We start from the raw sequence: 56,337 nt of genomic DNA, 5'->3' as shown, positions 1-56,337 counted from the left end.
CGCCGAGGGCTTCGAGATCTGGCGCAGCACGCCGCCCGCCCGGCGCTGCGCAATCCTGATGGAAGCGGCCCGGCTGATGCGGGCCGAGGCGGACCGTCTTGCTGTGGTGGAAAGCCTCGACAGCGGCAAGACTCTGGCGGAGGCGCAAGGCGACGTCACGGGCTCGGCGCGGCTGTTCGAGTATTACGCCGGCGCCGCCGACAAGCTCGACGGGCGCAGTGTCAACCTTGGTAACGGCAATGCCGCCTTCACCCTGCGCGAGCCGGTGGGAGTGACCGCCCATATCGTGCCGTGGAACTACCCGACCTCGACGCTTGCGCGCGGTATTGCGCCGGCGCTCGCGGCAGGCTGCTCGGCAGTGGTGAAACCGGCGGAGACAACGCCCTTCACCGCGCTGATGATTGCCGAGCTGCTGATCCGCGCCGGCGTGCCTGCAGGCGTGGTGAACGTGGTGACCGGCACCGGCCTTGAGGCGGGCGCACCGCTGGTCGCCGACAGCCGGGTGCGGCATGTGACCTTCACCGGCTCGGTTGCAACCGGTGTGGGCGTGATGCAGGCGGTGGCGCCGAATGTGACTGGGCTCACGCTGGAGCTTGGCGGTAAGTCGCCGCTGATCGCTTTCGCCGATGCCGATGCGGAGGCGGTGGCGGAGGGCGCGCTCTGGGCGATCTTCTCCAACTCCGGGCAGATCTGCTCGGCCGGTTCGCGGCTGGTGATTCACCGCGATCTGCACGCCGAAGTGCTGGAGCGGCTGGTCAGGAAGGCGCAAGCCCTGCGTTTCGGACATGGCCTGCGCAATCCGGACATGGGCGCGGTGAACTCCGAGCGGCACCTGGCGCAGATCGCGGGCCACGTGGAGCGCGCCCGCGCGCGCGGGGTTGAGATCGTGACCGGCGGCAAGGCGGCAGCGGACCCGGAAACCGGCAACGGCTGGTTCTATGAGCCGACCATCCTCGACGATCTCGCCGCCAGTGATGAGGCCGTGACGCAGGAAATCTTCGGCCCCGTTCTCGCCGTGCAGACTTTTGACACGGAAGAGGAAGCGCTGGCGCTTGCCAACGGCACCGATTTCGCCCTGGCGGCTGGGATCTACACCCGCGACATATCCACCGCCCTGCGCATGGCGCAGCGGGTGGATGCCGGGCAGGTTACTGTCAACGACTATTGGGCCGGCGGTATCGAGCTGCCCTTCGGCGGCAACCGCAAGTCAGGGTTCGGCCGCGAAAAGGGGCTGGAGGGGCTCGACGCCTACACCCGTTCAAAGTCTGTCACACTTGCAGTGTAAGGCGCTGCAAGACGGCTTTTCCCAAGGAGGCAGAACTTGATCCCGAAGGCCTCGGCCGCCCTGGCGGCGCCGGCCCGGCGCGGTCTTTGGCAGGCCCGCTGCGGGCGGGCTGGCCCTAGGGCTGGGCCTGCACAACCGCGTCGAAACCGCGGAGCCGAAGAAGGGCGGCACCCTGCGGGTGGGCTAAGGTCAAGCACTACTTGATCAAGCCGGGTCTCAGCAGTCTTGATGCGACCTGCAAGCCGCGGATATTCCTCTCTATTTCTACAGACAACGCGGGGCAAGAAACTGAATACCGCATGCTGCGCAGCCAAGAAGGCAAAGAATGAAATTCTCAATTTGTCTCATGGGGACACGCAAGTGTAGAGGTTACCCAGCACAGCCAATGCATTCCTTAATTTTTTTTCCCACTGGCGGGTTTTTCCAGCTGCACTGACCGGAAAACAGCGCCTTCCGGTCAGCCAGTGGGTCAGTCAGAGGTAGCCGGGAATACTGCGCCCTAACTGCTCCAGCAGCCAGCGGGTCACTCGCTTGGCTATGGTCCGGGCATTCTCCAGCTGCTGCGCAGCAAAACCATGCAACTTGCCCGACAGGTATTTCCCGGGGAACGCCTCTACCAGCGTCCCTGCCCGCAAGTCATCCTAGATGAAAGGTGCCGCGGCAAGAGAAACACCGGCCCCGGCCAGGGCCAGCCTTATCAAGGTGGCCAGGGAATTGACCTCGACAATGCGCCCGTCGAGTGTGTCGCCTATTCCCATTGCCGCACACCACTGGGGCCAGGCCACGCGCGGCCCGGCACATTCAATCAGCACACAATACACTTATTGGCCGCCATGCTGTTCCATATTTACCTGGGTGCAAACTTCCATCACCGTTTCCTGCAACAAGGGCACGAAGCTCGCGGCTTCTCTGGACCCGTATCCGATGACCGGATCATCCTTGTCAAAGCGTGTGTGATTGGCCTGGTAGTCGATAGTCAGCTCCAGATCCGGGATGTCCCTCATCAGGTCAGGTATCAGCCGGGTCAGGCAGAATTCAACAAAGGCCGGAGAATAGCACGCAATGGAAACGTTGTTGCGGGTTTACCGGGAGAACATCCTGGACGTTGTAAGGGAAAGCGCTTCCAGCGCCTCCTGAATATGCGGATGGTACGCATCCCCTTCATCCATCAGCACCACATGCCGCTCGCGCCGTTCGAACAGGTTCGCAATCAGGCCCTTTTCCAGCTTTTGGATCTGCAGCGATACCGCCCCTTGGCACAGGCTCAGCTCCAGGGCCGCCTTGGTGAAATTCAAGTGCCTTGCCGCGGCATCAAAGGCCGGAAGCTAACCCAGATTGCGTTTCGCGTCGTTCCGCAGCCGCGCCGTCCTATTAGGTTCAGGGTGCTTTGATTTTCAGCGCGCTGCGTGATTCACGGCTCGGAACACGGAGCGGTGACATGAGCGACCTCTATTGGCTGACCAGCGAGCAGACGGCCAAGCTTGCCCCTTTCCTCCCGAAGTCGCACGGTAAACCACGGGTCGATGACGACGGGTGCTGAGTGGAATTATGTTCATCAATCGCAATGGGCTGCGCTGGAGAGATGCTTCGGAAGCCTGCGGACCGCACAAGACGCTGTACAGCCGGTGGAAGCGGTGGGGCGAGAAAGGCATCTTCGCGCGGATGATGGCTGGGCTGGCTGCCGAACACGGAGAGGAGAAGACCGTGATGATCGATGCGACGTACCTGAAAGCCCACCGAACGGTGACCAGCATGGGCGTGAAAGAGGGGGGGCGTGGACGCCTGTTCGGCCGGACCAAGGCCGGCTGAGCACCAAACTCCATGCCATCTGCAACAGCCAGGGACGCCCCTCAATCTGTTTGTCACCGCCGCGCAGGTCAGCGACTACTTTGGTGCCCGGGCATTGCTGAGCAGTTTGCCCAATGTCGACTGGTTGTTCGGGGATCGCGGGTACGACGCCGACTGGTTCAGGAACGCATTGAAAGACAAAGGGATACGCGCCTGCATCCCCGACAGAAAGCAACGCAAGACCCTGGTCAAAAACGACAAGCGCCGATAGAAACGGCGCAACCGCCTCGTGATCATGTTCGGCAGGCTCAAGGACTGGCGGCGTCTGGCGACACGCCATGATCGCTGCCCCAAGGTCTTCCTATCCGCCATCGCCCTCGCTGCAGTCGTCATTTATTGGTTTTGCACCCTGACCCTAGCCAACTCCCGTATGTTAGTGGCCTGCCAGAAAGTGACATTCGGATCATCGACGGAGTTTGCAATGCCTCTGCCCGAAGAAGGCCTTATAGGAAGACTACCGCGTCGAGCATAGCACGGGCAAACCATCGAAGCTGCAATAGCGAGCCGCAAAAGGATCAGAAAAGACCGGGCAGAAAACAGGCGCATAGGGCAGAAGCTGCCAACAGCGCCAGTGTCAACCCGCCGATCCGGATCACCTTTGCGCCGCCTGCGCTGGCAAGGCTGCGCAGCGAAGTCTTGGCGCCGAGAGCCGAAATCGCAATGACCAGCAGCCATTTGGACGCGCCCGCGGCAAAATCTGCCATTTCCTCGTTTAGCACCCCGGTGTTAGCCAGAATGGCAAGGGCAAAGAAGACAATCAGGAACCCGGGCACCGGGATCTTTTGCGTCCTGTCCCGTTTGCCCGCTGCCGAGATGGTCAGGATCAGAACGCAGAGCACAAGCGGCAGCAGGCTGACCCGGACCATTTTTACCAAAGTGGCCAATTCCGCAGTTTCTTCCGAAACCGTCAGCCCGGCTCCGACGACCTGCGCGACGTCATGGATGGAAGCCCCCAGGACAAAGGCTGTTTGCGCCTCGCTGAATCCAAGCTGCACCAGCGCTATCGGATAAACGATCATTGCCAGCGTCGACAGGGCGGTGACCGCGACCACCGTGAACAGCGTCTCCTGCTCCAATGCCTTGCTCTTAGGAAGGCAGGCCGAAATCGCCAGCGCCGCGGATGCGCCGCAGATTGCCACCGCGCCGCCTGTCAGCACGCCGGATTGCCAATCCCGGCGCGACAGCAGGAGGCCCAGCAGAATGGTACCGCCCATAAGCCCGGCAATGGCGCCAAAGCCCGCCACTCCGAGAGAGGCGATATCGCTCAGGCTGACCCGCACCCCCAGCAGGGCCACCCCGGCGCGCAGCAGCGGTTTGGAAGAGAAGGTGATGCCCGGTGCCACAGCCGCTTCCTCGGCCAGCGGGTTGAAGACCATGCCGATCACCAGTGCCAGCAGCATGACCGGCGCGCTGTAATGCTCCGACAGGAACAGCGCCGCCAGCCCGATCACCGCCGCCAGCGCGACGCCGGGGTAGAGGGAGCGGGTATTCGACAATAAGGGAGAGGGCCGCCCGAAGGCGGCGCGGTTCAGCTGTGCCAGCATTGCAGTCTCTGCTCAGTAGTCGTTTTCGAAGGGAGACATGGCAACGTAAACGGACTTCAGCTGACTGAAGTGCTCGATCGCCGCACGGGCGTTTTCCCGCCCGATGCCGGATTGGCCGACACCCCCGAAGGGCATTTCGATTGGGGTCAGGTTATAGGCATTGATCCAGCAGGTGCCCGCCTTGAGGCGCGACACAACACGGTGGCCGCGGGCGAGATCACGGGTGAAAACCCCGGCAGCAAGGCCGAACTCGGTGCTGTTGGCGCGGGCCACAGCCTCGTCTTCACTGTCGAAATCCAGCACCGACATCACCGGGCCGAAAATTTCTTCGCGGGCGATGGCCATGCCGTCTATCACGTCGGCAAAAACCACCGGGCTGATCCAGGCCGGGCCTTCGGGCAACGGCAGCGGCGGCGTCACGCGGGTGGCGCCTTCCTGTTCCGCCGCGGAGATATACCCCTTCACCCTTTCGGCTTGCCCGGCGCTCACCAGCGGACCGACCTGGGTTTCCGGGTCCATCGGGTCGCCGATTCTGATCCTGGCGGTGCGCTCTGCCAGACGGGCCAGGAAAGCCTCCTTGATCCCCTTCTGCACGAACACGCGGGTGGCGTTGGAGCAGATCTGGCCGGTGGAATAGAAATTGCCGAGAATGGCGCCCGACACAGCGCTGTCGATGTCGGCGTCATCAAAGACCAGCAGCGGGGACTTACCGCCAAGCTCCATGGTGATGTGCTTCATCTGCCCTGCGGCGGCCGCGGCCACCGCCCGGCCGGTGGGCACCGAGCCGGTGAGCGACACCTTGTCGATACCGGGGTGGGTGGTCAGCGCGGCGCCGGTGTCGCGCAGCCCTTGCACCACATTGAACAGGCCCGACGGGGCGCCGGCCTCAGTCAGGATTTCCGCCAGTTTCAGCGCGGTCAGCGGCGTGAGTTCGGAGGGCTTGAAGATCATCGCGTTGCCGCAGGCCAGCGCCGGGGCGGCCTTCCAGCAGGCAATCTGGATCGGATAGTTCCAGGCGCCGATGCCGAGGCAGACGCCCAGCGGTTCGCGCAGCGTATAGGCCCAGTCGCCGCCCAGCGGGATGTGGTCGGCAGTCAGCGTTGCAGCCTGGCAGCCGAAATACTCCAGGCAGTCGGCGCCGCTTGCGGCATCAGCCACCCGGGTTTCGGAAATCGGCTTGCCGGTATTCAGGGTTTCCAGAACCGACAGTTCTTCGTTCCGGGCCCGGATGATATCCGCGGCCCGGCGCAGCACGCGGCCGCGCTCGGCGGGCGGCGTCGCGGCCCAAATGGCCTGCGCATCGCGTGCGCAGGCCACAGCCCGTTCGATTATGGACGGGGAGGCGCCATTCAAACGGGCGATCACTTCACCCGTTGCCGGGTTAATGCAGTCGAACGGAGCGCCAGCGGCGTCTTCCAGGTAGGCCCCGCCGATATAGTGGGAGGCTTCGGGCTGGCACGGAAATTGCATCATGCTGGCGCTCCTGATGGTCAGATGTGGACGTAGAGGTCGCTGCCTTCGACGGAGACGTCGAAACGGCGGGTTTTCACCGAGGGATCCACCAGGAACTCGCCCGAGCGGATGTCGAACTCCCAGCCGTGCCAGGCGCAGCGGACGATCTCGCCCGCGCGGTCATAGACGAACTCGGTTGAATCGGTTTCCTTGGTGGTGCCGCAGACCGGCCCTTCGCACAGCGCCGCACCCTTGTGCGGGCAGATGTTCAGCAGCGCATGGAAGCCGTCCTCCAGCCGGAACACGCCGATCGGCATGTTGGAAACGGTGACGATCTTGGCCGCGTCCTGCGGAACCTCGTCTGCCTTGCAGGCAAAATGCTTGGTGGTCATGTCAGGGTCTCCTTATTCAGCGGCCTGCGCTGCCGGGCGCGGCAGGCGGGTGTAGACGTCCAGCGCGTTGAGGCCGAAGATCTTCTCGCGCCATGCCGGCGGCACGTGCAGCTTGTTCACGTCGTCATAGTCCCAATGCGGGTAGTCCGAGGCGAACATCAGGGTGTTCTCGCCGTCCATCGCTTCCAGCGTCGCCCACAGGTGCTGGATGTTCTCCGGCTGCTCCAGCGGCTGGGTCGAGAAGCGGAAGTGGTCCTTGAAGTATTCCGACGGCAGCCGCTTGAGCCACGGCGTTTCCTTGCGCAGTGCCTTGTAGTTTGCGTCCAGCCGCCACAGCACCGACGGCACCCAGGCAACGCCGCATTCGATCACAACCACTTTCAGGGACGGCCATTTCTCGAACACGCCATTGGCGATCAGGCTCGCCATATGGGTCATCGCGGTCTGCGGCAGGATGGCGTGGGTTTCCCAGAAGAAGGTCGAGGGGCCGGCCCCGATCGGGGTCGAGTTGATGCCGCCCTGGCCGCCCAGGTGCATGGCAAACGGCAGGCCCATCTCGGCGCAGGCCTCGTAGATCGGGTGGTAGAACGGGTCGCCGTAGGGGCGCGCGGCGCCGTGGCTGACCAGCACCTGCACAATGCGCGGATGGCTGCCCACGCGGCGGATTTCGGCAGCGGCCAGATGCGGGTCCTGCGGTGCCACCACGATCGAGCCCCAGAACCGGTCGTCCTTGGGCAGCCAATAGTCGATCATGTAGTCGTTGTAGGCCTTGCACAGCGCGTTGGCGTAGTGGGGGTTGGCCAGCGTAGAGGCTTCGATCGGCTCGTCGCCGGTCAGGATCGCCACGTCGATATTGTATTTATCGAGGTGCTTTTCCTTCATGATCAGGTAGTTGTCGTCTTCCTCAACCGGATTGACGTCATGACGGGCAAAGCCTTCGGGATGGAACCAGGGGCGGTGGCCATGCGGGAAGGCGCCGCGCGGGCCGGTGCGCTCGCCGCGGACGAACATGTCCTTGAAAAGGCCTTCCATATACGGTTCCAGGACCGTGGCGCTGCACCAGTAGTTGTGGCAGTCGCAATCGACAATAAACATGCGCTTCTCCTCTCGCTTGTCCAAGCCGGACGGGCTGTGGGCAATGTCTGCGCGGCCTTGATAAGAACCGGGGATCGGCAAATAAATGCAATTGATATGCCTCTTTTAATCGGAAATAATGATTGAATGAACCGGCAGCTGCTCCTCACTTACATGGATGTTCTGGAAACCCGGAACTTCAACCGCACCGCCGAGAGGCTGAATGTCACCCAGTCCACCGTCAGCGCCCGGATCCGGCAGCTGGAGGACGAACTGGGCACACGGCTTTTCGAACGCGGCCGCGGCGGGGCTGATCCGACTGCGGCGGGGCGGCGGTTCGAAACACATTGCCGGTCGTTGCTGGCGGCGTGGAGCCTTGCCAAGCGCGATGTTTCGGCGGGGCCGGGGCTCAGCCGCCCGCGGCTCAGGGTTTCGGTCCAGTTCAGCCTGGCACAATCCGTGCTGGTGGACTGGGCCAAGCAGATCCGGGCGCAGGTGCCGAAACTGGACCTCTATCTTGAGGCGAATTTTTCGCAGCAGATTCAGCGTGATATTCTGACCGGGGAAGCGGACATCGGAATCGTTTTCGCACCGCAGCAGTACCCGGACGTGCATGTGGCCGAGTTTGGTTCGGAGAACTATGTGATGCTGTCCACCGATTGCAGCAGGTTCCTCGAGGTGGATTGGACCCGCTATATCAAGGTAGCCTACACTTCCTATTTCGACCGCCAGCACGATGAGCTGTTTCCGAATCTGGTGCATGTCCAGACCGTGGTTGGCAGCGATGATCTGGCGGTGGACTTTTTAAAGGCAGATGGCGGCACCGCCTATCTGCCTAGCTTGTCAGTGCCCGGCCTGATGGAAACCGTCCCCGGCCTGCAGCTAGTGGAAGGCGCGCCGGTCATACCGCAGCCGCTTTACTCCATCGTCCACAGCCGCAAACGCCATGATCCGCTTGCAGCGCAGGCCATCTCACTCTTTCAGAAGTTGGTTCAGACGCAAACCATCGACAATTTCGATTAAAGAGGCATTTCTGATGCATTTTTCCGGGACGGGTGCCGGGTATCTTCCCACGAATTCAATCGTGGAGGTCACCGTACCATGCTCATCGCTACCGAAAGCCCGTTTTCCCTGAGCTCAGCAAACTCTCAGCCCTGCTTTTCGGGCGGGCCGGCAACGCTGATCTGCAAGGCAGTGATCGAAGAGACGCACGACAGCAAGACCTTTGTCTTCGAGGACACCCAGAGCCGCAGCTTTGATTTCAAGCCGGGGCAGTATGTGACCTTCAGTTTCCGGATCGGAGGCAAAACCCATGTGCGCGCCTATTCGATCTCCTCCACCCCGACCCGACCGCACAATATCCAGGTCACCGTCAAGCGGGTGCCGGGCGGGCTGGTGTCGAACTACCTGAACGATGAAATCCGGCCCGGGGCGGAAATCGAAATTGCCGACATTTCCGGCAGCTTCAACTGGATCGATATCCCCTGCGAAAAGCCGCTGCTGCTGTCGGGCGGCTCCGGTGTCACCCCGGTGATGTCGATGCTGCAGTACATCACCGATGTGACCCTTCCAAAGGATGTGGTCTTTGTGCATTTCGCCCGCTCCCCGAAAGACATCATTTTTCGCGACCAGCTGGAGTTCATGGGCAAGCGGTTCCGGAACGTGACCGTGCATCTGGTGGTGGATACAGCGGATGACCCCGCCTTTGACGGCGAAACCGGGCAGATATCGGCAGAGCTGATGCAGCGGCTGGTGCCGGACCACGCCGAGCGCAGCATCTTCATGTGCGGCCCGGAGGGGTTCATGAAAGCGGCCCGTGCGGTTGCCGGCGAAATCCCGTTTGCCGCAGTTCACGAAGAAAGCTTTGGCGAGAAGATCACGATCGAGGAAGCCACCGGCACCGGCGGCGAAGTGTTCTTTTCTCTGAGCGGCAAGAACGGCCACTGCGCCGAGGGCGAAACGCTGCTGGAAGCGGCGCTGAACGCCGGTGTCTGGATTGATTCCGCCTGCCAGCAGGGGGTCTGCGGCAACTGCAAGGTGGTGCTGACCCAGGGCCAGGTCGAAATGCAGGACATGGGCGGGCTGCAGCCGGGCGAAGCCGAGGCCGGCTATGTGCTGGCCTGCTGCAGCTTGCCCAAGGGCGCAGTGGCGCTCGACGCCTGACATACCGCCAGCAGGGCGGCCTGAAGAAGGCCGCCTTCACGGCCAGACGGCCGCCCCCCAGCTTCCCTAAAATCAAAAAATGATACCAGCAAGGAGGATGAAATATGTCTAACGGAAACCGGATCCTGGAAGAGCCATTGCGGGATCTTCCAATTAAAACGGCCGACAAGGGCTTCTATTCGGGGTTCAGCGTGGACGTGACCGTCACCGGCAAGCTTGCGGTTGGCGGGCTGGTTCTTTGGGCCGTGGCCTTTCCGGAGAACGCTGGATCGGTATTGTCGGGTTTCAACAGCTTCATCCTGTCCCACTTCGCTTCCTGGTACATCTATGTGATGGCCGCGTTTGTGCTGGTCTGCATCGGCCTGGCGCTGTGGCCCGCTGCCGGCCGGTTGAAGATCGGGCAGGACGGCGACGTGCCTGAGTTTTCGAATTTCTCCTGGTTCTCGATGATGTTCGGCGCCGGGATCGGGGTTGGCATGCTGACGTGGGCGGTGGCCGAGCCGGTTTATCACTTTCAGAATAATCCGGACGTGATCCAGGGGCTGGCCACCGCTGCAGACGGGGACAATGTGCTCAACGCCTATAAATGGTCCTATCTGCACTGGGGCTTCTCGGCCTGGGCCTCCTATGCGATTGCCGGGCTGGCGCTGGGGTTCTTTGCCTACCGCCGCGGGCTGCCGCTGACCATCCGATCTTCGCTGACGCCGCTGTTCGGCAGCCGCCTGTCAGGCTGGACCGGGCATTTGATCGACATTGTTGCGGTGATTGCCACCATCCTGGGCGTTGCCCAGACGCTCGGCTTCGGGGTCGAGCAATTCGTGGCCGGCATGGCGCGGATCGGCGTCGGCGGCTGGCTGCTGAATGGTGAGGGCACCGCCTCGGTGACTGGTATTATCGTTGCGCTGCTGATCATCATGGGCGCTTCCACCCTCTCCGCACTCTCCGGGGTCGGTAAAGGGATCAAATGGCTGTCGAACCTCAACATGGGGCTGTCGATCTTCCTGCTGGTCTTCTTCCTGCTGTTCGGAGCCACCGGCTTTGGCATCCGGGCCCTGTTTGTCGGGCTGTGGGAATACGTCATGGCCCTGCCGGAGATGTTGTTTACCGTCTACCGCGGCGATGGCAGCGGCGGCGCCGCAGACAAGCTGGAAGGCTGGCAGGGCGGCTGGTCGGTGTTCTATTGGGCCTGGTGGGTGGCCTTTGCCCCCTTTGTCGGCCTGTTCCTGGCCCGGATCTCGCGCGGCCGCACCATCCGCGAGTTTGTCCTGGGCGCGGTAATCGTGCCGGCCATCATGTGCTTCGTCTGGTTTGCCTTTGCCGGCGGCACGGCCATTGACCTGGAAATGACCGGCGGCGCCGATGGCGCGATCTTCGGTGCATCGGACGGCGACAAGATTTTCGCCATGACCAACTTCATGCTCGGCGATGTGCTGGGGTGGATGATGGCAGTGGTGATTGTGGTTCTGCTGATGACCTATCTGGTCACGTCGGCGGATTCGGCCGTGCTGATCGTGAACACCATCAACGCGGCCGGCGACGAAGGCCCCAAGGCGCACCCGCATATCGTCTTCTGGGGTGTGGCCCTTGGCCTGGTGGTCGCGGCGCTTCTTCTGGTTGGCGGGCTGAAGGCGATCCAGACCGCGATGGTGATCGGCGCCCTGCCGTTCTCCCTGGTGATGGCGCTGATGTGCATTGCCCTGATCAAGGCGATCCTGCGCGACAGCATCCGCGCATCGCGCGCGGACCAGGCTGACCTCTCGGAAAGCAGTACCTGAAGCGTTTTCCGCTGTGCTTGGCATGGCCTGGCGCAGCGGAATTCATGGAGGACTTTCGTCATGCCAAAAGAAATCAAAGCCCAACCGGCGTCAGCTCAACATCCCGTCGAAATTCGTACGTCCGTTTCGTGCCCATAATTCCTCTCCTTTGGTGCAATAAATGCTATCAAAGGAGCGGCACCAAACCGCGACAGGTCCAGGCATAGTCGGCCGAGAACATAAGCGGGGTCGGACGACCGCCCCAGTAGCTGCAGCAGAAGGGCTTTTGCAGCCAGACGTTGGACCAGTAGCCATAATCCGGCTCGCGCACGACCTTCAGGTTGATGCCCTCGTTCTCGGCCGCCTCGGAGAACAGCACCGTTGAATGCGCTAGCCCCGTGAACCTCAAGAATTCATTCCCTTTAGCCTGCCTTTTCCTCAGCCTGCTGTTCAGTCATGCCGCCGCGGTCCGCGGCCTGGTCAGCGGCACAATCAGCGACGAGTCGGTATTGGAAACCCGCATTTTCCTGCCCTTTTCGCAATACCTGGCAGCGCAGCTTCAGGATGAAGGGGCACGGCAGGAGAAGTGAGAATTGCCCGGAACATTGACATTTGGCGGAACTGCTGAGCAGCGGCGAGGTCGATATCATGGTCGACAGCCCGCTTGTCTCTCTCGCGGTCAGGGCAAAATGCGGCAGCCGTTTAGTGGTCCGCAGATGGAAGAAGGGTGTGGCCGAATGCCAATCCGTGGCTTTCGTCCGCCGGGACAGCGGCACCCGGTCGCTGGAAGACCTAATGCGCTGAAATCTGCCGAGGCTGGATCGGTTACGGTCAGAGTCACTGGTCAGGTTGCTGACAGAAGAGCCAGGCTGCGAAATACCGTGACAGATACCGGGGTTGGCATTCCCGAAGACGATCTAGAGAAGATATTCAGTGTGTTCTCCCAAGGCAACAGAACCGCTTCCCGTGATTTCGGCGGTACCGGTCTGGGACTGGCGATCGCTTCCCGCCTCGCGCATCTGATGGGCGGTGGAAACGAGGTTCAATCCGTGGTCGGCAAAGGATCCACTTTCACATTCGCCTTTGCTACCGCTGAAGATCTGGTGACGGGGTAACTGCCGCCTGCAAAGCTGACAGGGCGGCATGCAACGGCGGTGAGAACCCTAAAGCTGAACTGAACTGTCCGATGAAACCGGATGCCGCGGAGCGCCTGTCACTTGGATTGCGTTTGCTTTTGTTGCAGGGCTTGCTGACTGGTAAGTTTCAGATCAGGTAGACCGGTTTGGCAGCTTCGATTTTTTTCCAAAGCTCATCAGCAACAACCCCTATTGCCTGGTCCCTGCGTCTCATCTTAAAGATCATGGTCCGGCGAAGCGGGAACCCTTCCAGGTTCAGGGAGAGCAGCGTACCGGACTGTCTCTCTTGCTCTGTCATATGGTCGGGCAAGCCGCCCCAGCCGAGGCCTGCGAGGATCACTTTCTTCTTGGCTGCGAGGTCTGAAACCGTCCATTTCAGCCCGCCCGGCAGCAGGTCCCGGCTCTGTTCATGCGCAGCGCCGCCTGTGCCGGCAGTGACCACCTGCACTTGGCCTTGCATTTCGGATGCGGACAAGACGCGGGAACCGGCGGGCAGGCCCAAGCCGGGGCTGGCCACCGGCCGGATCGTGACCTCAGCAACCGGTTCTGCCTCAACCTCGTCCAAGGGCACCCCATCAAGGGACGCGAGCGCGATATCCGCCTTGCCCTCCATCAGCCGGGCAATCGGGCCGCCCATCATTTCCATCCGCAGCCGCAGGTGGGTGGCCGGGTGGCGCTGCCCGGTTTCCGCCAGAGCCGGCAGCAAAGGGTCTAGATCCATTGTGGCGCTGACGGCAATTGTCAGCTCCGGCTCTTCGCGGGCACGCAGCCGGGCCGCTGTGGATCTCAGCCCTTGCATCTGTCGCAACACCCGCGACGCTTCGCGGTAGAATATTTCACCAGCCGGGGTGAGCGCGGGGCGGTAGGCTTCGCGGCTGATCAGCTCCAGTTCCAGCTCCTCTTCCAACTGGCGGATTGTGTGGCTGATGGCGGACTGCGATTTGTGCAGGCGCTCCGCCGCGCCGCGGAACGTGCCCGTTGCGACAATGGCATCCAGAGCAATGAGCTGGTCGTGTTTCATGAGCTTCCAACATGATCTATTTTTTAGATCATAACGCTGAGAACACAATATTATCAATCAATCATATCCGAAGGTAGTCAAAGGACATCACCAACACAGGAGACTGTCATGAAACTCTACTACAAGCCCGGTGCCTGCCCGCTGGCAAGCCATATCGCCCTGCATGAATCCGGCCGCCCATTTGAAATCGAAGCCGTCGATACCGCGGCTGGCCGGACCGAAACCGGTGCGGACTACCGCGCGATCAACCCCAAGGGTTATGTTCCGGCCCTGAGCCTGGAAGACGGCAGCGTTCTGACTGAGGGGGCGGCGGTTTTGCAGTATATCGCAGACAGCAGCCCTGAAGCAGGTCTGGCCCCGGCGGCAGGAACTCTGGCGCGCGCCCGGATGCAGGAACAGCTCAACTGGATCGGGACCGAGCTGCACAAGGCATTTGGCCCGCTGTTCCGCGAGGGCGCGTCCGAGGCCGGGAAAGACGCGGCGCGAACAGCCGTTGCGGGCAAGTTCGATTTCATTGAAACCCAGCTGGCGGATGGCCGCGAGTGGCTGGTTGCAAACCAGTTCTCGGTGGCGGACGCCTATCTGTTTGTGGTCTCGAACTGGGCCAATTTTACCGGTATCGACCTGGCTCGCTGGCCCAATCTGGCCGCTTTTGTGAGCCGCAGTGCTGCCCGTCCGTCGGCACAGGCAGCGATGCGTGCCGAGGGGCTGATCCAATGACGCCCGCCGTCCACAAACAGGTCGGCGAACTGATGGAGTCCTATTTCGAAGGTCTCCACCAGGCCGACAGCACCATGCTGCGCGAGGTGTTCCACCCGCAGCTGGCCTATGTCTGCGCCACGGAAGGCGATGAGCTTTACTTGGATCTTGAGACCTACATGGCCCGCGTGGACGGGCGCGAGCCGCCAGCCGAACGCGGTGACCCGCGGGAGGAGGAAATCCTGGAGATTGCCTTTTCCAGCCCTAGGCTGGCCCGTGTCAGCGCCCGGATGACCATGATGGGCCGCGACTTCCATGACCTCCTGACCCTGGTCCGCCGCGGCGCCGAATGGCGCATCGTTGCGAAAGTGTTTTCCTATGTTCCGCGAAAGGACTGACCGATGCCCTATGTGAATATCAAGGTGACCCGTGAAGGCGGCCCGGATGGCTCCGGCCCAAACGCTGAGCAAAAGGCGCAGCTGATTACCGGGGTCACCGGTCTTCTGCAGGACATTCTGGGGAAGAACCCGGCAACGACCTTTGTCGTGATCGACGAGGTTGCGCTGGAGGATTGGGGCGTCGGCGGCCTGCCGGTGCAGGACTACCGGAAGCAGGCGCAATGAAGACGCGGCTGACAGAGGCGCTTGGGATCACCTGTCCGGTGATCCAGGCGCCGATGGCCTTTGCTGCGGGCGGCGCGCTGGCCAGCGCCGTCTCCGGCGCCGGAGGGCTGGGTATGATCGGAGGTGCTTACGGAGATGCCGGGTGGATTGAACAGCAGTTCGGCGCCGCCGCGGGCGCCCGCGTTGGATGCGGGCTGATTACCTGGAAGCTGGCGGAACAGCCGCATCTTCTTGACCGGGTGCTGGCGCATGATCCGGCGGCGGTGTTCCTGTCCTTTGGCAACCCGGCGCCATTTGCGGCGGCGATCCGGGATGCGGGCGTGCCGCTGATTTGCCAAGTACAGACCCTGCGTGATGCCCGGCAGGCTCTGGACTGCGGCGCAGACATCATTGTTGCGCAAGGAGCGGATGCCGGCGGCCATGGCGAAGCAAGGGGCACCTTTGCGCTGGTTCCCGAGATTGCGGACGAGATCGCGCGCCAGAACAGCCAGGCGCTGTTGTGTGCGGCCGGCGGTGTCACCGACGGGCGCGGTCTGGCTGCGGCCCTGATGCTTGGGGCGGTCGGGGCGGTGATCGGCACCCGGTTCTGGGCCTCGCACGAGGCGCTGGTGCATCCGCGCATTCTGGAACGTGCGCTACGGGCAACCGGGGACGACACAATCCGCACCAAGGTTGTGGACATGGTCCGCGGTTTTGATTGGCCCGGCCGCTACAACGGCCGTGTTCTGCGCAACCCGTTCATTCAGAAATGGCACGGCTCAGAAGACACTTTGAAGCTGGGAGAGGGCGTTGAAGCGGTAAAATGGGCAGACGCCCAGGATGCCGGGGATCCTGATGTTGCAGCGGCATTTGCCGGCGAAGGCATCGGCCTGATCAGCTCGGCGGCGCCTGCCGGCGACATTCTCGCGAACCTTATGGAGGATGCGCGGCGGTGTCTGGCTGGGCCGGCTTCTGCAATGGCTGGGCAAAGCGCGCGGTGTTGACCATCAGTACTTCGCGTCCGGGTGACAATCCAAGGCACTTTGGAAGACCGAGAGCGGGCTCAAGCGGGGGCGACCCTACCTGTGCCAATTCCAGCAGGCATCAGAAGGTTTGGCCCAGAATAAACCTGCCCATATTGCAGAATTGTCCTGCTTCCGCCGCATAGCCAGACGCAACTTGCTGTGCGTTGCGCGACTGGCTGAATTTTCCTTTGCAAGGTAGCAGGTGTCTTCTTTTTAATGCAGCGGTTGGCTTACGCATGCGGCAATTGTTTGACGAGCCAGAAACTGCCTTTAACTGTGCCTGGTATTAAAGTCAGCTTTCGCTCAAGGCCTGAACTCGGCCGAGACTGGTACCTTCTCAAAGCGGAGGTTTGAGAAGGTCCTGGCTGTTTCTGTGACATCAGTCCCACAGGTGCTGATGTCAGGCACTGAGCAGTTTGCCCAATGTCGACTGGTTGCTCGGGGATTGCGGGTATGACGCCGACTGGTTCAGGAACGCATTGAAAGACAAAGGTATACGCGCCTGCATCCCCGGCAGAAAGCAACGCAAGATCCCGGTCAAATACGACAAGCGGCGATGCAAACGGTGTCTTTGCACCCTAAACTTGGGCCACTATTTTTGCCGAGGAAAGGGGACAGAAGATGGCTCGGAAACGGTATTCGGACGAGGACATCCTGAAGCTTTTGCGTGAGATTGAACTGAAGCTGGCGGATGGCATTGACGTACGCACTGCTTGCCGTGGTGCCGGTGTCAGCGATGCGACCTACTACACTTGGCGGCGCCGGTCCGGTGGCATGGGCAGGTCTCAGCTGTCGGAGCTGCGCAGCCTTGAGAAAGAGAATGCCCGGCTGAAGAAGATTGTGGCGGAGCTTGAGCTGGCCAGTGAGCCATGCAAGCCGCCACCGGTTCGAGGCGTATGGCGAACGATCCTCAAGGAAAGCCTGAATTACCTAAAGCCGAAGGCCTGACGACGAGCCAGCTTCGTCAGGCTGTCATTCACATGCGCCAGAAGCTTGCCACATCGGAGCGCCGGACCTGTCAGGCCGTCGGCCTTGCGCGCAGTTCCATGCAGTATTAGCCGGTGAAAAGAAACGATGACGGTCTGCGGCTTGCCATGATCCGTCTGGCCAAGAACTATGGCCGGTATGGCTACCGCAAGATAGCTGAGCTGCTGCGGATCGAAGACTGCCCCCTCTCGGCAGATTGCTTTGCAATCACCTGCCAGGCAATGGGTGAACCACAAGAAGGTTGAGCGTCTCTGGTGCGAAGAAGGGCTGCAGCTTCCGCGGCGGCATAAGAGGAAGAGACGCCTCTACCACAAAGACAGTTCAATCATCCGGCTCCGGCCGAAGCACCCTAATCACGTCTGGAGCATGGACTTTGTTCACGACAAGCTCAGCAATGGCCGAAGCCACAAAATGCTGACGGTTCTGGACGAATACACCGGCCAGGCGCTCGCGGTGGCAGTCCGGACCCGGCTGCGTTCCGAAGCCGTCCTGGAGGTGCTCTACGGCCTGTTTTTTCGCCACTGGAAGCCTGAGTTCGTCCGCAGCGAGCTGCCCATTGAGGGCGCCATTGGTTCGAGCCCAATGGGCGGCGGCCCGGAGATCGCGTCTCAGGCGACCCAGAGCTGGCTCAAGAAAGTTGGCGTGAACCCGATCCGGATCTATCCGGGATCACCTTGGGAGAACGGGTACAACGAGCGGTTCAATGGCGCTCTCCGCCACGAGGTTCTCAATGCTGAATGGTTCACAACAACCAAACAGGCCCAGGCCGTCATCAATTGCTGGCTCAGACAATGCAATCAAATCCGCCCACATCAGGCACCTAACATGCGCCCGCCAGCGCCCGAAACTCTACTTCGAATTGGCACATAGAAGTGGGGCTGGACAGATGCCCTGCGGGCAACCGCATCAAGATCATTTTCGGCAGGCTCAAGGACTGTCGGGTTGTGGCGACACGCCATGATCGCTGCCCCCAAGATCTTCATATCAGCCATCGCCCTCGCTGCAGTCGTCATTTACTGGTTATGAAACCTGACCCTAATGCATGTTTGCTTGTAGAAAATTCTGTGGACCAGTAAATTGCGTGGGCCGATACATCGCTTACGGAGAAACGGCCTACAATTTCGAAACCGCGCGAGCTGCATATGCTTTCCGTTACCTGAGCGCTTTCGTACGATTACATTTTGCGAAGAGAGCAGGTAGGAAGCGGCGGTTGCCTGCTCTCGCAACCAAAAAGTATCAGACAAAACAAAACCTGCCGCTCCATGAGAGTGGCTTCTTGCACTTGTGACATCACGGATGGAAGCATCCGCGAATGCAGAGGAAGCGGAACCTGATCCCCTGAAAGGGCTTTGCCGTGTGCTAAACCCACGGAGTGTCAGGCCGATTTGAAAGCCGGGGAAATGCTGGGCGACCTGAAACGCGGTCAATTCGCCGTTCCGCAGTTTGCGGTCCGCACCGGTCAAGCCGAAAAAAAACCTGCAAGGCGTTTCTTCAAGGGCGTGTTTGACAGAGAAATTTGTGAACCCGGAACCGGCTCCGCGTTGCCGGCATTCAAGAGGTCCCGGTACCTCCGCTAAACGGAGCAGTCATTTCCGGCCTCCAAGCATTTCCTTAAGCGCTGACGTGCAGTCCTCCAGCTTGTTTTTCAGGTCACGGAAGGCGGGAAGCGCCTCTTCCAGGTGCCCCTCTCGCCCCAGGGTTTCCAGCCGCAGCGCGGCTTCGGCAACCGGAAGGGCGCCCACGACCAAGGCGGAACCTTTTAGGGTATGTGCTGCGCGCCGCAGTTCTCTTGCAATTCCATTCCGGCTTGCGGTTTCGATGTTCTTGGCCAGCTCGGGGGCTTGCGACAGGAATATCCCGGCCATTTCCCGCAACAGATCTTCATCACCCAGCTTATCCAGGGCATCCTGCCAGTCGACCGGGGCAGGGCTGGAAAGTCCCGGGCTGGGATTCGCAGCAGCCTCTGCGGGCTTCCCGGCAGCCGGGTCCTCGGCCCCCTTCGGTGGCGGCGCCATTTGCTCCGGCAGTGCGCCCAGGCCGGCTTTTTCCACAACACTCAGCAGGGCATCTGCACGGAACGGCTTTCCGACAAAACCGTCCATTCCTGCGTCGGCGCAACGCTCCTGGTCCGCCAGTGTCACGCTGGCGGTGCAGGCGATGATCGGCAGGCGGCCGCCCTTCGCCTGTTCCTTCGCACGGATCGCTTTTGCAGCGGCAACGCCGTCCATCACCGGCATATGCATGTCCATGAGAACCACATCGTAGCTGTTGCGTTCAGCCGCCTCGACTGCTTCCTTGCCGTTCTCAGCCAGATCCACGCTGTGCCCGCGCTGCGTCAGCAGGTCGATGGCGACTTTCTGGTTGACCAGGCCATCCTCTGCCAGAAGAATTTTCAAGGGTCCGCCTTCTGCCGGGGCCGCGGCCGGCGGAGCTCCGGCCTCGTGTGCGGCGGTGCCAAGTGAGGCGAGAATGGCGTTCAGGAGGTCGGACTGCTTCACAGGTTTGACCAGCATCCGGTGAATATTCAGTTCACGCAAGCGCACCTCGCGGCTCGCATACCCGGCCGAAGACATGATCAGTATTCGCATCGCATCCAGCGCCGGGCGCTTGCGGATTTCAGCGGCCAGAGCGATGCCGTCCATTTCAGGCATCATAAGGTCCAGCAGCGCGAGCCGCGGCTGCTTGCCCCCGCTGATCATTGCGTCCAGGCGGGCCAGCGCGCCGGCCCCGCTGTCCGCCAGCACCGGCGCCATGCCCCAGTTTTCCAGAACCTCTGCCAGAATTGTGCGGTTGGTTTCGTTGTCATCAGTGATAAGTACCGGCATGCCTTGCAGTTCTTCGGGCACCGCTGAGCGGGGCAGGTCGTCCTCGCTGGCCAAGCTCATATTGACGGCAAAGGCAAAAGCACTGCCCTTGCCCGGAGCGCTGTCCAGCGTCATTTCCCCGCCCATCTTGCGGGCCAGCTGGGCCGATATAGCAAGCCCCAGCCCGGTGCCGCCATACTGCCGGGTGGTCGAGGTGTCGGCCTGTCCGAAAGCCTCGAAGATCTTTTCCTGCTGTTCCTTGGGTATCCCGATGCCGGTGTCGCGGACTTCGAATCCGACCGTCACCCCCGTTTCGGTGAGGCCGGCCAGCCAGGTATCCACCACCACCTCGCCAGCATCGGTGAACTTGATCGCATTGCCGACAAGGTTGACGATGATCTGGCGCAGGCGCGTCGGGTCGCCGACCAGCCGGTCCGGAACCTCCGGCGGAATGTGGTGGGCCAGCTCCAGCCCTTTTTCACCGGCGCGCACGGCCAGCGTCTGCAGCGTATCGCCCAGGAGATCGCGCAGCCGGAAGGGAGCCGACTCCAGTTCCAGCCGGCCGGCTTCGATCTTGGAGAAATCAAGAATGTCGTTGATGAGGTTCAGCAGGGTATCGCCGGACCGCATGATGATCCTGGCATATTCGCTTTGCTGCGGATTGAGATCGGTGCCGCATAGCAGCTCGGCCATGCCGATCACGCCATTGAGGGGCGTCCGGATTTCATGGCTCATGTTTGCCAGGAACTGGCTTTTGGCAACGCTTGCCTGCAACGCGGCGTCGCGTGCGGTTTTCAGTTCGGCGTGCGAGCGGCGCAGTTCCCCGGTACGCTGCTCAAGTTCGGCAGTGCGGGCGGTGACCAGCTCTTCCAGCTGGCTGCGGTGCCTTTGCAGCTCGGTGATATCCGTATAGGCACTGACAGTGCCGCCGTCGCGGGTCTTGTGCTCACTGATCCAGAGCCAGCGCCCGGTGGTGTGATGGACGGCGATCGGTTTGCCGGGATTGCGGTGGACGGCCAGACGGTTTGCGATCCATTCCTCTTCACTGACGTCCCCGGTCGAAACCAGCCCGGCTCTGAACACCGCTTGCAGCACATCCTCGAAGGTCATCCCCGGTTCCAGCTTTTCCACCTGCGGGAAGAATTTTTCCCGGAACACCGAGTTGAACAGGACCAGCCTGTCCTCGGCGTCATAGAGGACAAAGCCCTCTTCGACCGACTCGATCGCATCCACCAGCTGTGTCCTGGCATATTCGGCCCGGGCACGTGCATCGTGTACTTCGGCTTCGGCGCGCTGCCGGGCCACCACAATGCCCAGCTGCGTTCCCACCTGCGCCATAACATCCTGCAGGGCCGGGTTTTTCTCTTCCACGCGGCTCGAAAAGAACTCCAGAACCGCGACAACGCGCCCGGCGTGTGTCACGGGGAAGCCCGCCCCGGTTTTCACGCCGATTTCCTTGGCCAGCCTGGCGCGCGGGAAGTTCGGGTCGCGGTTCACATCAGGGATCCAGGCCAGCTCGCCGCTGCTGAACACCCGCCCGGGCAGGCCGACGCCGGGCGCAAAGCGGGTTGCGCAGGTCACTTTGCGGAACGCTTCAAAGGCTTCCGGATCCGACAGGTGCCAGATATCCGAAGGTGCCAGGTCGCCCGCTTCCTCGTCGTAAAGATAGACATGCCCCACCGGCCATCCTGTGTGGGTGCAGATCTCGTCGAGCGCGACCCGGAAGGCATCCTCGGTACTCTCCGCCTCATTGGCGGCCCGGGTGATTGTCTGGTTGCATTTCAGCAGCGCTGAGCTTGCCCGCAGAGAGTCCTCGGCTCGGGTGCGTTCGGCAATCTGCCGGCTGAGGGACGCCAGAAAGGCAACCAGGATGGCCGTTACGGCCAAACCGCCTGTCAGTGCGATGCCCGCGTCGGATGGCCAGGGCTTGGGGCGGAACTCCTCCCCCGGAACTGCCAGAAACGTCCAGCTCCGCCCTTGCAGGTCAAACATGGCCGAGTAACTGAGTTCAGCCGCGGCAGCCAGGGCGGCGAGATCGGCAGTTTGCCGTCCCTCCGTGATGCTGTCCGCGTCGCGCTCCGGCAAATGGAAGCTCTCACCGGTTTCACTGTCAGCCAGGTAGACTTCGACGCCGTCTCCGGGAAAGCTGTCCAGCGCGTCTTTCAGGATATCGCCGACCCTCAGAACCACGGCGACGACGCCCCGCAGCTCTTCGCGGCGCAGCGCGGGGCCGGAGCGGGTGAAATAGGGGGCGGCGATTGCGATCCGCGACTGCCCTGCGGCCAGGCCGGGCAGGGTGAGCTGCGGGCTGGCCACTGCCCCGCCGCCGTCACGGGCCTGTTCGATCACTTTGAGGAACACCGGGTCTGACGACAGATCGTAGCCAAGGGTGCCGAGCGCCGCACTGCGGCGGGATTCGACAAAGAAAACCGGAAAATGCGCCTGCCGCTGCTCTGGGTGTATGCGCGATCCGTCCGGGGCGCTCTGATAGATGTCGTAGGGCGCCCTCAGCTGAGCGGTGCCGAGGTTCTCCCAGAAAGGCAGCAGATTGTTCTCGACCCGCGGGGCAAACAGCACCAGCTCGATGTTCGGCTGATCGTTCAGGAAGGGCCGCACGAAGATCTGGAACTCGCGCCGCTCCACAGAACGTGAACTGGCATAGAGCCCATGCAGCGCATCGACTACCGCCGCGCCCTGCAGCATCTGCCGTTTGACGGCCTCCACCCGGCGCGCGGCGGCGCGGTCGAACTCGGCAGCCGCAGTTTCGCGCTCCTCCTTCAAAAGCGCCTGCCAGACAATCAGGGTCAGCGCCAAGCTGAGCAGCCCGACGGTGCCAATGACCCAGGCCCGGCCGCGGACAAATATCCGGCTTGCAAGCGACACGCGTTCGCCAGCAGCGGGACCGGAGGATTTTGCTCTATCGGTCATTCGGCAAGCCTCCAACAGCCGGCGGCGGTGGTGATGCCGCTATCTTTTTGCTCGCCTATGGGAACAGGCCGCGCAGAAGTTTGGCATCGGTCACCCGCTGGACACCTTCGACCAGCGCCGCGGTGCGCATGTCGAGCCCATCGCGCGCCGCCCGCGCTACTGTGCGCTCAAAGGCGCTGAGCATGATCTCCCGAAGCCGGCTGTTGATCTCGTCCAGTCGCCAGGTCAGGTTTTGGGTGCCCTGCACCCACTCAAAGTAGGAAACAGTGACGCCGCCCGCGTTGCCCAGCACGTCCGGCACGATCATGATGCCTTTTTCGTTGAGGATTTCATCTGCCTCCAGCGTGGTCGGTCCATTAGCGCCTTCGGCCAGGATCTTGCAGTCGACCCGATCGGCATTCTCGGCTGTGACCTGGTTCTGCAGGGCTGCCAGAGCCAGAACGTCGCATTTGGTTTCCAGCAGCTCGGTATTTGTGAGGTGATCGGCCTCCGGGTAATCCTTCAGCACCCGGTGCTCCGCGACGTAATCCATCAGCGCCTGGACCGGCAGCCCATTGGGATTATAGAGACCGGTCGACACATCGCTGACGGCCACGATCTTCGCCCCGGCCTCTTCCAGGAACTTCGCCGTGAAGCTGCCGACATTGCCAAAGCCCTGTACCACGGCAGGCGCCCCCTGCAGGTCAAGCCCGGTATGGCGGGCAGCGGCTTCGATCATGTAAACCAGCCCGCGGCCGGTGGCCTCGCGGCGGCCAAGCGAGCCGCCCAGCACGACCGGCTTACCGGTGACCACCGTCGGCACAGAGTAGCCCACCTGCTGGCTGTAGGTGTCCATCATCCAAGCCATCACCTGCTCATTGGTGCCCATGTCGGGGGCCGGTATGTCCTTGTCGGGGCCAATGATATCAATGATTTCGGTGGTGTAGCGGCGGGTCAGCCGCTGCAGCTCATGCCGGGACAGCCCGGTCGGATCGACCCGTACCCCGCCTTTGGCGCCGCCGTAGGGAAGGTTCATCAAGGCGCATTTCCAGGTCATCCAAGTGGCCAGCGCCGCGACCTCGCCCAAATCCACATCCTCGTGGTAGCGAACCCCGCCCTTGGTCGGCCCCATCGTCAGCACATGCTGCACGCGGTAGCCGAACACCGTTTCCACCTGGCTGCGGTCGTCCCGGAAGAACGGGAAGGACACCACCTGGGTCCGCTGCGGGAACAGCAGCCGCTGGCGGATGTTGTCATCCAGTTCCATGATTTGGGCGGCTTTCAGAAACTGCTGCTGGGCAAGGCGGAACATCGGAGAATCCCACTCCGCGGTGCGCGCCCGGGCGCGGGCCAGCGAATAGCGGATCGCGCGGCCCAGTGAGACCGCGTTCAGATTTGATTTGACCAGAAAGTCGCTCGCTCCGGCTTCCACGGCGTTGGCCGCCAGTTTCACGTCGTCCATTGCGGTGAGGATGACCACTGGCGTATCCGGTGCAGCTGCGCGCACCCGGAACAGTGTTTCCAGCTCTTGGCTGTCAGGCAGCACCAGGTCCAGCAGCACTAGACCGATCCCCCCGGCTTCCAGGCGGGCAAGGCCGTCGGCGAGATTGTCAGCTGAATCCACCGAACAGTGCAGCTGCGGTTCGCTCTCGATCAGCCGCTCCACAAGCTTCATATGCAGCGGGTTATCCTCGATCAGAAGGACGTTCACGGTTTGGTCAGCCATGCGGTTTCCTTTCAACGCAGAAGGCGCATGCAGCATTCCAATGCCGGAGCACGTTTCTTGCGAAGTCCTGCAGCAGGCAACCGGGGTGCCAAGACGTATTCACAGAGGCCGCAGAATACTGTCCGGCACGGACAGCGGAATTCTCCCGGGTTCGATCTCGATGACGGCCGGAAAGCGCAACCGGCAAACAGGCGGCCGGTGCTCCGCTTCCGGTACCGGCTGTCCGCGTATTGCGCTTGCAGCAGTAAGCAAGTCCGGCAAAAAACTGACTTTTGTTGTAATTCGATGCAGTAACCGGTCAAGCGCCGCCGCTGACATAATACCGGTCATTGTTCAGAGACAGGTGTGTCCGGCCGCCTTGCCGCTGGCCAATTGAAACAGGGCTTTCGGGTAAAACTGACCGCATGTTGAGCGTCCGCGGCGGGTGGGTGAGGTTGTAAACATTGAACCAAATTAAGAGTGCGGTCTGGGCCCGTTTGGCCGTCCTGAACCAAACCCGTTTAGCGGTTTCACGGTTTAGTGGCGCCTTGCAGGCCATGCAGAGTTGCGCAGGAACGGGGAACAGAGGGGCTTTCCCTTTTCGAAGAGATGACCACTCCTGGCCGAGCATGCTGAGGTATTTTCGCTGCCTGTCCGCCTCATCCTGGGTTTGCCTCTTGTGCGGAACACAGCGAACAGCGCACGGCCAGCGGCGCTGAGGCTTGGCGTTTGGCGGCAAGTTCGGATGACCGCGGCCAGTTGGACCAGATCGAACGGATCGACATCCTTTACCGCACCACCCGGGACGTCCTGAATTGGCTTGAAGTAGCTGTCTGGCCACGCATTCATGGAATTGCGTGCAAGGCCGACCACTTTGCATATGCGCCGAACTGAGGTGCTGAGCGTCTGGCGCGCAGAAATGACGGTCTGACGAAGCTGACCCTACGTCAGGCCCTCAGTTTTAGGCAGATCAGGCTTTTCCATAAGGATCAGCTTGTCAAGCTCCAGTTCGGCCACGAACTACTTGCGCCGGGCATTTTCTTTAACAAGACTGTGCAGCTCTGACCGATGTGACTTGCATACACCACCGAACTGGTGTTGCCAATTGTAGTAGGTAGCTTCGCTGACCCCGACAAAACGGCACGATGTACGCACATCGCCACTATCCGCAAACTTCAGTTCAATCTCGCGCAGCAGCTTCAGAATGTCTGCGTTCGAGTATCGCTTCCGATTCACATTCCATCCCATTCCCTGGCGAAAATAGGCGCCCGGTTCTAGGGGGCAACGACACGGCGGCCAGTGCGGCGCGGTATGGGTTAGGAGCGGAAAAAAGGTTCCTCATCCGCCAACGCCCTTTGATCATGCTGATTGCATTATGGGTAATGGCATCAGAAAAAAAATTAGGGAAGTGTCTCCCGACTGTCATCCTCCAGCATGAAATGCGGCGAAAGGAAATGCGTCGCTCCGCCCATTATCCTTAAGAGCCTGTCAAAGCTGCGAAGGCGCGGGGGACTCGACATTGCGGACCCGCCAACTGTTCACCGCGCGGGGTTCAAATTCGCCGACTACTTGCCATTTGCCGGACTTCAGCTAGCATTTCCGCTGGCCTGAGGCATTCGGCAAAGGTAGCGTTGTCTTTGCGGAGGAAGCCTCGTTAGGCGGGTGTGCCCAGATTGGCGTCGATATGGCCGACACCAGCGCTATGCGGGTAGAGCCTAGTCAAAAGCGAACGTCTACACGAGCCTCTCCATCAGCGCCCGCAGCGAAGCGTAAGCATTGCATCTAGCCGCCTTTTTGACCTTTAACACTTGCTGGTGCTCCAAAAGGTTTTCAGGCCCCTGGTAACTAGAACGAGGTCAGATTGGCGGAGCGCGAGCTTTGGATTATCACAATTCGCTAGTCAGTTTCCGGAAAGAACACCTGACCCGATGAGATGAAGTGGGAGGCCACCCGCCGCATCCGGAAAAAAATCGGTTACTCGGAGATGCCGCTGCGGAGCTTGGCGCTCATTAATACCCTGTCCGCAATTGGTTGCTCGCCGTCCAGCGACGCCGGGGCGAGAAAATCCACGTGGAGCTGCCCCATGAGTGCGACGTAAGTTACAACTGCTGCGAACTGGTCGAGCAGAAGACCAATTGCCGTACCTAGCTTTTCAAATTGCGTCATTCCAATTCCCAGAAAATCGCGGCTGTCTGGCTGAGCCATCGCTTACTGCAGCGCAGGGATGGTGATGCAGGGGACCGGATCACTCGGCCCACCAGGACCGGGCTGCCGCGGCAGCAACCCGGCGGGGGTGCAGGGAGGATCAGCCACGGGCGACGTTGATCACCTGCATCTGGGTGTATTCCGCCAACCCCTCGACCGATTGCTCTACGCCGAGGCCAGAACCCTTGAAGCCGGCCATCGGGATATGCGGGCCGATGTTCAGCTGCTGGTTCACCCAGATGGTGCCGGATTCGATGCGCCCGGCAATCTCGGTCGCCCTGGCGGTATCGGCGGAATGCACTGACCCGCCCAGCCCGTAGTCGGAGGCATTGGCGCGCGCGATCACGTCTTCAATGTCGTCAAAGCGGATCACCGGCAGCACCGGGCCAAACTGCTCCTCGTCGACGATCTTCTGCCCGTCGGTCACGTCGCGCACGATGGTGGGGGGCACGAAATAGCCCGGACCGTCCTTGGCGCTGCCCCCGGCAATGATCTGCCCGCAGGCGCGAGCGTCCTTCAGGAACCCCTTTATTTTCTCGAACTGCGCCTTGTTCTGGATCGGGCCAATCGTAGTCCCCTGCTTCATGCCGTCATCAACCACCGCCTGTTCGGCAAGGGCAGCCAGCTCGCCGCAGAACGCCTCATAGATATCGCTGTGCACATAGGCGCGCTTCACCGCCAGGCAGACCTGCCCGGCATTCAGGAACGCCCCGCCATAGACCTTTTCCGCAGCGGCCTTAACGTCCACATCCGGCAGCACGATCGCCGGGTCGTTGCCGCCCATCTCCAGCGTCACCCGCTTCATGGTGTCCGCCGCACTCGCCATGATCCGCTTGCCGGTCTCGGACGAGCCGGTAAAGCCGATCTTGGCCACATCCGGATGCGCCGTCAGCTTGGGGCCAAGGTCATTGGCATCGGTGATGATGTTCACAAGGCCCGCCGGGAAGATCCGGGCGCAGATCTCCCCCAGCTTCAGCGCCGCAACCGGGGTGGTGGGCGCGGGCTTCAGCACAATGGCATTGCCCGCCATCAGCGCCGGGCCGATCTTCCAGCAGCACAAGAGTAGCGGGAAATTCCAGGCGATGATGCCCGCCACCACACCCAGGGGCTTGTGCCGGGTCTCGATGCGGAATTCGGCGTCGTCCTGGATCACCCGGTCCGGCAGCTCCAGCGTCGCTGTATGCGCGAGGTATCCTTGCGACCAGGCAACCTCGCCCTGCGCCTCGGGCAGCGGCTTGCCTTGCTCCAATGTGATCAGCCGCGCCAGCTCATCCGCCTCCTCGCCAATGGCGGCGGCCAGCGCTTCGACCTTGGCTCGCCGTTCGGCCATCGGGGTGTCCGCCCAGGCCTTCTGCGCGGATTTGGCTGCGGCGACCGCTTCGTTCATCTGCGCCTTGGAGGCATGCGGCACGCGGGCAAACACCTTCTCCGTAGCCGGGTTGATCACCTCAATCATGCGCTCCGCCGAAACCTGTTCGCCGTTGATCAGCATGCCATAGTCCATTGCCGTTCTCCCTGTTTATCCGTCAGCCGGGTTTGATTGAAAAAGACAAGCATGGCCCGGCGGCGCGGTCTTGGGGGCAGGTGCCAAAGAGTTTGCGTCCTGCGCCAATAATCCGCTGTGGTTGCAGGTGCTCAAGAAACCGCGCGGGGAACAGCCGAACCGCAGGCGGAAGGTGCGGTTGAAATGGGAGATGTCGCCAAACCCTGCGCCATAGGCGACCTGGGCAATCTGCACGCGGGCGCCCTGCCGCGCCGCATGGCGCAGCTTGCCCGCCACCGCGGCCAGCCGCGTGCGGGTCAGGCAGTCGGTGAAGGTGGTGCCGTTTTCCTGAAACTCGCGCTGCAACTGGCGGCGCGACAGCCCGGTGCGCGCGGCCAGAGTATCCACTGTCAGCCCTGGATCGGTGCTCAGCAGCTCCAGCGTCTCGCGCACCAGCCGGAACCTGTACTTGCGGCTGCCAAGGCTATCGGCCCCCGGGTGCGCTCCGGCCTCGGCAAAGGCCAGCGGCACCAGGTCAAAGATATAGCCTGCGGCGTCATCCGTGCCATCCGCATCCAGCAGCCCGCACAGGCTGGCGTGCAGCGGATGCGCCGGGGTGATCTTGCAGCCTGCCGCGGGTATCTCCCGGCGCCGCTCCAGAACCAGCGCCCGCGGCAGATGCGCCGACAGAAAGGCGGCAGGCCCGCCGCTGATGCTCAGCTCCGCCGCGCGGGTGGAATCGAGCAGCAGAAACTCCCCGGGCCTCAGCAGTGTCTCGCGGCCCGCGTGCAGGATGCCGGTTTCGCCCTCCATTTGGCGCAGCAGAAAGAAATGCTCCTGATCGTCGCGAAGGATGCCCTTGCGGGTGCGCTCGATGCGGGCGGGCAGGCAGCGGACCTCGGCCACATCGACGCCGCTGCGCTGGCGCAGGTTGAAGGTTCCAGCCCAATCCCGGGCGGTCCGGTCGGGAGCCGCATAATAATGGCCGCAGCTGGCACGTAGGGTGCTGTTCCAATGGTCAAAGCCGTTCATGCAGCCTGCGGGCCTCCCACCCCGACACATTCCCGGCCAGTGAAGGACGGGGTTTGCAGCATCGCCTTAACCCCGCCACCCGTGCAGGCTCGGGCCAGCAGCCCACTGAAATGCGCCGCCGCCAAGCTGGCGCCCCGCACCGGCGCGCCGGGCCCGCCCGGACAGGCACCGAAGAGCGCCGTGGGCAGGTTCAATAACGACCAATGGCCAGCGCCGCAGCGGGCATCGCCCTGCACAGAAAGAACCCCTGCGCACCCCGCCGGATAAACCGGCGCGCCGCGCGCCGGGGCGGAGGCCACAAGCAGCTTGCCCGCCGCCACAACTTCCGACACGGCCTCCGCCAGAAGCGGGCTGGCCTCCGAATGGCCAAAGGAGCAGTGCACAATCTCCGCCTCCGACTCCGCTGCCTGGCGCAGTGCCTTCGCCACGTTGGCGAGCGAGGTGGACAAGCGGCCCGGAAAGATGCTGAGCCCAAGGATTTGCGCCTCCGGCGCATTGGCACGGATAGCGGCCGCCATGTGGCTAGCATGCAGCGCCGCCGGGCTTTCGGCGGCCCTCGGATGCATCCCGCAGATATCTGTTCGCGCGGCGAGGCCGGGGCTGTCCGCTGCCAACGGCCCGTCAATCAGCGCTATTAGCGGTGCGCAGGTCATGGGTCGACCTCCGTCAGGTCGATTTCCATGTCGAAATCCCCGCCCGCCGCCGCGCCGCCGTGGGCGGTCAGGATGCGGGTGGCATCGGGGAAAGCCGTGTCGATATGGGCAAGGATTTGGGAGGCAGTGGCGGGGTCCACCTCCGACAGCGCCTCATCCAGGATCAGGATGTCAAACGGCACCAGAAGCGCCCGCAACAGGCACAGCCGTTGCCGCTCGCCGCCCGACAGGGTCAGCCCGCTCTCACCCAGCATTGTGTCCAGGCCCTCTGCTCTGCGGAACCTCTCCGCCAGGCCAAACAGCTCCATCAGTGCCCAGATTTGCGCTTCGCTGTCAGGTTTGGCCCAGAAGGCACGGCTTTGGAACAGGTTGTCCCGCAGGCTGGCCCGCAGGGCAAATGGGCGCTGTCCTGCATAGGCTACCCGCTCCGGCAAGGCGGCCCCGCCCAGCAGGCTCAGATCCGCGCCGCCCAGGGTCACACGCCCAACTAAGGGCCGCGCCGGCCCGCACAGAACCGCCAGCAAGGAGGTCTTGCCCGCCCCGCTCGCCCCTTTCAGCGCGACCCTGCTGCCCTCAGGGATCGTCAGGGTCAGCGGCCCCAACGGCGCCGCCGCCCCGCGGGAGACAGTCACGCCCTCCAACCGCAACACATAGCCGGTGGGTGAAAACCCGGCAGGCCGCACAAGGCCATTCGCCTGCATCACCGCATCCAGCCGCGCCGCCGCAACCTTGACCCGCGCCTGCGCGTGCCACAGCCCCAGCAGCGACTGCATCGGCCCGGTCATGAAGCCCATATAGGCCGCAAACGCGATCAGCGAGCCCAGCGGCCACTCGCCGCGGATCACCATCAGTCCGCCCGCCAGAAAGATCGCCGACCGGGTCAGCGCCGAAAGCAGCACCGGCACCGCACGGGTGAACTCGCCCCACAGGTTCTGCGCAATCAGCCGCTGGCTCAGCCCGGCATGGTCGCGCAGGCTGCGCCGCTGCGCCCATGCCGTACCGCGGGCGGCCCGAAGCGCGGGTAGGCCGAACAGGGTTTCCGACAGCCCTGCGGAGTACCGCCCCTGCATCTCGCGCACCGCCGCCGCGTGGCGCTCGGTCCGGGGCCGCGCCCAGATCAGAAAGGCCAGCTCCGCAGGCGCCAGCAGTGCGGTCAGCAGGCCCAGCCGCCAGTCCAGCACCATCAGCATCGCCGAGCCGCCCACCAGCCGGATCAGCGCCGAGGAGCCGCCCAGCACCGCGTTGAAGGCAAACTTCTGCAACTCTGCCGCGTCGCCATCAATCCGTGCCAGCAGCTCACCGGCGCGCTGGCTGGCAAACCAGCCCGCCGGTTTGGCGGCCAGCCGCGACAGCAGTTTCTGCCGCATCCGCGCCAGCATCCGGACCGAGGCGCGCATGTGCAGGATGCTGCTCAGCGCGCCGGTGGCGGTGGCCACAAGGCCGATGCCAAACAGCGCCAGCGACCAGATCACCAGCTGCGCCGTATCCCCTGCCATCAGCCCGCGGTCGATCACCAGCTTGCTGATGTACGGCGGCAGCAGGCCAAGCCCGGCGGCAGCAAAGCTGATCAGCAGCAGCCCCCCCAGCCGTCGCCGGTGCGGGCGCAGCATGGGCAGCAGCCACCCCGCAGTGGCGGGCGTGAAAAGCGCCGCACCTGCACGCGATGGCAAGCGCGGCCAGGCCCGGGCGACAGCACCGCCGCCCGGCTGGGAGGAGAGTTTGGCCGCAGGCCCGTTCATCCCTGCGGCACGACGTGCAAGGTGGAGACCGACATGTCCCCGCCGGAAGGCATTCGGATCTCACCCACGCGTTCCAGCGTCTCGCTGTCATAGACACCGATGTCGTCATTTGTGCCCGCGACATAGATCTCACGCCCGTCGCTGGAGACGTTGATGACGTAGTAGGTGTGCGGCAGGTCCACCCGCTTGACCAGTTCCTTGGTCTCCAGGTTGTGCTTGGACAGCTGAGTATAGACGCCATAGAGATGCTTGGGATCTGTCGCACTGCGCACGGCGGAGAACATCAGCACCTCGAAGGAGGCGAAATCGGCGATCTCCGTCTCTCCGGTGGTGAGGTCAACGGACTGATATCCCCAGACAAAATCCGCCAGCTCCTGCTGGGTTTCATCGGTAAAGACCGCCGCGGTGTACATCAGCAGCATCTCGTCGTTCTGGCTGCCGGTGGGCCAGAACGCCAGCACATCCGGCGGGCTGTAGGTGGGGCGGTCCCAGCTGGCATTGGCAATCGCCACCTCGGTCTCGCCGTTCGAGGGGTCCACCCGGTAGATCTCATGCCCGGCGACATAGACCTGCCCGTTGCGGTCGCTCGCCATCAGGGTGGAACGGCGCGGCGCTTCGAAGGTGGCGGACGGCTTGGCCTCCAGCCCGGCGCCAGCGCCATAGACGGCAAACTCCGGCTGCATCACCTCATAGCGGTCGGTTTTCTTGCGCACGGGATTGCGCACCGTGTAAATCTGGCTGCCATCCTTGGACACCGCCAACGAGGCCAGCGAGCGGCGGGTCACGTCGCCCTCTGACTGGGCGGCGTGAAAGACCTTTTCGCAGGTCTCGATATCGACCCCGACCACGTCCTGCCAGTGGTTCAGCAGCACATAGGCGATGCGGTTGTCCGGCGACATCGCAATGACGCCGGGCGTCACATTCGCCCCCAGGTCGCAGTCGGCTTTGACCGAGCGGTCCTCCGCATCAAAGACATACAGGTTCGAGGGCCGGGCCACCGTCACCAGAAGGTCGCCAGCGGCCAGCGGCAGGGCTGAAGCGCAAAACGCAGCAGCAGCAAAAAGCGCGGATTTCATGATGCGGGTCTCCTCAGGTTTCGGCGTCGGTGGGATAGGTTGCACCAAGCGCGCGCCAGTCCTTGGCGGCATTGGGCGCGCCCTCGTCCCAGTTCTGGTGGTTGACCATGATGTCGGGCACCTGGGCGGGCCACCAGCAGGGGTCGGAGCAGCCGTAAAGATCCGCCTCCATCGGCTGGCACAGGGCGGCCAGGCCGCCAAAGGGGTCGACCTCCCAGCCCGGATCGAATGTGGTGGCGCAGCCTGCGGTCACGGTCTGCATTGCGCGGACCTCTTCCATCTGGCCTTCGGCCGCAGCCTGCTGAACGCGTTCGGCTTTCTGATTGAGCGGTTTCATTTTCCAAACGCCCTCCTCGGCGCAACATGGTGGTGAAAGAACTGCGGTGCCTGGGCGATCAGCCGGGCATAGGCGGTGACGCCAAAGTCGATCCAGTCGCGCATCAGGTCGCAGTAGTGGTAGGTCGGCATCATCGGGTCGCTGAAATGGGCATAGCTCTCATGGTAGCAGCCGCCCGCGCACAGATTGCGGATCCGGCAGGTGGCACAGCCCTTCTCGGTGCGGTCAGACCGCGCCTTGATGAAGCCCGACAGCTCCTTGCGCTTGATGCCCTCATCGACGGTGCCGAACTGGTCCATCTCCGATCCGGTGAACCGGTGGCACAGGTTCAGCGCGCCATCGTGGTTGACTGCCAGCATCCCCACCCCGGCGCCGCAGGGCAGCGCGTTGGAGCGCCCCTCGTAGAGGTCGTTCATCATCTGGTGCATGTTGGAAAAGCCGATGTTGCGACCCTCGAGTGCCTCCTCGACATAGAGCCTGCCCAGGGATTTCATCCCCTCGAACACCTCCAGCAGCTCGGCGCCATAGAGGTTGAAGGCATCCATCTCGCCCGAGGTAACCGGCGAGAAGCCGACCTCGGCAAAACCGATATCGTTCTTCAGATGGTCCCAGATCTCGACGATATTGGTGATGCCTGCGGTCAGGGTGACACGGGCGCCCACCGGCTTGGATTTATACCGCGACAACAGCAGCCGCGCCTTGGCCGCCACGGTGTCATAGGTGCCCTTGCCGCCCACCGTCTTGCGGTTCAGATCATGCTGCGCCTTGGGCCCGTCGATCGAAACCGTCAGGCCAAAGCGATGTTCGTCCAGCCAGTCGATCAAGGGCTCGGTCAACAGCGTCGCATTGGTGGTGAGGCTGAAGTTCACCTCCTTGCCAAGCGCCGCGAAATGCGGCTCGGCCCAGTCCACCACCTGCCGGATCAGCGGCAGGTTCGACAGCGGCTCACCACCGAAGAACACGATGTTGTAGCTGTCCCGGTCCGGGTTCTCGGCCAGCAGCATCTCCGCCGACTTCCGCGCCGTCTCAAAGGCCATCTTCTGGCCTTTGGACGGCACCGCCAGATCCTCCTTGTAGCAATAGGAGCACGCCAGGTTGCAGCCGGTGTTGACGTTCAGAACGATGGTGGTCAGCGGGAAGGTCTCGATCTCGATCGGCGGCCGTTCCGGCTGCAGCGGGCGGCCGTCGTTGACGATATCCAGCCGCACCAGCCCGTCGAGCCGCGCCGCCGCATCCTCTGCCGCGAACCGTGCCTCGAACTCGTTCATTGAGAACGCCTGCTCCTGCGCCGCGTAATCCAGGATGTCGCGGTCCACCCTGTCCATCTCGAAGATCGAGGTGGTCGGCACATGGAACAGAACCTCCCGCCCCTCGACCTCAACCCGGTGCGCATTGGCCGGCTGATAGTGAAAGTCTTTCATGGTCTATCTCCCCAGTCTCAGCGGATCGGCGGGTCAATGAAGCGCTGCACGGTGACGATCAGCATCGCCTCCGCCTGCTGGCCCATCGCCTCAGCCTGCACTGTCAGCTCACCCGCGTTGTTGGCGCTGAAGGGACGGTCGGGATTGGGGCCGGCAATGGCGGGCATAAAGATACCATTTGCCTGCATCTCGCCTGCAAATTCAGTGTCTTTCATGTGGGCTGCATGCTCATGTGCGTTGGCCACGGTCCACTGCGCCTCGACCCGGCCGATGCGCACGTCATCCTCGGTCCCGGCCTCGCCGTCGGGGCCGTTCCACATGCCGACCGCATTGAAATAGGCAGGCACCGCTGCCGGGCCTTCATCGCTGCCGCCGCCCACGCGGGCGATGGTGAACTCAGGCTCCACCCGCAGGCTGTCGACAGAGGTGTAATGGGCGATCTGCCCTTCAGCCCCTCCCGCGCTGAAGGTGACAACGCCGTTGCCCTCCGCCGCCAGCGATAGCGCCGCTCCAAAGGTGTTCGCCGTGGCCTCACCGGCAGAGGCGTCCAGCCCGTCCAACCCTGTGCCAACCACCTGTACCTGCGCTTCCCCTGCCGGAACGGCAGAAGGAACGGTGCCCAGGATGACGCTGCCGGCCCCGTTCCGGACACCACTCAGCGGCGCGCCCAGTGCGTCGTTATTGCGGTTGAACTGGCGGCCTTGAAGGCTGTTCCCGTCTGCCGACAACGCCAGCACCTGGCGGTAGGCGGTGCCGCCAATGTCCAGATTGGCGCGCCATTCATAGCCTGTGTACAGGTTCATCTGCCCCGACGCCGGATGCGCGGTGCCGTCCGCCGTCACAAACTCGCCGCTGACCTGATAGGACGAGGCATCGCCCGTGACCGTCAGCTTGCCATAGGCCTCACCGATGCCGGGCAGGTCGGTCATCACCACCCAATCGCCCGCCACCGGCTGCTTCTCCGCCGCCTGCCAGTCGGTCCAGGCGGCAGTCTCCAGCGGGTTCTGTTCGGCCAGGTAGCCTGCGATCTCGGTCCGGGCGATCTTGTACCACTCGCGATCGCGGCCAAGCGCCTGGTATTCGATGGTCGGGAAATGGCCGACATGGAAGTCCATGTGCAGCTCCCATTCCTCCGCGGTGCGGTTCTGCAAGAGCCCCCGTGCGCCGGTATGGCAGCGCGCGCACATCGAGGCGAAGGGCTCGTCAAAGCTTTCCTGCGCGTTCGGATCTTTCTCCAGCGCATAGCGGAAGGGCGCGGCCTCCGACGGCGCCAAACCTTGCGTGTCCGCCAGATGCTGCACGATGGCGCGGCGGTCCTCGGCGCTGATGTTCAGCCCATGCGCCTGCTGCATCCGGACGATGGTCATCATCCAGCCCTCGGGCGTCTTGCGCTGGCCGCTGATCCGGCTCAGCCCGTTTTCCTCTGCCGTGTGGCAGCTGGAGCAGGTGTTCTTCAGCAGCTCCTCGCTGGCCATTGCCGGCACTGCGCCCGCCGCTGATATCAGAAGTGCAGCCGTCAGGCCGCGGGGTCGTAGTTGCATGGATCAGTCTCCCTGTTTTCGGTGTCCCTGGGGATCTGCGCCCCCTCGGTGAAACCTTGCGATAAAAGCCATTGATGGATGGCCCGCGCCGCTTGCGGCGGGGCTTCGGGCAGAACCGCGCTGTGAAAGCCGGCCGCGTCCGGCAGCGGCTGGCCGCTCAGGCGGCGCAGCAGCGGCACGATCTCCTGGCCGGCGGCAAAAGCCGCACCGCCCGGGGCATCGCGCGTGATCAACACCTCGCGCCGCGCCAAATACCCGTCCTGCACCACCACTCGCATCGCGGTGTGAGGACGGATGTCCATATCATGGGCTGGTGCATCGTCCGGCCAGGCCGCGCGCTGTTGCCAGAACGGCGTCTGAAACCCCGCCTCGCGGTAGAAATCACGGCCGACCCGCGCCTGCCTCCAGAAGGTCTCTGCCACCCGGTTGCGGTAGAACTCGCGGGCCAGTGCTGTCTTGCCCTCCAGCAGCGCACGCGCGATGGGCACCGCCATCAGCGCCGAGGACATCGCCCAGAACATCCCGTGCCCCGAAAGGGGGTCCAGCGCTACCGCTGCATCACCCAGCCGCGGGCAGCGCGGATCCAGATCCGGCGCCGCCAGCCGCGGCGCAATCGCATGAACAACGGGGTGGCGGGGCAGCGGGGTATCTCCCAGCACGGTCTCCCACAGCGCTGTCACAGCCGCCTTGCCGCCCGTTTTTCCCAGCGCGGCCGCACCGCCCACCGCTTGCAGCCACAGCCGGTTGCGGCCCACCGGAACCGACCAGACCCAGCCATCGGGCCGCGCCGCGATCCACGGCGTCTTCATATCTCCCGCCTGCGGCGGCACAAACCCGGCAACGGAGATCGTGTCCGGCCCCACCAGCTCAGCCCGGCTCCGATCCGAACTCTGGCGCGGTGCCCGTCGGCCGCGGGCCTCAAACAGCAGCCGGGCGGAAAGGCATTGGCCATCGGCCAGGCGGATTTCACCGGCCTCCGGGCGCACGCTGGACACCGGCGCAAAAACAACGCTGACGCCTTCGGCCCGCGCCGCCTCCAGAAGCCCGGTGTCAAAGGCGCTGCGGTCGGCCAGATGCTCGCTGTTCTGCCCGCCTTGGAACGCGCCCCAGCTGACATGGCGCTGGGCCGCGGGGCCGATCCCGGCCAGCGGCAGTCCGTGCCGCGCCAGGATCGCGGCAACGCGGGCGGACATGCCCTCGTACTGGAGCGTGCGCGGCGGCAGGGTGGCCAGCGCCACGCGGAACCCGGCCCGCGCCAGCAGAACCGCCGCCACCGACCCGGCCGGGCCGCCGCCTGCAATCGCAATATCAAAGGTGCCGGTTTGAGGTGCCATTTGCCTAGGCTGCCCCGCCGGGCCGCCCCTTGTGGCGGACACGTCCGGACAACAACCCGACATTTCCGGACAGATTCGGCCGCCTGGGCCTCGATTGCGGCAATTTTTCTCGAATGGCGGATTTTTGCAGTATTCTGGCGCAATCCTGAGGAACCGCGCGATGCCACACACCTACCAACCCCGGATTTCCGCCTCTACCTTGAACGACCCGCTGCGGGCCGTCGAGTTCTTGAGCGGCGATGCGGGCCCGGTATTCCGCAGCGCCGGGATCGCACCTGCGGACCTGAACGGCGAGATCGGCTTGAAGAAGTTCGTGGACTTCTGCGAACACGCCTCGGACATCCTGAACCTGCCTGATTTCGGCTGGCGGGTTGGCTCTGTCTTCGACCTGCAAAACCTTGGTGAGGTTGGAGATTTCATAAGCCAGGCACCAACACTCGGCGCGGCCTTGTCGCTGTTCCGCAATGCATTCCCAATTGTGCAAAGCGACTCTGAATTGCGGCTGACGGTGGAGGAGGGCAGGGCTGCACTGACCTACCAAATCCTCGACACCCGCATTTGGCCCCGGCGGCAGGATGCGGAGCTGACGCTGGCTGTGTTTCATAACCTGATACGGTCTGCTGCAGGGCCGGACTGGCGCCCGGAACTGCTGTCGCTGGAGCACGAATCAAGCGCCCTGCAAAGCCGCAGCACAGCCGGGCCGCGCTGTCCGGTGCAATTTGCAGCACCCTCAAACACGCTGGTGTTTCACGCCAGCTTGCTGGACCTGCCGCTTTCCGTGGGCCAGAACCGGGCGTTCAAAGAAGCGTCACAGCGGATCATCAATTCGGCACGGCAAAGCGAGCGAGCCGCACCGGTCACTGTGCGGGTGCGCCGCGAGCTGCTGGCGCGGATCGGCCGCGAAAGCTTTGAGCAGACCGCCATCGCGGCTGCGCTGGGCATGTCCCGGCGCACCTTGCGGCGGCGGCTGGAGGATGAGGGTCAGAAGTTTTCCCGCCTTCTGTCGGCCTGCCGGATGGAGATAGCCAAGCGCATGCTGCTGGCCCCGGGGACCCAGCTTCATGAGATATCTGATTGGCTGGGATATTCAGAGGTTTCCGCCTTTGAACGCGCCTTCCGGCAGCAGGAGGGGGCTACCCCGAGCCAGTTTAGAAGGCGGGTGCCCACCCGCCTCTTGCAGGCCAGTCCGGATGACCTGGAAATGGCACCAAAGTGAGTCCAGCCTCCGAAATGGATTGTTTCTGAAGACACTGCCCGCGGTGGGGGGCTCTCATTACTGAACGGTGCAGGAGACCATTTTCGGTGAAGGCAGTTGGAGCTGGGAAATATTCCGCATAGTAAAAAAAACACCTTCAAGCGGTTCCATTTGGAATCTGTCTGCCCTATCCGCTCGGCAAGCGGCATGCTCAGCTAGACCTGAATCGTACAAGAAAGTTCGCTGCAATATTGCCGCGGATTTCTTTTTCGCGCTTGCTGGACCGTCAACAAGTTTTAGGCATTGTCCACTAAAAGCATCTTGCAATCCAACGGGGATGCCGTGGGCAGAGATTGCCTGCCTCGATACGAGGCCGCTCAAATCGGCAGCGCCATGCCCACCTTGGTGCGCTCCATCGCAACCGAGGTGCGGAACCGGCGGACATTGGAGTTCTCGAAGAACAGCCGGTGGGTCAGGGCCTCAAAGTCCTGCATGTCCTGGGCGGTGCAGATCAGAATGAAATCAGCGTCCCCGGTCACATAGTAGCATTGCTGCACCTGGGGGTCGGCCTTGGCACGCTTGCGGAAGTGATCCAGCTGATCCAGCGACTCGCGGTCCAGTTCGACCAGAACTACAAAGGTCATCTTGTAGCTGAAGCGGGTCGGGTTTAGGATTGCGACCTCCTGCTGGATCAGATCCGACTCCCGCAGTTTCTTCAGGCGGCGCTGCACGGAGGGGACCGACAGGGAACAATCCTGCGCCAGCTGTTCCAGCCCGATTCGGCAGTCTTTCTGGAGCAGGCGCAGGATGGTCAGGTCGGCGTCATCCAGATTGGTTTTCATGAGTCAAATCCGCCGTTGTTACCATCCCATTAGAGAATTTTTCTCGACCATACCGCTGTTGATGAAAAATTCAAGCAATCGGCCTGTGGTAATTTCCTGGCCATGGAACATACAGAAACTCTCAGCTTTTCTCCGGCCTTCGAGCGCGCTCTGGAATTTTTCCGGGCGCAGGAGAACTACGAAGTATCGCCGCTGCGCTCCTTGCGCGGCCCGAATGATGTCACCGTCCTGGCCAAGGACGAAACCGGCCGGATGGGGCTTGGCGCCTTCAAGGCGCTTGGTGCGCCATATGCCGTTGCACGGATCCTGGCGCAGGCCTGGCAGCAGAAGACGGGCGAGGCGCTGGCACTGGAACGTTTGAAGGACAGCGATGTCCGTGCCTTTGCCGCCGCTCATACCTTTGTCTGCGCAAGTGCCGGCAACCACGGCATGGGCGTTGCAGCGGGTGCGCGTGCGATGGGCGCCAAGGCGCGCATCCATCTGGCAAAGACCGTTCCGGACAGCTTTGCCGGGCGCCTGCGGGAGCTGGGCGCCGAAGTGGTGCGCTCCGGTGATGTGTACGATGAAAGCGTTGCCGCGGCGATTGCCGACGCCGAGGAGAGCGGTGCGGTGCTTCTGGCTGACGGAACCTGGGAAGGCTACACCGAAATTCCGAAATGGGTGATGGAAGGCTATTGCGTCATCGCCGAGGAAATGCGGGCTGAGTTCGAAGCCTCCGGCAACTGGCCCACCCATGTCTATCTTCAGGCAGGTGTCGGCGGCCTGGCTGCGGCCATGGCCTATATGATCCGCCACAACTGGGCGCAGCAGCCCGAGCTGATCGTGGTCGAACCGGAAGCCGCATCCTGTCTTCAGACGAGCCACAAGGCCGGCGCGCCAACCCGTGCTGACGGCCCCGATTCCAATATGGGGCGGCTGGATTGCAAAGAACCCTCGATCGTGGCCTGGCAGGCGCTGGAAAAGGCCGGCGTGTCCTATGTGACGCTGTCGGAGGAAGAAGGCGAGGCGGCTGCCCGCGCGGTCACTGACCTCGGCATCGAAACCACTCCTTCGGGCGCTGCCGGATACGCCGCGCTGTGCAAGGCTGCACTCCCCTATACCCCCGGCAAGGATTTCCGCCCCCTTGTCATCATCTCAGAAGGCGCCGCGTGAGCGGACATCAAAGGACCCCAATATGACCAATTTCACCCGCAAGCTGCTGTCCTCGGCAGTGCTGGTTGCCGGCCTGGCAACCGCTGCTGCAGCAGACACCTGGAAATTCGCCTCCGAAGAGGACAAGGGCGACGTCCAGGACATCTTTGCCCAGGCCTTTGCCGACAGCGTCAAGGAGCAGTCGGACGGCGACATCATGGTGCGCATCTACTACTACGGCCAGCTGGGCACTGAAAATGACATCGTTGAGCTGACTTCCAAGGGCACCGTGCAGTTCGTGTCCGTCGGCACCGGCCACCTCGGCTCCTACGTCCCCGAGGCGCAGGTCCTGGATCTGCCCTATGTGCTGGGCGGCGACACCGATGTGATCCGAAAAGTGCTGACCACCAGCCCGACCATCTATGAAGGCCTGAGCGAGAAGTTCGAAAAGGTGAACCTCAAGCTGCTCACCATGATCTCCGAAGGCGAGATGGCCTGGGGCGCAAACAAGCCGATCCGCTCCCCGGAGGATTTCGACGGCCAGAAGATCCGCACCTTCACCTCGACCATTCCTGTGGAAACCTACAAGGCTTTCGGCGCCAACCCGACGCCGCTGTCCTGGGGCGAAGTCTATGGCGCGCTGCAGCTGAAAACCGTCGATGGCATGGTGAACCCTGTCTACTTCATCTACAACGCCAAATGGCACGAAGTGCAGGACTACCTGATCTTCCCGGGCCAGCAGCCTTATGTTGGCACCGTGTCGACTAACAGCGACTGGTTCAACGCCCTGCCGGCCGAGCAGCAGGAGATGGTCCGCACCGCGATCGCAGCAGCGGAACAGGCGGCGCATGACTACCAGATCTCGATCAACGCCGAGAACATGGAGAAGATCAAAGCAGAGCGCCCGGACTTGGAAGTTGTCGTGCTGACCGAGGAAGAGCGTGCCGTGTTCGAAGAGCTGAGCACGACGCTGCATGAAACCTTCTACACCGTTGTCGAGAACGCTTACGGCGACGCAGAGAAAGCCAGCGCCCGCGACGGCGCCAAGGCGATCCTGGAAGGCGTGCTCGCAGACGTCGCGGCCGCCAACTAATACGGTTTTCTGAAACTGGAGGGCGCGGCTTCCCGGGGAGGGAGGACCGCGCCTTTCCTTGGAGTGCGCGTCCCCGGCGGCGCGCGGGGGAGAGAGAAATGAAAACCCTGCTGCTTGCCCTGAGCAAAGGCACCGAACTCATCGAAAAGACCGTCATCATCCTGGCAATCCTGCTGATGATGCTGAATTCCACCGCCAACGCCATTGGCCGCTACGGCTTTGGCAAGAGCTTGTTCTTCTCGGAGGAGCTGAATCAGTTCCTGATTGTCGCGGTGACCTTTGTCGGGTTCGCCTATGCGGTGCGCAAGGGGCGCAACATCCGGATGACCGCTGCCTACGACACCCTGCCGCCGCGCGGGCGCAAGATGCTGATGATGCTGATCACCTTCACCACCAGTGCGCTCCTGCTGTTCCTGGCCTACCAGGCGGTGTTCTATGTTCTGGAAATCAAGGCGGTGAACCGGCTGAGCCCGGCGCTGCAGTTCCCGGTTTACATCATTTATGCGGTGATCCCGGTCGGCCTGGCGATGGCAGGGCTGCAGTACCTGATCGCGTTCCTGATGAACCTCACCCACGAGGGCACCTGGCTTTCATACGAAATCAAAGACGGCGAAGCCGAAGAAATCGGGGTCTGATATGGATTTTCTGAACGATATCCTTGCGGGTGAGCTGGATACCTATGTCATCACCGCGGCGCTGGTGGCGCCGATGGTTCTGCTGCTGTTCCTCAGCTACCCGATGGTGGTGCCGCTGGTGGCGGCGACGCTGATCGGTCTGGTCCATTTCTCGCAAAGCGACACCGGTGTGGTGATCCAGCAGATGGTGACCGGGATTTCTCCCAATGCGCTTATTGCGGTGCCGATGTTCATCCTGGCCGCCGACATCATGGCGCGGGGCCATACTGCCAACAACCTCCTGGGACTGATCCAGGCTTATGTGGGCCACCGCCGCGCTGGCCTGCCGATCACCGCCTGTATTGCCTGCACGCTGTTCGGCTCGGTCTCCGGATCGACCCAGGCTACGGTGGTGTCGATCGGCCAGATCATGCGGCCGCGGCTGCTCAAGGCCGGCTACAAGGACAGTTTTGTCATGGCGCTGATCATTAACGCCAGCGACATCGCCTTTCTGATCCCGCCCAGCATCGGCATGATCCTTTATGGCACTCTGGCCAATACCAGTGTCGGCGAGCTGTTCATCGCGGGCATCGGCCCTGGCATCGTGCTGGCGCTGCTGTTCTCGGTCTACTGTTACTTTTACAGCGTTTGGCAGGGCGACCTGATCTCGCTGGTTCCCAAAGCCTCTGGCGCTGAGCGGCGGGCGGCGATCAAGAAGGCGATCCTGCCGCTTGGTTTCCCCGTTCTGATCGTCGGCGGCATTTATTCCGGCGCGGTGACGCCAACCGAGGCGGCGTCCTTCTCGGTGCTTTATGCGCTGATTGTGGAATGCGTGATCTACCGGGAGTTGAAGCTGGATGACGTGCTGGATTCCGCTCTCAGCACCGGGCTGATTACCGCTGTTGTTTTCATCCTAGTGGGCGCAGGACAGGCTTTCTCCTGGTACATCTCCTTTGAGCAGGTGCCGCAGGGGCTGCTGGAGCCGCTCAATCTCGACGGCGCTTCGCACGAATACATCCTGTTCATCATTGCGCTGTGCTTCTTCGTTGGCTGCATGTTCGTCGACTCGCTGGTGGTGCTGGTTATCCTGACGCCGATTTTCGTGCCGATCATCGACGCCTCCGGCCTGGATCCGGTGCTGGTGGGGGTCATGATCACGCTGCAGATGGCGATCGGATCGGCAACGCCGCCGTTCGGATGCGATATCTTCACCGCGATTGCGATCTTCAACAAACCCTACTTGCAGGTAATCCGCGGCACGCTGCCGTTCTTCCTGATCCTAGCGCTGATGACTGCGCTGCTGATCTACGTGCCCGGGATTGCCCTGTTCCTGAGGGACTTTGCGGCCTTGTAGAACCGGGATACAAGCCTTCCAAAAAGGCGGAGCGTTTGCTCCGCCTTTTTTGCTGTGCCCGGATAATGTCAATGCGGGCAGGACCGGCACCGCGCAGGGAACTGCACAGGAGCCGGTAAAGCCGCCTGTACCGGTTACTAGTGCATAGCCGGGCTGCCTCGAACCGGCCCGCGGGTATCGGGAAGGTAAGTCTGCTTGCGGTCTTGAACCGGTGTGACGCCGTAGAACTTGCGGTAATGCAGAGTCAGCGTCGAAGAACTGGCATAGCCGACAGCATGGGCGATGTCTGAAATGCTGTCCCAGGAGTACTGCACCATTTGCCGGGCCGCTTTCAGGCGCTGGCGGCGGTAGTATTCGCCCGGGCTGAGACCGGTGGCGTTGCGGAAGCTGCGCTCCAGTTGCCGGGGTGAGATTCCGGCCATGCGGGCGACGTCGCGGATGCCGACAGGTGTTTCGACGTTTTCCGAGAATATGGACATTGCCTGTTTGACCGCTGGCGGCATCTGATCGACGGTGCGGCCGCTTTGCAGAACCGGGACTTTCTGGCGGGTGCCGCCGCTGCGGATGGCAGGGTGCTGGAACAGGCATGCAACCTCATTCATTGCCGCTTCGCCCAATGCGTGGCAGATCAGCTCCAAGCAGAGGTCGAACATCGCCGAAGCTCCCGAAACCGTGTGAACCGCTCCGTCGCGCACGGCCAGCCGGTCCACCGCAGTGCAATCCGGAAAGGCTGTTTCAAAGGCGGTCCGGTAGCACCAGTGGACAGCGCAGCGCCGCCCGGACAGAACACCGCTTCGGGCCAGGGGGAAGACACCGCCGGACACCCCGCCGAGCGTGACGCCGTGGCGGGCCAGGTAGCGCAACCGGCCGGGGCTTGAGACCGGGTCTTCAAATTCCGCTTCCGGGCCGGACAGCAGGAACAGGCAATCCAGCCCATCAGTGTCTGCCAGGCTGGAGTCTGCGGCAAACTGCATGCCTGCGGAAGCAGCTGTCTGCGCGCCGGTCTCAGTCACCAGGGCCCAGGAGAACACCTGATGCCCAGCGATTTCATTGGCAGCCCGAAGGGGCTCCACGGCTGCGGTCAGGCAAGCCATTGGAAAGCCGGGGAACAGCAGGAAGCCGATGCGGCGGAGCGGGGCGGGGCCGAAGTCGCTGGAATGAACGGTCATGGCCTTACTCCAGTCCCAGCGCTTCTTTCTTGGACCGCGCCCAAGTGGTCACCAAGTGGTCCACCATCAGCCCCATAAAGGCGACGGCCAGCCCCAGTACCAGGCCTTTGCCCACATCGGTTGAGGACAGCGCCCGCTGCATTTCCTGGCCCAGATCCTGGGTGCCGATGAAGGCGGCGATGATCACCATGAACAGCGAGAACATCACCGACTGGTTGACCCCGACCATGATGGTCGGCAGCGCCATCGGCAACCGCACCTTCCACAGGGTCTGCATCCGGGTGGCACCGGACATGTCGGCAGCCTCGATCAGTGTTCCCGGCACTTGCCGCAGCCCTTCGATGGTGTAGCGCACCAGGGGCACCGCGGCGAACAGGACGACCGCGCCGACCACGGCCACGTCATTGACGCCGAACAGCATGACCACAGGAATCAGGTAGATGAAGCTGGGGAAGGTTTGCAGGGTGTCGCAGATCAGCAGCGCGATGCTTGCGCGCTTCTCGTTGAAGGAGCCCCAGACCCCCAGCGGGAAGCCCATTACCGCGGCGATACAGACGGCGACGACCACGGTATAGACAGTGATCATGGCGCGGTCCCACCAGCCGGAGATGGCGATGAGGCTGAAGAAGGCCAGGCACACCAGCGCCGAGCGCGCGCCCCCGATAGCCCAGCCTGCCGCCGCCAGCAGCGCCAGCACGGCGGCATAGGGCATCCATAGGAAGGCATCGCGGATCGGGATCAGCACCCAGGTTATCAGGAACCAGCGCAGCCATTGGGTGACCGGGTCGATCAGCACGATGAACCAGTCCGCAACCGCGTCGATCGGCTTGGAAATGGTGAAGGCATCCCGGCGGCCGATCTGGTCCATCAGCGGGATGAATTGTGCCAGCACCAGGCAGGCCAGCGACAGGCCCGCGCCGATCAGCAGGAACTTGTTTCGGACGGCAAAGGAGGTGCCCTTTTCGAAATGCTCGGGCTGTTTGGTCGCCCAGGCCTTGGTGCAGCGGTCGAGCATTACTGCCAGCAGCACGATGGTGATGCCTATCTCAACCGAGCGGCCGATTTTCAGCGCTTGTAAGAGCTGAAGCAGCTTCTGGCCGAGGCCAGGCATGCCAATGAAGCTGGCCAGAACCACCATTGCGAGGCACTGCATGATGACCTGGTTTACACCAACCAGGATCTCGGTCCGGGCGGTGGGGATACGGACATGGCGCAAGAGCTGCCAGCGGGTGGAGCCGCACATGTGGCCGCTTTCGATCACCTCATGCGGAACCTTGCGCAGGCCCAGGAGGGACATGCGGATCATTGGCGGCACCGAGAAGATGATGGTGACAATCGCGCCTGCCTTGGGGCCGACGCCGATGAAGACCACGACTGGGATCATATAGGCGAAATGCGGCAGGCTTTGCGCGATGTTGAGGACCGGATTCAGGATCCGCTCAAAGGTCTTGGAACGCCACGCGAGGATGCCCATGACCAGTCCGAACAAGATCGAGAAGGGGGCGGCGACGACGATAACGGAAAGCGTCTCCATCGCCCATTTCCACTGACCCATGACGGCGATCCAGACAAAGGTGCCGCCAGTCAGCAGCGACAGCCGCCATCCCTGCAGGGCATAGCCGATGACAAAGCCGATGCTGGCAACCGCGGTCCAGGGAACGGGGCCGATGCGGGGCCAGCGGTTCTTGCCATAAAGCAGGTTGGCGGTCACATCGAGCAGCCATTCTACCCCATCTGCAAAGGTGCGGGTAAGGTAAAGAAGGCCCAGGTCATCGCGGACAAAAACAAAGATCGCGTTTATCCAGTCTGCGAAGGGCAGGATCAGCCACTCCGGCGGACGCACCAGCCCTGCGGGCAGAATAGAATTGCCGAGGGCCAGCAGGCAGGCGGCGGCGAAGATAATCCAGCCCGTCCTCGCCCGTGTCCAAGTCTGGGGCTTGCCCGCGAGTATCATTGTCTGGTCTGTCATGATCCTTCTCCCAGCAGCACGTCGAGTGCTTCCTGCCGGTTCATGGCGCCTACCAGGGCGCCCGCATTGTCGGCCACGGGAAGGAAGTCGCGGCTGTCATTGACCAGTAGCCGTGCGAGTTCGGAAATCGTCTGCTTGTCGCCGACCGGTGCGCCTGTCAGGCTGTGGCCGTTCACCTTGCGCGCCAGCACGCCAGCGTGAACCACGCGGGATTTCTCAATTTCCTCGGTGAACTTGGCTACATATTCCGTGGCCGGGTTCAGCACGATTTGGTCGGGGGTATCGCATTGCTCGACAACACCGTCCTTCATGATTGCGATGCGGTCGGCAAGGCGCAGCGCCTCGTCGAAATCATGGGTGATGAACACAATGGTCTTGCCCAGCATTTCTTGCAGGCGCAGGAATTCATCCTGCATCTCGCGGCGGATCAGCGGATCCAGCGCGGAAAACGGCTCGTCCAGGAACCAGATGTCGGGTTCGATAGCCAGGCTGCGGGCGATGCCGACGCGCTGCTGCTGGCCGCCTGACAGCTCGCGCGGGAAATAGTCCTCGCGCCCCGACAGGCCAACCAGTTCAATCACTTCCAGCGCACGTGCGCGGCGTTCGTGGCGGTCCTGGCCGCGCATTTCCAGCGGGAAGGCGACATTGTCCAGCACGGTGCGGTGCGGCAGCAGGCCAAAGCTTTGAAACACCATGCCCATTTTGTTGCGGCGCAGGTCGATCAGCTCTTTCTCGGACATCTCGCCTATGTTCTGGCCTTCGACCTTGACCTCGCCGCCGGTGATGTCGATGAGCCGCGAAAGACAGCGCACAAAAGTCGACTTGCCGGAGCCGGACAGCCCCATGATTACCAGCATCTCCCCCTTGGCAATATCCAGGGAAACGTCCCGCACCGCGGCGATGTAGCCGGACTGGCGTATTTCATCAAAACCCGGATTACCGGTCAGGGACTTCAGGTACTGTTCCGGGTTGGCGCCAAACAGCTTCCAGACGTTCTTGCAGGAAATGACGGGGGTGGCGGCGGTCATGGCTTAACTTTCTTTAGCAAAGACGCCGGGGCAGCAGACCACCCCGGCACACAGGAGGAAGGTGAGGGGCTTATTCGGTCCAGGGCTTCCAGACGTCTTCGTTGGCTTCCAGCCATTCAGCGGCGGCGTCCTCCGGCTCCATCTCGTCAATATCGACCAGCTTGGCCATTTCGGCGATCTGCGGATTGGTGAAGCTGATTTCGGTCAGGGTTTCATAGGCGGCCGGCCACTTGTCCTTCATGCCGTCCCAAGCGGCCTTCTTGAGGTAGCCGTTTGCCGGGTTGCCGCAGTCATAGGTGGCATCCGGGTTCGGCCCGACGGCTGGATCCTTGTCGCAGCCGTCTTCCCATGCCGGGAACTCGACAAATTCACCGGGCCAGACGGCTTCGGCAAAATTCGGGGTCCAGTTGAAGATCACTACCGGTTTCTGGGTCTTTTCGGCCGCGGCGACTTCGGCCCACAGGGCCGATGCGGAGCCCGCATTCACCACGGTGAAGTTCATGTCCAGCGCTTCGACACGCTCGGCGTCATGCTTGAGCCAGTCGACGGGACCGCCCAAGAAGCGGCCCTTGTCGCCTGTTTCCGGAGTGGCAAAGGCGGCGGCGCAGTCGTTCAGTGCTTCCCAGCTCGGTAAGCCGGGGCAGGCTTCCTTGGTCCAGGCCGGATACCACCAGTCCTCGCGGGTGACGGCGTTGTGATCACCGGCGTCGTGGATGCCGCCCTTCGACAGGGCCTCGTTGAAGGATTTGCCGAAGGCTCCTTCCCAGACTTCCAGCTCCAGAGTGACGTCACCCAGACGTACCGATTCATAGACCGCCTGACTGTCGGTCGAAACGTATTCGACGCTATTGCCCATCGATTCGAAGATCTGGCCGACAACGTGGCTCATCACGATCTGGCTCGACCAGTTGTGGATGGGAATGATGATGGGATCAGAGGAGTCCTCAGCCATCGCCATCGGAGCTGCCATCGCCATGGCTGCCGTACTGGCCATCAGGTGTTTCCGGAATTTCATGTGTGTCTCCCTGTTTTCGCAGCCCCGGTCCAGGTGGCCCGAGCCTTTTTTTCTGTTTGAAAGCCGTGCTTTCGGGAACGGAGGCTAGGCAGCAGATGTGAACAGGTCAGCCCGGAGGGATGAACAGGCTGGCTATATATGTTAAAATTTGTTAACTGGCGGGAAAATTGACAGGGCGGGGCCTGCATGGCGCATATTCTGATAATCGAGGACGAACCGGTTACCCGGAGCACTCTCGCCAGCTACCTGGATGCGCAAGGATATTCAGTTTCCCAGGCTGAAACCGCCGAGGAGGCGGAACGGATACTGCAAGCAAGGGACGTTGACCTGCTACTGGTCGACATCAACCTGCCCGGCAAAGACGGGTTGCAGATTACCCGGGAACAGCGGGCTAAATCCGAGATGGGGATCATTCTGGTGACCGGCCGGGATGACGAAGTCGACAGAATAGTCGGGCTGGAGCTTGGCGCGGACGACTATGTCTGCAAGCCGTTCAACCGGCGCGAACTTCTGGCCCGGCTGAAGAATCTGCTGCGCCGCACGCAAGAGGTGCGGCGCCTGGCGCGCCGGGTTTATACCTTCGGCAATTTCCGGTTCGACGTTGCCGCGCGGCATCTGCAAACCGTCGAGGGTGACAGCGTCCCGCTGACCCGGGCGGAGTTCGAAGTGCTGGACATGCTGATCAGCCGGGCGGGCGAGGTCGCGTCGCGCGATGCCTTGATGAGCCGGGTCACGCACCGGCAATACGGCGCCAACCCGCGAACCGTGGATGTGCTGATCCGGCGCCTGCGTGGCAAACTGGAAGAGGAGCCGGCAAACCCGCGGATCATCACCACGGTGCATGGCGAAGGCTATGTGTTTACAGCCCCCTTGGGCTGATGGCCGCAATCGCGCAAGACGCCAGACAGGGCCTCCATCACTTGCGGAGCCAGTGTGTTCAACTCGCGCATGCACTCCGCGGCGGCTGACCGGTGGCCATTGGCGGCAGCTTCCTCCAGTTTTGCAAGGAGACTGGCCAGGTCCTGCTGCCCGAAGCTGCTGGCGGCGCCTTTTGCACGGTGGGCTTCCTTCGCCAGGCGGGCAAGATCCTGCGCCGCCTGGCCCGCGTTCATCTTCTCGACGCTCCTCGGCAGTTCCTGCTGGAAGAGTGCGGCTATTTCTAAGGCCCGCTCCGCTCCCAGGTCCTGTATGTTCTCCTGCATCTGCCGCAGCAGGCTAGCGTGCCTGTCCTGTTCGGGAGGCGCCTGGCGGGCTGACAGGTAGACCGCGCCCTCGCGCCCCTGGGTGACGCTTTGCAGCGCGTTGGCGAGACGTTCCGGGGAGACCGGCTTAGCCACAAAACCATTCATCCCCGCCTGCAGGTGGGTTTCGATTTGCTCTTCCTGCACATGTGCAGAGATTCCGATGACCGGCAGTTTGGACAGCCGCGGGTCCGGCATTGCGCGCAAGCGGCGGGTGGCTTCGGTGCCGCTGATGCCGGGCAGATTCACGTCCATCAGCACCAGGTCGAACTGGTTATCTGGCAGCAGCGCCAGTGCCTCTTCCGCGCTCCCCGCGCATTGGCAGCTGTGGCCCATACGCTCCAGGTACCCGCGCGCGACCATCTGATTGATCTCATTGTCCTCCACGACCAGGACTGACAGCGAGTTCCCGGCCTTTCTGATCGAAGCAGGCGGATCCTCCGGCGTCAGATCCGCAGGGTTGCCGGGGGCCAGCTCAACTGCCAGGGTGAACACGGAGCCGACATTCTTGGTGCTTTCCAACGACAGGCGGGCGCCGATGGCCTGAGCGAAATGCCTGCTGATCGCCAGGCCCAGCCCGGTGCCTCCGAACTTGCGGGCGGTTTCCGTGTCCTCCTGCTCAAATGCCTCGAAGATGCGCGCCTTGGCCTCTTCCGAGATACCCTTGCCGGTATCGCTTACTTCAAAGGTGACCCGGTGGCGCCCGCCGGCGTCGCCATTTGTGCGAAGCCGCAGAATGACCTCGCCTTCATCTGTGAATTTCAAGGCGTTGGACAGGAGGTTGAAGAGGATTTGCCGCAGCTTGGCGGCATCACCCTCCACCACGTCGGGCACCTCCTCCGGCGCGTCGAGCCATAAGGGGACACCCTTGGCATCAGCGCCGGGCCGCAACAGCACGACGATGTCGTTCACCAGTTCGCGCAGCGAAAAAGTTGTGATCTCAGGCTTCAGCGCACCGCTTTCGATCTTTGAATAGTCCAGGATGTCGTTCAGGATTTTCAGCAGGTTCTGGCCGGAAGTCAGCGCCGCCCGCAGACGCTCCATCTGCCGGGGTGGCAGGCCCTCGTCCGAAAGGCTGCGCAGCATGCCCAGCACGCCGTTCATCGGCGTGCGGATTTCGTGGCTCATCATGGCGAGGAATTCGGACTTCGCCTGATCAGCCGCTTCCGCCTTTTGCCGCGCTTCGTCATGGGCTTCGACCTCCTCCTGCAGACGCTCGGTCTGCTCATTCACAAGGGTCTGCAGGTTGTTGCGGTGTTCCCTGAGCTCCTGTTCGTTGCGGTCCCGCACCCGTTCCAGTTCCAGTTTTTCGATTGCTTGCTGGCGGAAGACTTCGACGGCTTCTTCCATGCGGGCGATTTCATCCTGGCCCCGGGGGCGCACCGGATGGTCCAGCTGGCCGCGCATCAGCGCTGCCATGGTTCCTGCCAGCTGGTTGAGGCGGCGGGTGAGGCTGCCGCGCACATAGAACCACAGGACGGCCAGCGACAGCAGGAACCCGGTGATGGCAGCAAACCCGTTGCGCAGCTGTGCCCGCTGAATGTCTGCGGCGGCGGCATTGCCCGAGCTGATCGCCCGCGCCTGCGCCTGATCGGCGACGGCAGAGGCCTCGTCTCCCAGCCGCAGCGCGGTGTTTTGCAGTTCCCGCTTAAGCGCGGTGATGCGGGCCTCAGTGGTCAGAATTCGGGCACGCAGGCCGAATAGGCTGGCGTCGCCTTCCGGCACGGTCTGCAGTTGTGCGGCATAGCCTTCTGCCTGCTGGCGGCGGCCGGGATCGCGGATCGCCTTGATTCGCCGGGCAACGATGTTCAGGCGGCCGGTCAGAGCAGTCTCAATCTCCTTCAGATCAATTTCGGTGCCGGCCTCTTCGATACGGTTGATCAGCAGCCCGATTTCCGCAGTCTGCGACCTGAGTTCAAACATCAGGCCTAGCTGGAACAGGTCAACTTCGATCAGCTTGTCGAGCAAGTCGGTGCGGGCCTGCTCCTCCGCCGGAGAGGAGCCGGGGTTGTAGAGGCTGGATATGACAGCGGTTGTGCCCATCTCCGCATTGGCAACCAATGTATCGGCCATGCTGAGCAGGTTGTTCGCTGCGGTCAGGTTGCGCTCTGTAAGCTCTTTAAGCCCGTTATGCAGCGCAATGCGGGTTTCCACCAATTCACCGAGCAGCGCAAGCACCCGTGCCGCATCTTTCACCGTATCCCGCAGACGGCTGGACCCGGCAATGCCGCCGCGTTCCAGCGCGTTTAGCCGCCGGGTGAGTGCCTCGACCTGATCGGACAGAAACTGCGCCCGGTTCACCCGTTCCGCCTGGGTCGTGACTGCGGCCAGTTCCGGGGCGATGGCAATGATCCGGGTGCTTTCCTCTGCCATGCCGCGTACTTCGGCGATTGCCGGAATGGTTTGGTTGATCACCTCTGCCTGGCGGCGCGCTAGCACCCGCAACTCGACCAGGCCAAGAATGCCGGCAAGGGTCGGCAACCCCGCAATGACAATGAATGCGAGACTCAATTTTCCGCCAAGGCCGAGCTTTCCCAACATCTGGGAACTTTCGCCCGCATTTGCGGATTTCGCAAATTTGAATTTCCCTTTTACGCCCCGCTGCCTATCCTCCGTGCCGGGAAAAGGGGTCTTCATGCGCGCATTCTGGCTACTGCTATTCACGTGTTTCAGCACGCCGGCAGCTGCGGACAGCTGGCAGGTGCAGGTGCCGCGGACCGCCTTTGACTACGGCAGCGGGCTGGAGGCCGTGGAATACACTCCGCTCGAACAGGCAGCGCAGGAATGGCGGCTGTGCATCGCCTATCCGCACCTGAAGGACGCCTACTGGCTGAGCGTGAACTACGGGATGGTGGCAGAAGCGGCCCGGCTGGGGGTATCGTTCAAGCTGGTCGAAGCTGGCGGTTATCCCAACCTGCAGCGGCAAATTCAGCAGACAGAGGCTTGTGTCGCCGAAGGGGCCGATGCGCTGATCCTTGGCACCGTATCTTTCGCCGGGCTCACCAGCACGGTGGAACGGATTTCAGCCTCTGTCCCGGTGATTGCGGCTATAAATGATATTTCTGATGCCGGAGTCACCGCCAAGGTGGGGGTGTCCTGGACGGAAATGGGCGCCGAGGCGGGCAGGATCATTGCTGCGCGCCACCCCAAGGGCACTCCTGCGGTCAAGGTTGCCTGGTTTCCGGGTCCTGAGAATGCGGGCTGGGTTACCTTTGTCGAGCAAGGCTTCCGCGTCGCGCTTGCGGAAAGCTCTGCCGTGATTGCAGTGACTAAATACGGCGATACCGGGCGCGAAATCCAGGTGCGGCTGGTCGAGGAAGCGCTGGATGAGGTGCCTGACTTGGATTACATCGCCGGGTCTGCACCCGCTGCGGAGGCCGCGGTGTCGGTGCTGCGAGCTCGCGGCATGCAGGGACAGGTTCAGGTCGTGTCAGACTACATGACTCATGCGGTCTACCGCGGCGTTCTACGCGACCGCATCATTGCTGCGCCGACGGATTTTCCCGTGCTGCAGGGCCGGCTGGCGGTTGAAATGGCAGTGCGCGCAATAGAAGGCAGTTTGCTTGTCAAACATGCAGGACCAGCCATCAGAATATTCGACCGCAGCACAGTAACGGAGGACCTGCTGGATCAGACCCTAGCGCCGGCAAGTTTTGTCCCGGTTTTCGATTTCCAGCCGCAGCAGTAGACGTAAAAGGCGCTGGGCGGTGTCCATGGGGCTGCCATGTTATTGACCGCCAGTCCGCGGCCGGCCATCCTTTGGGCATGTCCGTCCGCTGCCGTCTGGCCGTGGCGGGCGTCCCGTGGCGGTCATGACAGTGAGGCCAGCCAGATGCCCAAGGCACAGAAGAAAGGCTATCTGCACGACACTCACCGGCTGTGTGATCCAGCGCAGACGCTGGCTGCCGTGGGTCCGCTTTTGGCGGACATGGGCATCACCCGGATTGCCAATCTGACCGGGCTGGACAGGGTCGGACTGCCCACGGTTATGGTCACGCGTCCCAATTCCCGGTCTGTTGCCGTATCTCTAGGCAAGGGGCTGACTCTGGAAGCGGCCCAGGCTTCCGGCGTGATGGAGGCCATCGAGTCCTGGCATGCGGAGCGGATCACCATGCCGCTGCGATCAGCCAGCTTCCACGATCTGCAGAAGGAGGCCCTGGTTGCAGATGTGGGGCGGCTGCCGCGCGTGACCGGCGCCAGTTTTAACCCGCAACGCCGGATGCTGTGGATTGAAGGCACCGACCTGGCAACCGGCAGGCAGCATTGGCTGCCCTATGAAATGGTGGACACCGATTATACCGCTCCTCCCAATGGTGGTCAGGGAGCGTTTCCGCGCACCACCAACGGGCTTGCGTCTGGCAACAGCCTGGCGGAGGCTGCCTGCCACGCGGTTTGCGAGTTGATCGAACGGGATGCGATCACCCTGTGGCACCACGCCCCGCCAGGCCCGCGGCTTGACCCGGTCACCATTGATGATCCCCGCTGCCGGGCAGCGTTGGACCGGTTTGCCGCGGCCGGGCTTGAGGCCGGGGTATGGAACATCACCTCCGACCTCGGCGTTCCGGCGTTTCATTGCATGATCTGCGACGCAGGCAGCCGTCCCGGCCATATCGGCATTGGCAGCGGCTGCCATCCGGACCGGGGAATTGCCTTGCTGCGGGCGCTGACGGAGGCAGCGCAGACCCGGCTGACCTATATCTCCGGAGCGCGCGATGATCTGGATCCGGACGAATTCACCCCTGCTGCCGCGGCAGTGCGCGCGCAATACGTCCGCCGCCTGCTCTCCCGTACCAGGGCGGCTGCCCGGTTTAAGGATTGCCCGTCTTTTTCCTCTGCATCTTTCGAAGAGGATCAGGCCTGGCTGCTGAATCAGCTGGAAGCGGCCGGAATGGGGCAGGTTCTGGCCGTCGATCTGTCGCGCCCCGGTTTGGGAATATCCGTGGTGCGTGCGGTGATCCCGGGGTTGGAAGCACCGCATGACGATCCTGATTTCGTTGCTGGCGAGCGGGCAAACAAGGCAGCGGAGGCAAGCGTTTGACAGCGGTGGTGTTTGCCGGGCCGACGATCGCAGCGGAGGGCGTGCAAGCCTTGCTGCCGGGTGCCATCGTTCTGCCGCCTGCCGGTCAGGGGGATATCTTTCAGGCGGCCCGCCGGGGCGCCAACGCTATCGGGCTGATTGACGGCTATTTCGACGGGGTGCCCTCAGTCTGGCACAAGGAAATCCTCTGGGCGATGGAGCAGGGGATCGCCGTGTTCGGAAGTGCCAGCATGGGGGCCTTGCGGGCGGCAGAGCTGTCCGGTTTTGGCATGATTGGCGTTGGCAGGATTTACGATTCCTATGCGTCGGGCATGACCATCGACGATGACGAGGTCGCTGTTCTGCACGGTCCTGCAGAATTGGGTTATGCACCGCTGAGCGAACCGATGGTTTCGATCCGCGCGACGGTGGAGCGCGCGGTCAGCAGCGCGGTTCTGGACGCGGCGCAGGCGGCGGCGGTCCTGGAGGCCGCCAAGGCGCGGTTCTATCAGCAGCGGACCTGGAAGCTGATACTGGCGGATATTTCCGAGGCGTCCTGGCTGGACCGGTTTTCGGCATGGCTGAAGACTGGGGCGGTGGATGCCAAACGCGATGACGCGCAAGAGATGCTGGCACGGATGGCCGAGTTTCTGAGCACTGAAGGGAGGGCTGCCACCCAAGCGCGTGGCGTGATGGAGCACACGCTGGCCTGGCAAGGACTTGTGCGCCGGGCCGAAGCGCAGGACCGCAGCCTGCAGGATACGGACCGGCGGGTGCTTGACGAATTGAGGCTCGAACCGGAGCGCTTTGCCGCGTTCCAGGACCGGGCGGCGCTGCGTTTTCTGGCGCTGAAAGAGGCGCGCAGGTCAGGTGCGCAGGCCGGGCGCGAAGCCACGCTGGCACAGTTCAACAGCCACCGGCAGGCGCATAACCTGTTACGCAGCAAGGACCTGCAGGTGTGGCTGCAGGCCAACGGTCTGACAGCTGCGCAATATGAAGCGGACCTGGGTGAGGCGGCCCAAGCCGCCGCGGCTGTAAGCAGTGTGCAGGATGAACTAGGACCCTACCTTCTGGCGGAACTCCGGTTTTCAGGCGATTTTGCCGCGCTGAAAGCACGGGCCGATGCCAAGCATATGCAGATCGACGGACATGCCCAGCGAGACGGCCCCATGCAACAGGCGGAACGGTTGCGAATGATGGCTTGGTATTTCGGAAACCGCCTGCAACAGGAAATTCCGGATGATGTGGAGGTCCATGCCGCGGCCATCGGGATCGGGGTAGAAGAATTCTTTGAGCTGATCCGGTGTGAATTCATGTATCATCAGGGGTGCAAAACACGGCCCGCGCCGGGCGGCAAGGACGAGGCAGGACAAGACGGGTGAAACCTCCGCAGGATTGGAGGCCCTATGGACGATCCAAACGAGGCGGCTGAGGAAGCTCCGGGAACGCG

The 56,337-nt window shown here is 62.6% G+C and carries 51 protein-coding genes and 4 pseudogenes (2 of these 55 cut by a window edge); 27 read left to right on the top strand and 28 right to left on the bottom strand.

From position 1 onward, the window contains the following. On the top strand, positions 1-1,285 hold the 3' portion of the coding sequence (locus AC58NV_RS13825) for an aldehyde dehydrogenase family protein (RefSeq protein ID WP_497227643.1). It extends 200 nt beyond the left edge of the window; the window shows 1,285 of its 1,485 coding nt (coding positions 201-1,485); its start codon lies off the left edge, out of view; its stop codon occupies positions 1,283-1,285. An 821-nt stretch (positions 1,286-2,106) separates the two neighbouring features. Here the strand turns inward: AC58NV_RS13825 and AC58NV_RS13820 are convergent. Next, positions 2,107-2,289 carry a hypothetical protein gene (locus AC58NV_RS13820; RefSeq protein ID WP_497227642.1) on the bottom strand — a complete coding sequence of 61 codons (183 nt, stop codon included), beginning with the start codon at positions 2,287-2,289 and terminating at the stop codon, positions 2,107-2,109. 78 nt (positions 2,290-2,367) lie between these two features. Continuing rightward, positions 2,368-2,592 (bottom strand): annotated as a pseudogene (locus AC58NV_RS13815) (LysR family transcriptional regulator); the annotation flags it as partial. Positions 2,593-2,723: 131 nt separating this feature from the next. Here AC58NV_RS13815 and AC58NV_RS13810 point away from each other — a divergent pair. Beyond that, a pseudogene (locus AC58NV_RS13810) lies at positions 2,724-3,473 on the top strand (IS5 family transposase); the annotation flags it as partial. A gap of 175 nt (positions 3,474-3,648) precedes the next feature. Here AC58NV_RS13810 and AC58NV_RS13805 read toward each other — a convergent pair. The 4 genes from AC58NV_RS13805 to AC58NV_RS13790 are packed head-to-tail and all read right to left on the bottom strand — an operon-like array spanning position 3,649 to position 7,616. After that, positions 3,649-4,677 carry a YeiH family protein gene (locus AC58NV_RS13805; protein WP_497227641.1) on the bottom strand — a complete coding sequence of 343 codons (1,029 nt, stop codon included), beginning with the start codon at positions 4,675-4,677 and terminating at the stop codon, positions 3,649-3,651. Positions 4,678-4,689: 12 nt separating this feature from the next. Next, positions 4,690-6,147: a betaine-aldehyde dehydrogenase gene (gene betB, locus AC58NV_RS13800; protein WP_497227658.1), complete on the bottom strand. Its 1,458-nt coding sequence runs from the start codon at positions 6,145-6,147 to the stop codon at positions 4,690-4,692. Positions 6,148-6,167: 20 nt separating this feature from the next. Further along, positions 6,168-6,521, bottom strand: coding sequence for a Rieske (2Fe-2S) protein (locus AC58NV_RS13795; protein ID WP_174149463.1), 354 nt, complete (start codon positions 6,519-6,521; stop codon positions 6,168-6,170). Positions 6,522-6,533: 12 nt separating this feature from the next. Beyond that, positions 6,534-7,616, bottom strand: coding sequence for an amidohydrolase family protein (locus tag AC58NV_RS13790; RefSeq protein ID WP_366660764.1), 1,083 nt, complete (start codon positions 7,614-7,616; stop codon positions 6,534-6,536). Positions 7,617-7,742: 126 nt separating this feature from the next. Between AC58NV_RS13790 and AC58NV_RS13785 the strand changes: the two genes are divergently transcribed. The 3 genes from AC58NV_RS13785 to AC58NV_RS13775 all read left to right on the top strand — a co-directional run bounded on the left by AC58NV_RS13785 (position 7,743) and on the right by AC58NV_RS13775 (position 11,533). After that, positions 7,743-8,618 (top strand): LysR family transcriptional regulator, encoded by an 876-nt coding sequence (locus AC58NV_RS13785; RefSeq protein ID WP_497227640.1) that lies wholly within the window; start codon positions 7,743-7,745, stop codon positions 8,616-8,618. Between the two features lie 78 nt (positions 8,619-8,696). Beyond that, complete coding sequence (locus tag AC58NV_RS13780) at positions 8,697-9,758, top strand: FAD-binding oxidoreductase (protein WP_497227639.1); 1,062 nt, start codon at positions 8,697-8,699, stop codon at positions 9,756-9,758. A 104-nt stretch (positions 9,759-9,862) separates the two neighbouring features. Continuing rightward, the gene (locus tag AC58NV_RS13775; protein WP_497227638.1) at positions 9,863-11,533 is read left to right on the top strand and encodes a BCCT family transporter; all 1,671 of its coding nucleotides are present in this window, start codon (positions 9,863-9,865) and stop codon (positions 11,531-11,533) included. 166 nt (positions 11,534-11,699) lie between these two features. On the opposite strand, the gene AC58NV_RS13770 is transcribed toward AC58NV_RS13775, so the two are convergent. Beyond that, on the bottom strand, positions 11,700-11,921 hold the full coding sequence (locus AC58NV_RS13770; protein WP_497227637.1) for a hypothetical protein: 222 nt from the start codon (positions 11,919-11,921) through the stop codon (positions 11,700-11,702). Between AC58NV_RS13770 and AC58NV_RS13765 the strand changes: the two genes are divergently transcribed. The 3 genes from AC58NV_RS13765 to AC58NV_RS13755 are packed head-to-tail and all read left to right on the top strand — an operon-like array spanning position 11,911 to position 12,627. After that, positions 11,911-12,102: a hypothetical protein gene (locus tag AC58NV_RS13765; protein WP_497227636.1), complete on the top strand. Its 192-nt coding sequence runs from the start codon at positions 11,911-11,913 to the stop codon at positions 12,100-12,102. The genes AC58NV_RS13770 and AC58NV_RS13765 overlap by 11 nt on opposite strands. Before the next feature lie 22 nt (positions 12,103-12,124). After that, the gene (locus AC58NV_RS13760) at positions 12,125-12,316 is read left to right on the top strand and encodes a PhnD/SsuA/transferrin family substrate-binding protein (RefSeq protein WP_497227635.1); all 192 of its coding nucleotides are present in this window, start codon (positions 12,125-12,127) and stop codon (positions 12,314-12,316) included. Then, on the top strand, positions 12,229-12,627 hold the full coding sequence (locus AC58NV_RS13755; protein WP_497227634.1) for an ATP-binding protein: 399 nt from the start codon (positions 12,229-12,231) through the stop codon (positions 12,625-12,627). The genes AC58NV_RS13760 and AC58NV_RS13755 overlap by 88 nt, the downstream gene beginning before the upstream one ends. A 148-nt stretch (positions 12,628-12,775) precedes the next feature. Here the strand turns inward: AC58NV_RS13755 and AC58NV_RS13750 are convergent, their stop codons facing one another. Beyond that, a complete protein-coding gene (locus tag AC58NV_RS13750) occupies positions 12,776-13,669 on the bottom strand; it encodes a LysR family transcriptional regulator (protein ID WP_497227633.1) in 894 nt (297 codons plus the stop codon). A gap of 108 nt (positions 13,670-13,777) precedes the next feature. Between AC58NV_RS13750 and gstA the strand changes: the two genes are divergently transcribed. From gstA to AC58NV_RS13705, 9 genes and pseudogenes are all read left to right on the top strand, one after another. Next, positions 13,778-14,389: a glutathione transferase GstA gene (gene gstA, locus AC58NV_RS13745; RefSeq protein ID WP_497227632.1), complete on the top strand. Its 612-nt coding sequence runs from the start codon at positions 13,778-13,780 to the stop codon at positions 14,387-14,389. Beyond that, positions 14,386-14,766, top strand: coding sequence for a nuclear transport factor 2 family protein (locus AC58NV_RS13740; protein WP_497227631.1), 381 nt, complete (start codon positions 14,386-14,388; stop codon positions 14,764-14,766). Before gstA ends, AC58NV_RS13740 begins: the two co-directional genes overlap by 4 nt. Before the next feature lie 3 nt (positions 14,767-14,769). Next, positions 14,770-14,991, top strand: a complete 222-nt coding sequence (locus AC58NV_RS13735) for a tautomerase family protein (protein WP_497227630.1) — start codon at positions 14,770-14,772, stop codon at positions 14,989-14,991. Then, entirely contained in the window at positions 14,988-15,974 is a 987-nt protein-coding gene (locus AC58NV_RS13730) for an NAD(P)H-dependent flavin oxidoreductase (protein ID WP_497227629.1), read from the top strand. Before AC58NV_RS13735 ends, AC58NV_RS13730 begins: the two co-directional genes overlap by 4 nt. A gap of 428 nt (positions 15,975-16,402) precedes the next feature. Next, a pseudogene (locus tag AC58NV_RS13725) lies at positions 16,403-16,561 on the top strand (IS5/IS1182 family transposase); the annotation flags it as partial. A 55-nt stretch (positions 16,562-16,616) separates the two neighbouring features. After that, complete coding sequence (locus AC58NV_RS13720; protein ID WP_497227628.1) at positions 16,617-16,943, top strand: transposase; 327 nt, start codon at positions 16,617-16,619, stop codon at positions 16,941-16,943. A 113-nt stretch (positions 16,944-17,056) separates the two neighbouring features. Beyond that, positions 17,057-17,227 carry a hypothetical protein gene (locus AC58NV_RS13715; RefSeq protein ID WP_497227627.1) on the top strand — a complete coding sequence of 57 codons (171 nt, stop codon included), beginning with the start codon at positions 17,057-17,059 and terminating at the stop codon, positions 17,225-17,227. Then, positions 17,208-17,852: an integrase core domain-containing protein gene (locus AC58NV_RS13710; RefSeq protein ID WP_497227626.1), complete on the top strand. Its 645-nt coding sequence runs from the start codon at positions 17,208-17,210 to the stop codon at positions 17,850-17,852. The genes AC58NV_RS13715 and AC58NV_RS13710 overlap by 20 nt, the downstream gene beginning before the upstream one ends. 29 nt (positions 17,853-17,881) lie before the next feature. Further along, positions 17,882-18,008: pseudogene (locus tag AC58NV_RS13705) on the top strand (transposase family protein); the annotation flags it as partial. A gap of 560 nt (positions 18,009-18,568) precedes the next feature. Here the strand turns inward: AC58NV_RS13705 and AC58NV_RS13700 are convergent. The 14 genes from AC58NV_RS13700 to qhpG form a co-directional block, all read right to left on the bottom strand. Then, the gene (locus AC58NV_RS13700; protein ID WP_497227625.1) at positions 18,569-22,714 is read right to left on the bottom strand and encodes a response regulator; all 4,146 of its coding nucleotides are present in this window, start codon (positions 22,712-22,714) and stop codon (positions 18,569-18,571) included. Between the two features lie 55 nt (positions 22,715-22,769). Next, on the bottom strand, positions 22,770-24,419 hold the full coding sequence (locus AC58NV_RS13695) for a Glu/Leu/Phe/Val dehydrogenase dimerization domain-containing protein (protein WP_497227624.1): 1,650 nt from the start codon (positions 24,417-24,419) through the stop codon (positions 22,770-22,772). 516 nt (positions 24,420-24,935) lie between these two features. Beyond that, positions 24,936-25,247 (bottom strand): hypothetical protein, encoded by a 312-nt coding sequence (locus tag AC58NV_RS13690; protein WP_497227657.1) that lies wholly within the window; start codon positions 25,245-25,247, stop codon positions 24,936-24,938. 171 nt (positions 25,248-25,418) lie between these two features. Then, positions 25,419-25,646, bottom strand: coding sequence for a transposase (locus tag AC58NV_RS13685; protein WP_497227623.1), 228 nt, complete (start codon positions 25,644-25,646; stop codon positions 25,419-25,421). Positions 25,647-26,372: 726 nt separating this feature from the next. Further along, complete coding sequence (locus AC58NV_RS13680; RefSeq protein ID WP_497227622.1) at positions 26,373-26,603, bottom strand: hypothetical protein; 231 nt, start codon at positions 26,601-26,603, stop codon at positions 26,373-26,375. A 100-nt stretch (positions 26,604-26,703) separates the two neighbouring features. Next, positions 26,704-28,107 (bottom strand): aldehyde dehydrogenase family protein, encoded by a 1,404-nt coding sequence (locus AC58NV_RS13675; protein ID WP_497227621.1) that lies wholly within the window; start codon positions 28,105-28,107, stop codon positions 26,704-26,706. Positions 28,108-28,122: 15 nt separating this feature from the next. Continuing rightward, positions 28,123-29,118 (bottom strand): helix-turn-helix domain-containing protein, encoded by a 996-nt coding sequence (locus AC58NV_RS13670; RefSeq protein ID WP_497227620.1) that lies wholly within the window; start codon positions 29,116-29,118, stop codon positions 28,123-28,125. Continuing rightward, positions 29,115-29,771 carry a subtilisin-like serine protease QhpE gene (qhpE, locus tag AC58NV_RS13665; RefSeq protein WP_497227619.1) on the bottom strand — a complete coding sequence of 219 codons (657 nt, stop codon included), beginning with the start codon at positions 29,769-29,771 and terminating at the stop codon, positions 29,115-29,117. The genes AC58NV_RS13670 and qhpE overlap by 4 nt, the downstream gene beginning before the upstream one ends. After that, entirely contained in the window at positions 29,768-31,381 is a 1,614-nt protein-coding gene (locus AC58NV_RS13660) for an ABC transporter ATP-binding protein (RefSeq protein ID WP_497227618.1), read from the bottom strand. Before AC58NV_RS13660 ends, qhpE begins: the two co-directional genes overlap by 4 nt. Before the next feature lie 125 nt (positions 31,382-31,506). After that, entirely contained in the window at positions 31,507-32,586 is a 1,080-nt protein-coding gene (gene peaD / locus AC58NV_RS13655; RefSeq protein WP_497227617.1) for a quinohemoprotein amine dehydrogenase subunit beta, read from the bottom strand. Positions 32,587-32,599: 13 nt separating this feature from the next. Then, entirely contained in the window at positions 32,600-32,923 is a 324-nt protein-coding gene (gene qhpC, locus AC58NV_RS13650) for a quinohemoprotein amine dehydrogenase subunit gamma (protein WP_497227616.1), read from the bottom strand. After that, entirely contained in the window at positions 32,920-34,344 is a 1,425-nt protein-coding gene (peaB, locus tag AC58NV_RS13645; protein ID WP_497227615.1) for a quinohemoprotein amine dehydrogenase maturation protein, read from the bottom strand. The genes qhpC and peaB overlap by 4 nt, the downstream gene beginning before the upstream one ends. Positions 34,345-34,361: 17 nt before the next feature. Beyond that, the gene (gene peaA / locus AC58NV_RS13640; protein WP_497227614.1) at positions 34,362-35,885 is read right to left on the bottom strand and encodes a quinohemoprotein amine dehydrogenase subunit alpha; all 1,524 of its coding nucleotides are present in this window, start codon (positions 35,883-35,885) and stop codon (positions 34,362-34,364) included. Further along, on the bottom strand, positions 35,861-37,219 hold the full coding sequence (qhpG, locus tag AC58NV_RS13635; protein ID WP_497227613.1) for a flavin-dependent monooxygenase QhpG: 1,359 nt from the start codon (positions 37,217-37,219) through the stop codon (positions 35,861-35,863). Before qhpG ends, peaA begins: the two co-directional genes overlap by 25 nt. A gap of 160 nt (positions 37,220-37,379) precedes the next feature. Here qhpG and qhpR point away from each other — a divergent pair, with 160 nt between their 5' ends. Beyond that, positions 37,380-38,435 carry an AraC-like transcriptional regulator QhpR gene (gene qhpR, locus AC58NV_RS13630; RefSeq protein WP_497227612.1) on the top strand — a complete coding sequence of 352 codons (1,056 nt, stop codon included), beginning with the start codon at positions 37,380-37,382 and terminating at the stop codon, positions 38,433-38,435. 356 nt (positions 38,436-38,791) lie between these two features. On the opposite strand, the gene AC58NV_RS13625 is transcribed toward qhpR, so the two are convergent. Beyond that, entirely contained in the window at positions 38,792-39,256 is a 465-nt protein-coding gene (locus tag AC58NV_RS13625; protein WP_497227611.1) for an Lrp/AsnC family transcriptional regulator, read from the bottom strand. A 102-nt stretch (positions 39,257-39,358) separates the two neighbouring features. On the opposite strand from AC58NV_RS13625, the gene AC58NV_RS13620 reads away from it, so the two are divergent. The 4 genes from AC58NV_RS13620 (at position 39,359) to AC58NV_RS13605 (ending at position 43,448) form a co-directional block, all read left to right on the top strand. Next, positions 39,359-40,408: a diaminopropionate ammonia-lyase gene (locus AC58NV_RS13620; RefSeq protein ID WP_497227610.1), complete on the top strand. Its 1,050-nt coding sequence runs from the start codon at positions 39,359-39,361 to the stop codon at positions 40,406-40,408. Between the two features lie 22 nt (positions 40,409-40,430). Next, positions 40,431-41,480: a TRAP transporter substrate-binding protein gene (locus AC58NV_RS13615; RefSeq protein ID WP_497227609.1), complete on the top strand. Its 1,050-nt coding sequence runs from the start codon at positions 40,431-40,433 to the stop codon at positions 41,478-41,480. Between the two features lie 98 nt (positions 41,481-41,578). Next, the gene (locus AC58NV_RS13610) at positions 41,579-42,115 is read left to right on the top strand and encodes a TRAP transporter small permease (RefSeq protein ID WP_366660980.1); all 537 of its coding nucleotides are present in this window, start codon (positions 41,579-41,581) and stop codon (positions 42,113-42,115) included. Position 42,116: 1 nt separating this feature from the next. Continuing rightward, positions 42,117-43,448, top strand: coding sequence for a TRAP transporter large permease (locus AC58NV_RS13605; RefSeq protein ID WP_497227608.1), 1,332 nt, complete (start codon positions 42,117-42,119; stop codon positions 43,446-43,448). 137 nt (positions 43,449-43,585) lie between these two features. Here the strand turns inward: AC58NV_RS13605 and AC58NV_RS13600 are convergent, their stop codons facing one another. The 4 genes from AC58NV_RS13600 to AC58NV_RS13585 all read right to left on the bottom strand — a co-directional run bounded on the left by AC58NV_RS13600 (position 43,586) and on the right by AC58NV_RS13585 (position 48,629). After that, entirely contained in the window at positions 43,586-44,617 is a 1,032-nt protein-coding gene (locus tag AC58NV_RS13600; protein ID WP_497227607.1) for a GlxA family transcriptional regulator, read from the bottom strand. A 4-nt stretch (positions 44,618-44,621) separates the two neighbouring features. Next, positions 44,622-46,586 (bottom strand): ABC transporter permease, encoded by a 1,965-nt coding sequence (locus AC58NV_RS13595; RefSeq protein ID WP_497227606.1) that lies wholly within the window; start codon positions 46,584-46,586, stop codon positions 44,622-44,624. Further along, positions 46,583-47,614: a quaternary amine ABC transporter ATP-binding protein gene (locus tag AC58NV_RS13590; protein WP_497227605.1), complete on the bottom strand. Its 1,032-nt coding sequence runs from the start codon at positions 47,612-47,614 to the stop codon at positions 46,583-46,585. Before AC58NV_RS13590 ends, AC58NV_RS13595 begins: the two co-directional genes overlap by 4 nt. Before the next feature lie 70 nt (positions 47,615-47,684). Further along, positions 47,685-48,629 carry an ABC transporter substrate-binding protein gene (locus AC58NV_RS13585; RefSeq protein WP_497227604.1) on the bottom strand — a complete coding sequence of 315 codons (945 nt, stop codon included), beginning with the start codon at positions 48,627-48,629 and terminating at the stop codon, positions 47,685-47,687. Between the two features lie 186 nt (positions 48,630-48,815). On the opposite strand from AC58NV_RS13585, the gene AC58NV_RS13580 reads away from it, so the two are divergent. Continuing rightward, positions 48,816-49,508, top strand: coding sequence for a response regulator (locus tag AC58NV_RS13580; protein ID WP_497227603.1), 693 nt, complete (start codon positions 48,816-48,818; stop codon positions 49,506-49,508). Here AC58NV_RS13580 and torS read toward each other — a convergent pair. Next, positions 49,481-52,411, bottom strand: a complete 2,931-nt coding sequence (torS, locus tag AC58NV_RS13575; protein WP_497227602.1) for a TMAO reductase system sensor histidine kinase/response regulator TorS — start codon at positions 52,409-52,411, stop codon at positions 49,481-49,483. The genes AC58NV_RS13580 and torS overlap by 28 nt on opposite strands. Positions 52,412-52,505: 94 nt before the next feature. Between torS and torT the strand changes: the two genes are divergently transcribed. From torT to AC58NV_RS13555, 4 genes are all read left to right on the top strand, one after another. Further along, complete coding sequence (gene torT / locus AC58NV_RS13570; protein ID WP_497227601.1) at positions 52,506-53,558, top strand: TMAO reductase system periplasmic protein TorT; 1,053 nt, start codon at positions 52,506-52,508, stop codon at positions 53,556-53,558. Between the two features lie 144 nt (positions 53,559-53,702). Then, positions 53,703-54,908 carry a YcaO-like family protein gene (locus tag AC58NV_RS13565; RefSeq protein WP_497227600.1) on the top strand — a complete coding sequence of 402 codons (1,206 nt, stop codon included), beginning with the start codon at positions 53,703-53,705 and terminating at the stop codon, positions 54,906-54,908. Between the two features lie 5 nt (positions 54,909-54,913). Beyond that, complete coding sequence (locus AC58NV_RS13560; protein WP_497227656.1) at positions 54,914-56,269, top strand: TfuA-like protein; 1,356 nt, start codon at positions 54,914-54,916, stop codon at positions 56,267-56,269. 24 nt (positions 56,270-56,293) lie between these two features. Next, a protein-coding gene (locus AC58NV_RS13555) for a gluzincin family metallopeptidase (RefSeq protein ID WP_497227599.1) crosses the window boundary here: on the top strand, positions 56,294-56,337 show its beginning. The gene runs 1,255 nt beyond the window's last position; 44 of the gene's 1,299 nt are visible here — the first part of the coding sequence; it begins with the start codon at positions 56,294-56,296; its stop codon lies beyond the right edge, outside the window.

This window comes from Leisingera sp. ANG49, from assembly GCF_059694505.1.
The sequence above is the reverse complement of the archived record's forward strand: the minus strand, read 5'-3'. Positions and strand labels throughout refer to the sequence as shown.

Bases quoted from the DNA above. Each gene is read 5' to 3' on its own strand.
- AC58NV_RS13820 (WP_497227642.1), bottom strand. From the start codon at position 2,289: ATGAGGGACATCCCGGATCTGGAGCTGACTATCGACTACCAGGCCAAT.
- AC58NV_RS13805 (WP_497227641.1), bottom strand. From the start codon at position 4,677: ATGCTGGCACAGCTGAACCGCGCCGCCTTCGGGCGGCCCTCTCCCTTA.
- betB (WP_497227658.1), bottom strand. From the start codon at position 6,147: ATGCAATTTCCGTGCCAGCCCGAAGCCTCCCACTATATCGGCGGGGCC.
- AC58NV_RS13795 (WP_174149463.1), bottom strand. From the start codon at position 6,521: ATGACCACCAAGCATTTTGCCTGCAAGGCAGACGAGGTTCCGCAGGAC.
- AC58NV_RS13790 (WP_366660764.1), bottom strand. From the start codon at position 7,616: ATGTTTATTGTCGATTGCGACTGCCACAACTACTGGTGCAGCGCCACG.
- AC58NV_RS13785 (WP_497227640.1), top strand. From the start codon at position 7,743: ATGAACCGGCAGCTGCTCCTCACTTACATGGATGTTCTGGAAACCCGG.
- AC58NV_RS13780 (WP_497227639.1), top strand. From the start codon at position 8,697: ATGCTCATCGCTACCGAAAGCCCGTTTTCCCTGAGCTCAGCAAACTCT.
- AC58NV_RS13775 (WP_497227638.1), top strand. From the start codon at position 9,863: ATGTCTAACGGAAACCGGATCCTGGAAGAGCCATTGCGGGATCTTCCA.
- AC58NV_RS13755 (WP_497227634.1), top strand. From the start codon at position 12,229: ATGGAAGAAGGGTGTGGCCGAATGCCAATCCGTGGCTTTCGTCCGCCG.
- AC58NV_RS13750 (WP_497227633.1), bottom strand. From the start codon at position 13,669: ATGAAACACGACCAGCTCATTGCTCTGGATGCCATTGTCGCAACGGGC.
- gstA (WP_497227632.1), top strand. From the start codon at position 13,778: ATGAAACTCTACTACAAGCCCGGTGCCTGCCCGCTGGCAAGCCATATC.
- AC58NV_RS13740 (WP_497227631.1), top strand. From the start codon at position 14,386: ATGACGCCCGCCGTCCACAAACAGGTCGGCGAACTGATGGAGTCCTAT.
- AC58NV_RS13735 (WP_497227630.1), top strand. From the start codon at position 14,770: ATGCCCTATGTGAATATCAAGGTGACCCGTGAAGGCGGCCCGGATGGC.
- AC58NV_RS13730 (WP_497227629.1), top strand. From the start codon at position 14,988: ATGAAGACGCGGCTGACAGAGGCGCTTGGGATCACCTGTCCGGTGATC.
- AC58NV_RS13720 (WP_497227628.1), top strand. From the start codon at position 16,617: ATGGCTCGGAAACGGTATTCGGACGAGGACATCCTGAAGCTTTTGCGT.
- AC58NV_RS13700 (WP_497227625.1), bottom strand. From the start codon at position 22,714: ATGACCGATAGAGCAAAATCCTCCGGTCCCGCTGCTGGCGAACGCGTG.
- AC58NV_RS13695 (WP_497227624.1), bottom strand. From the start codon at position 24,419: ATGGCTGACCAAACCGTGAACGTCCTTCTGATCGAGGATAACCCGCTG.
- AC58NV_RS13690 (WP_497227657.1), bottom strand. From the start codon at position 25,247: ATGAATGCGTGGCCAGACAGCTACTTCAAGCCAATTCAGGACGTCCCG.
- AC58NV_RS13685 (WP_497227623.1), bottom strand. From the start codon at position 25,646: ATGGGATGGAATGTGAATCGGAAGCGATACTCGAACGCAGACATTCTG.
- AC58NV_RS13680 (WP_497227622.1), bottom strand. From the start codon at position 26,603: ATGGCTCAGCCAGACAGCCGCGATTTTCTGGGAATTGGAATGACGCAA.
- AC58NV_RS13675 (WP_497227621.1), bottom strand. From the start codon at position 28,107: ATGGACTATGGCATGCTGATCAACGGCGAACAGGTTTCGGCGGAGCGC.
- AC58NV_RS13670 (WP_497227620.1), bottom strand. From the start codon at position 29,118: ATGAACGGCTTTGACCATTGGAACAGCACCCTACGTGCCAGCTGCGGC.
- qhpE (WP_497227619.1), bottom strand. From the start codon at position 29,771: ATGACCTGCGCACCGCTAATAGCGCTGATTGACGGGCCGTTGGCAGCG.
- AC58NV_RS13660 (WP_497227618.1), bottom strand. From the start codon at position 31,381: ATGCTGCGCCCGCACCGGCGACGGCTGGGGGGGCTGCTGCTGATCAGC.
- peaD (WP_497227617.1), bottom strand. From the start codon at position 32,586: ATGAAATCCGCGCTTTTTGCTGCTGCTGCGTTTTGCGCTTCAGCCCTG.
- qhpC (WP_497227616.1), bottom strand. From the start codon at position 32,923: ATGAAACCGCTCAATCAGAAAGCCGAACGCGTTCAGCAGGCTGCGGCC.
- peaB (WP_497227615.1), bottom strand. From the start codon at position 34,344: ATGAAAGACTTTCACTATCAGCCGGCCAATGCGCACCGGGTTGAGGTC.
- peaA (WP_497227614.1), bottom strand. From the start codon at position 35,885: ATGCAACTACGACCCCGCGGCCTGACGGCTGCACTTCTGATATCAGCG.
- qhpG (WP_497227613.1), bottom strand. From the start codon at position 37,219: ATGGCACCTCAAACCGGCACCTTTGATATTGCGATTGCAGGCGGCGGC.
- qhpR (WP_497227612.1), top strand. From the start codon at position 37,380: ATGCCACACACCTACCAACCCCGGATTTCCGCCTCTACCTTGAACGAC.
- AC58NV_RS13625 (WP_497227611.1), bottom strand. From the start codon at position 39,256: ATGAAAACCAATCTGGATGACGCCGACCTGACCATCCTGCGCCTGCTC.
- AC58NV_RS13620 (WP_497227610.1), top strand. From the start codon at position 39,359: ATGGAACATACAGAAACTCTCAGCTTTTCTCCGGCCTTCGAGCGCGCT.
- AC58NV_RS13615 (WP_497227609.1), top strand. From the start codon at position 40,431: ATGACCAATTTCACCCGCAAGCTGCTGTCCTCGGCAGTGCTGGTTGCC.
- AC58NV_RS13610 (WP_366660980.1), top strand. From the start codon at position 41,579: ATGAAAACCCTGCTGCTTGCCCTGAGCAAAGGCACCGAACTCATCGAA.
- AC58NV_RS13605 (WP_497227608.1), top strand. From the start codon at position 42,117: ATGGATTTTCTGAACGATATCCTTGCGGGTGAGCTGGATACCTATGTC.
- AC58NV_RS13600 (WP_497227607.1), bottom strand. From the start codon at position 44,617: ATGACCGTTCATTCCAGCGACTTCGGCCCCGCCCCGCTCCGCCGCATC.
- AC58NV_RS13595 (WP_497227606.1), bottom strand. From the start codon at position 46,586: ATGACAGACCAGACAATGATACTCGCGGGCAAGCCCCAGACTTGGACA.
- AC58NV_RS13590 (WP_497227605.1), bottom strand. From the start codon at position 47,614: ATGACCGCCGCCACCCCCGTCATTTCCTGCAAGAACGTCTGGAAGCTG.
- AC58NV_RS13585 (WP_497227604.1), bottom strand. From the start codon at position 48,629: ATGAAATTCCGGAAACACCTGATGGCCAGTACGGCAGCCATGGCGATG.
- AC58NV_RS13580 (WP_497227603.1), top strand. From the start codon at position 48,816: ATGGCGCATATTCTGATAATCGAGGACGAACCGGTTACCCGGAGCACT.
- torS (WP_497227602.1), bottom strand. From the start codon at position 52,411: ATGTTGGGAAAGCTCGGCCTTGGCGGAAAATTGAGTCTCGCATTCATT.
- torT (WP_497227601.1), top strand. From the start codon at position 52,506: ATGCGCGCATTCTGGCTACTGCTATTCACGTGTTTCAGCACGCCGGCA.
- AC58NV_RS13565 (WP_497227600.1), top strand. From the start codon at position 53,703: ATGCCCAAGGCACAGAAGAAAGGCTATCTGCACGACACTCACCGGCTG.